Here is a 55,086-nt window from a genome sequence, read left to right as displayed (position 1 = left end):
CATGGACGCCACGCCCGACGCCCCGAACCCGCCGCCCGGCACCTACGCCGAGGTCCACGCGGCCTCGCTACGCGACCCCGAGGCATTCTGGCTCGATGCGGCTCGGGCGATCGACTGGGCGCGTCCGCCCACCCGCGCCTTCGACGGATCGGCCGGCGCCTATGGCCGCTGGTTCCCCGACGCCACCCTGAACGCCTGCCACAACGCCGTGGACCGGCATGCCGAGGGGGGCCGCGGCGACCAGGCGGCGATCCTGTACGATTCGCCCGTCACCGGCACGAAGCGGCGGATCACCTACGCGGCGTTGCGCGACGCGGTGGCGGTTCTCGCCGGGGTGCTGCACGACCTCGGCGTCGGCCGGGGCGACCGGGTCGTCATCTACATGCCGATGGTGCCTGAGGCCCTGTTCGGCATGCTCGCCTGCGCGCGACTCGGGGCCGTCCATTCCGTGGTGTTCGGCGGGTTCGCCGCCAACGAACTCGCCATCCGTATCGCGGATGCCGCGCCGAAAGTGGTGCTCGCTGCCTCCTGCGGCATCGAGCCGAGCCGGGTCGTCGCCTACAAGCCGCTGCTCGACGCCGCCCTCGCGGCCTCCGTGCACAAGCCGGGCGCCTGCCTGATCCTCCAGCGCCCGCAGGCGACGGCCGACCTCGTGCCGGGGCGCGACCACGACTGGGCCGAAACGGTGGCGCGGGCGGCGGCCGAGGGGCGGCGGGCGGACTGCGTGAACGTGGCGGCCACCGATCCGCTCTACATCCTCTACACCTCCGGCACGACCGGGAAGCCCAAGGGCGTGGTGCGCGACACCGGCGGCTATTGCGTGGCGCTCGCCTGGTCGATGCCCAACCTCTACGACGTGGCGCCGGGCGAAACCTACTTCTGCGCCTCCGACATCGGCTGGGTGGTGGGCCATTCCTACATCGTCTACGCGCCGCTCCTGCACGGCTGCACCACGGTGCTCTACGAGGGCAAGCCGGTGGGGACGCCCGATGCCGGTGCCCTCTGGCGGGTGGTCTCGGACTATGGCGCCGCCTGCCTGTTCACGGCCCCCACCGCACTCCGCGCCGTCAAGAAGGAAGACCCGCGCGCCGAGCGGGTCGGCGCCTACGACCTCTCTGCCTTCCGCTCCCTGTTCCTGGCCGGCGAGCGGGCCGACCCCGATTCCGTGGCCTGGGCCGAGCGGGCCCTCGACCGGCCGGTCATCGACCATTGGTGGCAGACCGAGACCGGCTGGGCCATCGCGGGCAATCCCGTCGGGCTCGGCCGGTTGCCGGTCAAGCACGGCAGCGCCTGCGTGCCGATGCCGGGCTACGACCTCGCCGTCCTCGACGAGGCCGGGAAGCCGGTGCCCGCCGGCACGATGGGCACCATCGCCCTGCGGCTGCCCCTGCCACCGGGCTGCCTGCCCACCCTCTGGGGCTCGGAGGAGCGCTTCCGGTCGAGCTACCTCACCACCTATCCAGGCTGGTACGACACCTCGGACGCCGGCATCGTCGATGCGGACGGCTACGTCACCGTGCTCGGCCGCACCGACGACATCATCAATGTCGCGGGGCACCGGCTTTCCACCGGCGGCATGGAGGCGGTGCTGGCGAGCCACCCGGATGTCGCCGAATGCGCGGTGATCGGCATCCGCGACGCCCTCAAGGGCGAGCAGCCCTGCGGCTTCGTGGTGCTGAAATCGGGGGTGGAGCGCCCGACGGACGTGATCGAGGACGAGCTCGTGGCCCTGGTCCGCGAGCAGATCGGGCCCGTGGCGGCCTTTAAGCTGGCGCTCACCGTGCAGCGGCTGCCCAAGACCCGCTCGGGCAAGATCCTGCGCGGGACCATGAAGCGCATCGCCGACGGTGAGCCCTGGACGACCCCGCCGACCATCGACGATGCCGGCGTCCTCGACGAGATCGGCGCCAGCCTGAAGGGGCGGGGGATCGGGGCCGGGTAGCCAAGCGCCCCCGGACGCGCCACGTATGCGGGACCACCGCCAAGCCGGAGCCCCGCATGACCGCCCGCCTGTTCGAGCCCCTGCGCCTCGACGACCTCACCCTGGAGAACCGGATCATCGTCGCGCCGATGTGCCAGTACTCGGCCCATGCGGGCCAGGCCGGCGACTGGCACCTCATGCATCTGGGTCAGATGGCGATGTCGGGGGCGGGGCTCCTGACCCTGGAGGCCACCGCGATCTCGCCGGAAGCGCGGATCTCGCCCACAGACCTCGGGCTCTATTCCGACGAGACCGAGCGGGCGCTGGGCCGGGTCCTCGACGCGGTGCGCGGCTACGCGCCCGTGCCGATCGCGATCCAGATCAACCATGCGGGCCGGAAGGCCTCGAGCCGCGCGCCCTGGGACGGGGGCGCCCAGATCGACCCGGAGGCACCGGACGGCTGGCGCACGGAGGCGCCCTCGGCCCTGGCGCACGGGGAGGGGGAGGTCGCACCCCACGCCCTCGACTCGGAGGGGCTGAAGCGCATCCGCGACGGCTTCGTCGCCACCGCGCGCCGGGCCCTGAACCTCGGCATCGACGGATTCGAGCTGCACGGAGCGCACGGCTACCTGCTGCACCAGTTCCTCTCGCCGCTCTCCAACCAGCGCACCGACCAGTACGGTGGCTCGCTCGCCAACCGGATGCGGTTTCCGCTCGAATGCTTCGAGGCGGTGCGGGAGGCCGTGCCGGCGGGTAAGCCGGTCTGGATGCGGGTCTCGGCCACGGACTGGGTCGAGGCGGGCTGGACCCTGGAGGAGACGGTGGAGCTCGCCCACGCCCTCAAGCGCCGGGGCGCGGCCGCGATCCACGTCTCCACCGGCGGCCTCTCAACCCGCCAGCAGATTCCGCTCTCGGCCGGCTACCAGGTGCCGTTCGCCGAGCGGATCAAGGCCGAGACCGGGCTCACTACCATCGCGGTCGGGCTCATCACCGAGGCCGCCCACGCGGAATCGATCCTGGCCCAGGGTCAGGCCGACGCGGTCTCGCTGGCCCGCGCGCTCCTCTACGATCCACGCTGGCCCTGGCACGCGGCGGCCGAGTTGGGCGCCCAGGTGCGCGCACCCCGCCAATACTGGCGTTCGCAACCGCGCCAGTTCAAGGACCTCTTCACCGACACCCGGCACGGACAGCGCTGAGCGCATCGCCCCCCTCCTTTCAACCATCCCGCCGCGGCGGGCGCTTCGCGAGAGACACGCAGCATGGACGACGACGACGTCACCACCTTCGCGGTGGAGCGGGTTCGCCTCGACATCGAGAACGGCATCACCCTGATCTCGGGGGCCGACGACGAGGAGGAGCCGGCGGGCTACTTCATCATCCAGATCGAGAAGGGCGACCCGGACGGACCGCTGATCGAGGTCTTCGGCGAGGACCTGACCCAGTCGGACGGCGTCACCCGCCTCGAACTCGGCCTGCGCCACATGCGCTTCGACTTCGACCCGCGCAGCACGATCGGCAGCGAGATGCCGTGCGTGCGGATCGAGTCGCGCACGGAGATCCCGGAGGGCGTGCGCGCCCGCCTCTCCGTGGCGTTCGGCAAGCGGGCGAAGCGGGCCTGACACCAACCATCATCGAGGCGAGGAGGGAGTCCATGGAGATCAAGGTCGGCGACTTCGTCGCATCCGACGACAACGAGGCCACCATGACGGTGGTGGCCCTGGAGGGGGACCGGGCGCTCTGCCGCTGGTTCGTCGACGGCGACGTCGATGGGGACGAGCAGGAGGCCTGGATCGACCGAGCGGCACTGACCGTTCTGTAAACGGGGCAGTACACGGACCCGGAGGGAACATGTCCGAGATCGCGGAGAAGCGGCGCGAGATCGCCGAACTGATCGCCCTGGAACTCGGCTTCGGCGACCTCGAAACCCTGAGCGCCACCGAGCGCGCGGCGGTCGACCGTCAGACCGAGGAGACCATCGCGGGCTGCGAGGCGGACAGCTCCGAGCCCGCCGACTGTACGGAGGCCAACATCCGTCTACGCGGCCTCCTCCAGCAGTACCGCGCGCTCCAGGTCCTCCGGAGCGACGAGGCCGACGCGCGGTTGGCCGACGAGGGCGAGGTTTTCGGCCGCGAGGACGATGCCTGAACGGCCCCGTTTTCAGCGCGCAACCGCTCCAACCATCGGGCCCAGGGGCCGGCTCAGGTCCGAGCGGCTCATGGACGGAGCGTAGAGGCTTGATACGCTGCCATCGAGGAACAGAGCGTTGCGGCACCCGAGGGTGTCCTTGAACAGACGTGCGAAGGCGCCGAAGCTCACGGGGCGCTCGGAGATCGCGAAAACGGCGGTGCGGCCGTCGTCGCGGACCCCGACCCCGTTTCGGATCTTCTGGCTCGGGCCGTCGGCGGAGATCTTGGGGTGGATATGCCCGTCCACCACCAGCATCGGGCCCGACTGGGTGGCGAAGTCGGGCTTGGGCGCGGCACGAAGGTAGCGCCCCGTCTCCATCACGCCGGCGCGCTCGCCTTTCACCCAGAAGATGCCGTTCGGCTTGAGGTGGAAGTTGCCCGGCCCGTTGGCGGTGGAGACGCCCTTCAGCTCACGTCCGTCCTCGACGTAGAGCCCGACGGGGGCCTGGCCCTTGTCGTACATGCCGGCATTCATCGCGAAGCGCAGGCCGCTGCCCTGCTTCTCGGCCAGGGTCGAGAGGGAAGAATAGGGCAGGCCGTCGGCCCCGAGCCAGAACACGCGGACCCGCTCACGGCGCAGGTCGACCGTGCAGACCGTGTAGGCCTCGCCCTCGGCCTGAACGGCGCGGCAAGGCGCCGGGGCGGGGGCTGCGGCCGGCGCGGCGGCGGCCGTCCCGCCGAGGGCGAGGCCGAGGGCGGTGACCCGCAGGAAGGCAAGGACCGGGAAACGGCTCACCCGAATGCGCGTTCGCTCGACAACCTGCACCATGATCACCCGTATCACCCGCCACCACGCCCGCCGAGGGATCGCGGCGGCCGGCTGCGCTTCCTCGCCCGAAACCCACGCTTATTTCAAGGGCGCGACGGGGCGAAGGAAGCGAGGCGTGCCGCCGACTTCACGAAACGGGGAGAAACAAAACGATCCTGAACCGTTTTGGGTGCATCGGCGTTTTTCGCCTGACGGGGACGTTTCGGCTTCTTTCGGAGACGATGTGATGAAACGAGTTCTTCTCGCTTCCGCAGCCATGGTCGGCGCGCTCGCGATGATTCCGGCGACGGCCGATGCACGCGGCTTCGGCGGTGGTGGCTTCCACGGCGGTGGTTTCCACGGCGGTAGTTTCCACGGCGGCGGCGGTGGCTTCCGGGGTGGCTTCGGCGGCGGCGGTTTCCGCGGTGGATTCGGCGGGTATCGTGGCGGCTTCGGCGGCTTCCGCAACGCCGGTTTCGGCGGATATCGCGGTGGCTTCGGCGGTTACCGGGGCGGGTATTACGGTCGCGGCTATGGCCGGGGCTACGGCTACGGCCTCGGCGGCCTGGGCCTGGGTGTCGGCCTCGGTCTCGCGGCCGGCGGTCTCTACGGCGGCTACGGCCCGGGCTACGGGTACGGCTACGCGCCGGTCGGGTACGGTGCCTACGATTACGGTTACGGCGGCGGGTGCTACACGGTCCCGCGCGTGCGCTGGACGCCCTACGGCTACCGCCGGGTGCTGGTCGAGCGCTGCTACTGATCGATCCCGAGCGATCGTCGACGGGGAGGGGCCGCCACGTGCGGCCCCTCTTCGTTTGCGTTCGTCGTCTCGGTCGAACCGCGCCTATCGGCGCGTCTCGTCCCGGCGCATCGGCATGGCGTCGATGGTCTCGAAGAGGGCGGCGGCCGGCAGGGGCGTGCCCTCGACGCGCTTAGGCTCTCCGTCCTTGCCGATCAGCACGACGCGGAACGCGTCCGGCGGCAATCGGAGCGTCGCGCGCAAGCGCCGCGCCTCCGGCGCATCGCCCACCGCCTCGAGGGTCACGAGATCGCGCTCCTTCAGACCCGGGCGGACTTCGGCCAGGATGGCGCGCTGGGCGGCCAGGTTCGGATCGCCCGCGCCGGGCGCCGAGACCACCAGGACGCGTTCGCTCCAGCGATAACGCTCGAGCGGACTTCCCGCGGCCTGTGCCGCTCCGACGCCGAGCAGCGTCGCGCCGATCGCCCACCCACGCACCGTCATCGTCGAACCTCCCTGCGAAAGGCCGCAACGCACCGCAACCGCCGGCCTTCAGATAGCGCGCGGCCCGCGCGGGTGAACCCGGTCCGGTTTGCCGTTGGACCGACCCGACCCATCTGAGCCAGTGGCAGTCGCCCGAACCCGCATGCGTTCGGACGGACATGCCGACCGGCCTTCGCAAGACGCGACAACCCCGGAGTTTCCATGACCACCGCGAACCGCCGCATCGTCCTCGCCGCCCGCCCGCACGGGGAGCCGAACGCCTCGCATTTCCGGCTGGAGGAAGTGCGCATGCCCGTGCCGAAGGCCGGGGAGGTGCTGCTGGCCAACCGCTACCTGTCCCTCGATCCCTACATGCGCGGGCGCATGAGCGCGGCGAAATCCTATGCCGAGCCCGTCGCCATCGGCGACACCATGGTGGGGGCCACCGTGGCGGAAGTCCTGGCCTCGGATCATCCCGGGTTCAACGTCGGCGACATGGTCCTGGGCTTCGGCGGCTGGCAGGAATTCACCACGTCGGACGGCCGGGGCCTGCGAAAGCTCGATCCGGCGGCAGCCCCCGTCACCACCGCGCTCGGAATCCTTGGGATGCCCGGGATGACGGCCTATGCGGGCCTGCGCAACATCGGCCGGCCGAAAGACGGCGAGACCGTGGTGGTCGCCGCCGCCACGGGGCCGGTCGGCTCCCTGGTCGGGCAGATCGCCAAGCGCCGGGGGGCGCGGGCGGTCGGCATCGCGGGCGGTCCGGAGAAATGCGCCTACCTGCGCGAAACCCTCGGCTTCGACGCGGCCATCGACCATCGCGCGGACGACTTCCCCGATGCCCTGGCGGCGGCCTGCCCGGACGGCATCGACGTCTATTTCGAGAATGTCGGCGGCGCGGTGTTCGATGTGGTCCTGCCGCTCCTCAACACCTTCGCCCGGGTGCCGGTCTGCGGTCTCGTCTCGGGCTACAACGCCACCGAGTTGCCACCCGGCCCCGACCGGGTACCGGTGCTGATGCGGGCGATCCTGACGAAGCGCCTGCACCTCCAGGGCTTCATCATCTGGGACTACGCCGCCCAGGAACAGGATTTTCTGGACGAGGTCGGGGGCTGGCTGCGCGAGGGCCTGATCGTCCACCGGGAGGATATCGTGGACGGGCTGGAAAACGCGCCCGAAGCCTTTGCCGGCCTCCTGAAGGGGCGCAACTTCGGCAAGCTCCTCGTCCGCATCGCCTGACGGGGAAGGCGAGGCACCCGCTCGGACGCCTTGCTACCCGTCAAGAACAAATGTAGAACATCGCCCGCGCACATCGTTTGCCTGGGAGTCACGGGGACAGATTGCCGGCCACGATTGCCGCCGAGGCTTCGGAGGCTCATGACAGGCGGTATCGCGGCCGCCCGGCGGAAGGATCCGGGGGCTGCAGCGCATCGTGAGATCGATCGGTAGGAGAGAGCGGCATGGCCGGCAGCGTGAACAAGGTGATCCTGGTGGGCAATCTCGGGCGCGATCCCGAGACGCGGCGCCTCGCCTCCGGCGATCCCGTCGTGAACCTGCGCATCGCCACATCCGAGTCCTGGAAGGACAAGATGTCGGGTGAGCGCAAGGAGAAGACCGAGTGGCACTCGGTGGTGATCTACAACGAGAACCTCGCCCGGGTGGCCGAGCAGTACCTGCGCAAGGGCTCGAAGGTCTACATCGAGGGCCAGCTCCAGACCCGCAAATGGTCGGACCAGTCCGGCGTCGAGAAGTACACCACCGAGGTGGTGCTCCAGCGCTTCCGGGGCGAGCTGACGCTCCTCGACGGGCGCAGCGGCGGCGGCGGTGAGATGGGCATGGACGAGGAGAGCGGCGGCCAGATCAGCCGCGGCGGCGATTTCGGTGGCGGTGGCGGTGGACGCGGCGGCGACCGAGGTGGGGATTACGGCGGCGGCGGTGGCGGTGGTCGCGCCTCCGGCGGCGGCGGCGAGCGGCGGCCCTCGGGTGGCGGTGGCGGCGGCGGCTCAAAGCCGAACTACGACCTCGACGACGACATCCCGTTCTAGGGATCGTCGCGGCCTCGACGGCGATCACGGGCGCGGCTCCATCGGGGCCGCGCCCGTTCGTTTGTTTTCGGCGCCTCCGAACCGGAGCGCCGGAACGGCCGTGAGCGCCTGCTGAGCAAGTCCTTGGTTGCCAGGGGGTTAAGGGCCCTTTCCTGGCCCGGACCGATCGGATGTGCTATGGGTTTGCCCAGGTTCCTGCGCGGCTCGGCGCCCTTGCCGGAGACGCGCGCAACAACCCCGTGAGCGGGGGCGGCCGATGATCGCCGCCGGTGCTCCGGGCCTCGTATCAGCAGAGACCGAAGACCTTGGCAGAGAACGACATTCCGGGCGCCGGCACACCTCCGCCCGCCTCCGACATCAAGCTCGTGTCGATCACCGACGAGATGAAGCGCTCCTACCTCGATTACGCCATGAGCGTGATCGTGAGCCGGGCGCTCCCCGATGCCCGCGACGGTCTCAAGCCCGTGCACCGGCGCATCCTGTACTCGGCCTACGAGAGCGGGCACCTGCCCGAGCGCAAATACGTCAAGTCGGCCCGCATCGTCGGCGACGTGATGGGTCTCTACCACCCGCACGGCGACCAATCGATCTACGACGCCTTGGTCCGCATGGCGCAGGACTTCTCGATGCGCCTGATGCTCATCGACGGGCAGGGCAATTTCGGCTCGGTCGACGGCGATCCGCCGGCGGCGATGCGCTACACCGAGTCGCGCCTGGCCAAGCCCGCCAACGCGCTGCTCTCCGACATCGACAAGAACACCGTCGATTTCCAGTCGAACTACGACGAATCGCGCGAGGAGCCGTCCGTCCTACCGGCGCGCTTTCCCAACCTCCTCGTCAACGGCGCCGGCGGCATCGCGGTCGGCATGGCCACCAACATCCCGCCGCACAATCTCGGCGAGCTGATCGACGCCTGCGTCGCGCTGATCGACGATCCGGGCCTGTCGATCGAGCAGATCACCGAGTTCGTGCCCGGCCCCGACTTCCCCACCGGCGGTTCGATCCTCGGCCGCGCCGGCACCCGCCAGGCCTACGCCACGGGCCGCGGCTCCATCATCATGCGGGCGAAATCCCACGTGGAGGAGCTGCGCAGAGAGCGCGAGGCGCTGATCTTCACCGAGATCCCGTATCAGGTGAACAAGGCGACGCTCATGGAGAAGATCGCCGAGCTGGTGAAGGAGAAGCGCATCGAGGGCATCTCCGACCTGCGCGACGAATCCGACCGCGACGGCATGCGCATCGTCGTCGAGATCAAGCGCGACGCCATGGCCGACGTGGTGCTGAACCAGCTCTACCGGTTCACGCCCCTGCAATCGTCGTTCGGCTGCAACATGGTGGCGCTCAACGGCGGCCGCCCCGAACTCATGAACCTGAAGGACCTGCTCCGGGCCTTCGTGGATTTTCGCGAAGAGGTGGTGTCGAGGCGGACCAAGTTCCTCCTCAACAAGGCCCGCGAGCGCGCCCACGTCCTGTGCGGCCTCGCCATCGCGGTCGCCAACATCGACGAGGTGATCCGGCTCATCCGGACCTCGCCCGATCCGAATTCCGCCCGCGAGGCCCTCATGGGCCGCGACTGGCCGGCGCGTGACATCGCGCCCCTCATCGCCCTCGTCGACGATCCGCGCCACCGCATCAACGACGACGAGACCTACCGCCTGTCCGACGTGCAGGCCCGCGCCATCCTGGATCTGCGCCTGCAGCGCCTCACGGCTCTGGGCCGCGACGAGATCGGCGACGAGTTGCAGAAGCTCGCCGACGAGATCGCCGATTACCTCGACATCCTGCGCTCGCGCCCGCGCATCATGGGCATCGTCAAGGACGAACTGGCGGAGGTCCGCGAATCCTTCGCCACCCCGCGCCGCACGGTGATCCTCGACTGGGATTCCAACGTCGAGGACGAGGACCTGATCCAGCGCGAGGACATGGTGGTGACCGTGTCCCACGCCGGCTACGTGAAGCGCGTGCCCCTCTCGACCTACCGGGCCCAGCGCCGGGGCGGCAAGGGCCGCTCGGGCATGGCGACCCGCGACGAGGATTTCGTCACCCGCCTGTTCGTGGCCAACACCCACACGCCGGTGCTGTTCTTCTCGAACCAGGGCCAAGTCTACAAAGAGAAGGTCTGGCGCCTGCCGATCGCGGCGCCGAACGCGCGGGGCAAGGCGCTGGTCAACATCCTGTCCATGGATGCCGGCACCGAGCGCATCACCACCATCATGCCGCTGCCGGAGGACGAGGCCTCCTGGGAGACCCTCGACGTCATGTTCGCGACCGCCAGCGGCGGGGTCCGGCGCAACAAGCTCTCGGACTTCGTCCAGGTGAACCGCGCCGGCAAGATCGCCATGAAGCTCGACGAGGGCGACCACATCGTCCACGTGGAGATCTGCCGCGCCGACCAGAACGTGCTGCTGACCACCCAGGCCGGCCAGTGCATCCGCTTCCCCGTCGAAGATGTGCGCGTCTTCAAGGGCCGCGATTCCACCGGCGTGCGCGGCATCAGCCTCGCCAAGGACGACCGGGTCATCTCGATGACGATCCTGAACAGCTTCGAGGCCACGCCCGAGGAACGGGCCGGCTATCTCAAGATGCGCCGCGCCGTGATCGGCGAGCCAGGGGAGGGCGAGGAGGCCGCCGAGGCCGAGGAGGGCGTGTCGGAAGCCTCCGCCATTTCCCTCGAGCGCTATCACGAGATGGGCGGAGCCGAGCAATTCGTGCTGACGCTCTCGGAGCGCGGCTTCGGCAAGCGCAGTTCGTCCTACGAGTACCGGACCTCGGGGCGCGGCGGCAAAGGCATCACGGCCATGCGGGTGAACGCCCGCAACGGCAACCTTGTCGCCTCCTTCCCGGTCCAGCCCTCCGACCAGATCATGCTGGTCACGGATGGCGGGCAGCTCATCCGGGTGCCGGTGGACGACATCCGCATCGTCGGGCGCGCCTCCCAGGGCGTCACCGTGTTCAACACGGAAAAGACCGAGCGCGTCGTGTCCGTCGAGCACATCGAGGGCGAGGACGAGAGCGAGGGAGCCGAGGAAAGCTGAGACGGTTCGATACCATCGATCATCCCCGCACTCATCACGAAGACGTGTACGCGGGGATGATCAAGTCCTTGAAAGCGTATCGAATATCTTCTCGATCTTGCGTCATTACTGAGACGTGTGACGCAGATACAATAGCGAAACACCCGCCGGCACCGTATCCCCAATGTCGAGCCGCCCCTGACATTCGTGGAATTTTCAAGTGCTGAAGCAGATTCTCCTCGCTGGCGCCGCCGGCGCCCTCCTGTGCGGCGCCGCCTCGGCCGCCGACCTTCCGCGCCGCGCGGCCCCGCCGGTCTTCGTGCCCCTCCCGGTCTTCACCTGGACGGGCGCCTATCTCGGCGTGAACGCCGGTTACGCCTTCAGCGAGCGTGACACCGTCCGCACCACCGGCATCGGCGCCCTCCAGAACAACGTGAACCTCGGCTTCCGCCAGGCCGCCATCAACGTCCGCCAGGAAGGCTTCACCGCCGGCGGCCAGATCGGCTACAACTACCAGTTCACGCCGGGCAACGGCATCGTCGTGGGCGTCGAGGCCGATGCGGCCTACACCGACCTGCAGCGTACCCGCACCGACATCCGCTTCAACCCCAACACGCTGACGAACACCTATCGCAGCGAGCTGTCGTTCCTCGGCACCGTGCGCGGCCGCATCGGCTACGCCTTCGACCGGTTCCTGGTCTACGGGACCGGCGGCTTCGCCTACGGCGACGTGAACCAGAGCGTGACGTTCCAGACCAACGCCCCCATCGCGTATGCGGGTTCGCGTTCGAACATCGAGACGGGCTACGCCTATGGCGGCGGCATCGAGTACGCCCTGCCCACCGACTCGTTCCTGAACTTCTTCAAGTCCTCCGCCGTGACGATCAAGGCCGAGTACCTGCGCTACGACCTCGGCTCGCGCGCCATCACGGTCGCCAACACCAACACGGCCGTGTTCCCGGGCGCCGGCTACATCGCCCGCTTCCGGACCGAGGGCAGCATCGCCCGCGCCGGCATCAACTACAAGTTCGGCACCTACTAGGATCACCCGGCGCCGGTATCCCGGCCCCGATCCTGAGAGAGGCGGGCTCCCGAAACGGGGCCCGCCCTTTTTCGTTGCGGGCGGGGAGGTTCCGTTCCGGGGCGAAATGCTCTACCCCGGGCCGCGATGATCCGCACCGCCCTCTATGCCGGCTCGTTCGACCCGGTCACGAACGGACACCTCGACGTCATCCGTCAGGCCTGCCGGCTCGTCTCCAATCTGGTCATCGCCATCGGCGTGCATCCCGGCAAGGCGCCGATGTTCTCGCCGGAGGAGCGCGCCGAACTGCTGCGTGCCACCTGTGGGCCGCTGGCGCAGGCCGAGAGCACCGAGCTCACCATCGTCACCTTCGACGACCTCGCGGTGACGGCGGCCCGTCGCGTCGGCGCCTCGGTGTTCATCCGGGGCCTGCGCGACGGCACCGACCTCGATTACGAGATGCAGCTCGCCGGCATGAACGGCGCCATGGCGCCGGAGGTGCAGACCGTCTTCCTGCCGGCCTCCACCGGCGTCCGGCCGATCACCGCCACCCTGGTCCGCCAGATCGCCGCGATGGGGGGCGACGTCTCGCCCTTCGTACCCCCGGCAGTGGCCGAGCGCCTGAACCGGCGCTTCGGCAGATCCTGATCCCCAAGACCCGACTGAAGAGAGAACGCCTGCCCATGAAGTTCGGCAACACCCTCGGCCTCAACCGCCGGATCGCCCTCCTCAGCCTCGCCGCCCTGATCGGCACGGCGCCCGCGGCCTTCGTGACCGGAGCCTTGGCGGCGGACGAGAACACGGTGTTCCTCGACACCAAGGACGGCCGGGTCACCATCGAGCTGCGGCCCGATCTGGCACCCAAGCACGTGGCTCAACTCAAGACCCTGATCAAGAAGGGCTTCTACAACGGCCTGAAGTTCCACCGCGTCATGGACGGCTTCATGGCCCAGACCGGCGACCCGAAGGGCAACGGCACCGGCGGCTCGGACCTGCCGAACATTCCGGCCGAGTTCTCGCAATCCCCGTTCCGGCGCGGCACCGTCGGCATGGCCCGCTCGTCGGACCCGAACTCCGCCAATTCCCAGTTCTTCATCTGCCTCGGCGACGCGCCGTTCCTCAACGGCCAGTACACCGTGGTCGGCCTCGTCTCCTCGGGCATGGAGGCCGTCGACGCGATCAAGAAGGCGGCTCCGGGGGCGCCCGGCGGGGCCGTGCAGAACCCCGACAAGATCGTGAAGATGCAGATGGCGCAGGGGGCCAAGTAGGGTGTTCGGCGGCCGCCGCGCCGGGACGCTCCTCGCGGCCATCGCCGCGACGACGCTCGGCGCCTCGGCCGCCGCACAGGGCGCGCCCGCGACCGGACCCCTGACCCTGCCGGAGACCCTGCGCGGCACCGTTCAGGTTCCGCAGCAGGAGGTCCCCCGGCCGGGAATGGCCGGGCCGCAGCCCGCCGACACCCTCAAGGAACTCTACCCCGTCCTCGCCGCATGCTGGGAGGTGCCGCCGGGCCTCGCGCGCTTCGAGCGCACCGAGATCACGGCGCGCTTCGCGCTCCGGCGCGACGGATCGGTGATCGGCACGCCCCGCGTGACGTTCTCGACACAGAATTCGGATACCCGCGCCTACCGCATCCTCACCGATGCGACCCTGGCGGCGATCCGGCGCTGCACGCCGGCCCGGATCACGCCCGCCCTCGGTGCGGCCATCGCGGGGCGCCCGATCGCGCTCCGCTTCATCTACCAAGGACCCAAGGGACAAGGAGTCTAGACCCATGGCAGAGACCGAGACCATCATCCTGGAGACCACCAAGGGCCGCGTCGTGATCGGCCTGCGCGCCGACCTCGCACCGAACCACGTGGAGCGCCTGAAGACCCTTGCGGCACAAGGCTTCTACGACGGCGTGCCGTTCCACCGCGTCATCGACGGCTTCATGGCCCAGACCGGCGACCCGACCGGCACCGGCTCGGGCGGTTCGGATCTCCCCGACCTCAATGCCGAGTTCAACGCCGAGCCGCACGTGCGCGGCACCTGCTCGATGGCCCGCACGAACTTCCCGCACTCGGCCAACTCGCAGTTCTTCATCTGCTTCGGCGATGCCCGCTTCCTCGACAAACAGTACACCGTCTGGGGCAAGGTCGTGGAAGGCATGGACGTGGTCGACAGCCTGAACAAGGGCGAGCCGCCGCGCTCCCCCGACAAGATCGTCAAGGCGACCGTCGGCTCCGCCTGATCCGACCCACGAAAATCCGAGTTCGATGGAAGTGTCCGCGCGAAGGTGCGGACACTTCTTTCGTTTCGGGACCCGGCAGACCTTGGCACGGCGTCCATGGCCTGAAAGACGGCGAGCCATGACCGGCACCCTCCCGCTTCGCGACATCCTCCTCGCCCTCGCGGTGGTGGCGGTCTGGGGCACGAACTTCGTCGTGATCCGGATCGGGCTCGACCACCTGCCGCCGCTGCTCTTCGCGGCCCTGCGCTTCGTACTCGCCGCCCTGCCGGGCGTGTTCCTGCTGTCCCGCCCGGCGGTTCCCTGGCGCAACCTCGCGGCCTACGGCCTGCTGATCGGGGCCGGACAGTTCGGCCTCCTGTTCATCGCCCTGCGCGGTCACATCTCCCCCGGCCTCGCCTCCCTGGTGATCCAGATCCAGGTCTTCTTCACCATCGGCCTGTCGATCCGCCTGACCGGCGAGCGGGTGCCGGGTCACCAATGGGCGGCCCTCGCCCTCGCGGCGGCGGGCCTCGTCGTCATCGTGGCCCATACCGACGCCGCGACGACGCCGTTCGGCCTCGGGCTGGTCGTCTGCGCCGCCATGAGTTGGGCGGGCGGCAACATGGCGGCCAAGCGCAGCGGCGCGCGGGCGATGCTGCCCTACGTGGTCTGGGCGAGCCTGTTCTCGGCCCCGCCGCTCCTTGCCGCCTCGTTCCTCCTCGAAGGCTGGGACGCCATCCGCGACGGTCTCCTGCGGGCCGATCTCGCGACCTGGGGCGCGGTAATCTGGCAATCGGTCGGCAACACGATGTTCGGCTACGCCGTCTGGGGCTGGCTGCTGTCGCGCCACCCCGCCGCCCTGATCACCCCGATGGCGCTCCTGGTGCCGGTCTTCGGGATGGGTGCGTCGGCCCTCTGGCTCGGCGAGCCGCTTCCGGGCTGGAAGCTCGCCGCTGCCGGCCTCGTCCTCGGGGGCCTCGCCCTCGGGCTGCTCTATCCGCGCTGGCGGGCCCGCGCCGCGGCGAAAAGCGCTCCGACCTGACCGCTACCGACGCTCGATCCCGGCGAGGCGGGCTTCGGCCGCAGCCAGATCCTCCGGCGCGTTGATGTTGGCGAAGGGGTCGCCGGGCTCGGACGGCCAGGACACCGCCACCGCGCCGTGATGCCTCAGGAAAGCGCCGACCCGGCGCTCGCCGCGCTCCACCAGGGCCGCGCGCAGGCCCGCATGCAGGGCCACCGGCCAGAGCGCCACCGTGAAATGCTCGCGCCCGCCCGACGCCGCCATGGCGATCGCGTCGTCCCGGCCGGCTGAGGCGGCGAGGCGGGCGACCAGATCGAGGGGCAGGAACGGCGCATCGCCCGAGACGCTGGCGACGTGGCGCGTGGCCGGATGATGGGCGGCCGCGTGATCGAGGGCCGCCAGGATTCCGGCCAGCGGCCCCGGATTGCCGGGCACGCCGTCGGGCACGATCGCGCCCGGGAATTCCGGAAAGCGGCCCGGATCACCGTTGGCGTTGAGGATCACGCCGGCCGCGCATTGAGGCGCGAAGCGGGCGAGCACCCGGTCGAGCAGGGTACGGCCTCCGAGGGTGCGCAGGGGCTTGTCGCCCCCGCCCATGCGGCGCGCGAGCCCGCCCGCGAGGATCACGCCCAGCACCGGCGGCATCGCGGCTACTCGATGACGATGCGGGGGGCCGCCCGGGGCGCCGGGCCGCCGGTCAGGTTGCCCCAGAGCTTGGCGGCGATGCCGCGATAGACCTGGGCGTGCGGTCCGTCCGGGTCCACCGCCACCACGGGGCGGCCAGCATCCGAGGTCTCGCGGATCGTCATGTTCAGCGGCACCTCGCCGAGGAACGGCACCTCCAGCCGCTCGGCCTCGGCCCGCGCGCCGCCATGCCCGAAGATGTGCGAGGCCGTGCCGCAATGCGGGCAGATGAACGTCGCCATGTTCTCGATGACGCCGAGGATCGGCACCGCGACCTTGCGGAACATCGTCACGCCGCGGCGCGCGTCGATGAGGGCCAGATCCTGCGGGGTCGAGACGATGACCGCACCGGAGAGCGGCGTCGCCTGCGCCATGGTGAGCTGCGCGTCGCCGGTGCCGGGGGGCATGTCGACCACCAGGACGTCGAGTTCGCCCCAGGCGACCTCGCGCAACATCTGGGTGATGGCCGACTGCACCATGGGGCCGCGCCAGATCATCGCCGTCTCGGGCTCGATCAGGAAGCCGATCGACATCACCTTGATGCCGAAGCCCTCCATCGGGGCGAGCAGGCGCTCCTCGATCACCCTGGGTTTCCCGGAGAGTCCGAACAGCTTCGGCACCGAGGGACCGTAGATGTCGGCATCGAGGAGCCCGACCTTCAGGCCCTGGGCCGACAGCGCCAGCGCAAGGTTGCAGGCGGTGGTCGACTTGCCGACGCCGCCCTTGCCGGAGGCGACGGCCACGATGTGGCGCACGCCCGGAAGGGCCGGGCCGGTACGCGGCTGCGGAGCGGCCGGGCGTCCCGGAGCAGGCGGCTGCGGCGGTGCCTGAGCGGGCTGGTTCGGTCCGCGCTCGGAGGTCAGGCTCGCGAACACGCCGGACACGCCGGGCGTCGCCAGGATCGCGCCCTCGGCCCGGCGCCGGATCGGCTCGAAACGCTCCGCCTCGCTCGGGTCGATCAGGATCGAGAACATGACCCGGTTCGTCGGGTCCACCACGACCTGCGACAGCCGCCCGGAGGCCGGCAGCGTGGTCCCGGCGGCATCGACCGTCACGGTCGAGAGGACCGTCAGCACATCGTCTCGGGTGATCGCCAAGGGTCTGGCTCCTTGCCGCGGCGGGCCGGCCGGAGGGCTACGGCGCGGACACTATCGGGAGAGGTTCGCGCACGCCGCGGCGCAGGCCGTCGCGTTCACGAAGAGCCCATGCGACAGCACAGCCAGCGCTGCGACGCAAGCGCGGAGCGCACGACCCGGGGCGACAGCCGGTCGCGGCCCCGTGCTTGGAGCGGGTATCCACCACACGCCGTCGCGAAATCGATTCAGGATTTGGTAGGGATGTCGCGACGGCACGCAGCCGGGATTGCGCCCTTCCACCGCCCGGCCACGTTCGGTCCCGAGAGATTGGGGCGCCCCCCGCAGGGACGGCGCGCAGGGACCGGGATCGTCACATCGTGCTCGATTGGATTCGCCGCTGGCTCGCCACGCCCGAGCGGGCCTTCACACGTCGTCCGCGCGGCGAGGTCGCCCTCACCGACCTCACGGTGAGCCCGCGCCTCCTGCGCTTCTCCCGCCCCGTCTCGGCCCGCTACGAGATCGACACGGGCCGCGAGCGCGCGCGTCATCTGCGGCGTACGATCCTGATCGGGCTCGTGTTCCACAACGGCTTCTCGCTGACCACGTGGCTGCTGGCGCCCGAGATGTTGCCCCTGGCCCTCGGCCTGCGCCTCGGCCTCGTGACGCCGCTGGCCCTGCTCCTGGCCTGGGCCGTACCCCGGATGCCGGGGCCGCGGCGCGAGCGCATGGTCACCGCCACGATGCTCCTCGTGACGGGGGTACCGATCCTGCTCTTCTGCCTGGGGCAAGGCACCCTGAGCGCCATCGGCTTCATCGAGTATCCGCTGATGGTGGTGTTCGCCGCATTGATGCTCGTGCTGCGCTTTCCCCATGCCCTGGTGCTCACGGGCCTCGGCGCGGCAGGCGCCCTCGCGGCCATCGGCTTACGGGGGGACCTGAGCCCCGAACTCGCCCTCTGCCTCGCCTTCCAGGTGCTGACGGCCAGCGCGTTCGTCCTCTACGGCAACCACCAGATCGAGGGCGTGCGCCGGCGGGCCTACCTCGTCTCCCTGCGCGAGATCCTGCGCTCGGCCGGCCTGGAGCACGACCGGCGCGTCCTCACCTTACTGTCCGAGACCGACGCCCTCACGGGGCTCGCCAACCGCCGCGCCCTCGATACCGCCCTGGCGGCCTCCGCCGGTGAGACGCGCGGCACGGCCCTCCTCATGATCGACGTCGATCACTTCAAGCGCTTCAACGACGCCTACGGCCATCCGGCCGGGGACGCATGCCTGCGCCGCATCGCCGAGGCGCTCGCCGGGCAGACCCGCGGCGGGCGCGATGTGGTGGCGCGCTACGGCGGTGAGGAATTCTCGCTGCTGATGCGGGCCTGCGACCGTCGCGGGGTGGAACGCGTCGTCCGGCGCCTTCACCGTGCCATCGCCCATCTGGCCATCCCGCACGCCGACCGGGGCGACGGCCTGACGGGTGTCACGGTGAGTGTCGGAGTCGCGCTCACGGAGCCGGGCCGGAGCGCGGAGCCGGACGAACTTCTGGCCGAGGCCGACACGGCCCTCTACGAGGCGAAGCGGCGGGGCCGGAACACCCACGTGATCCGGCCGATCGGCGAGGGCGACCTGTCCGCCCGCGAGCGGCCGCCCGGTCGCCTGACGGTGCTGCGCCGGCCGGCCGCACGGACCGCATCACCGAAGGTCGCGCCGCTGCGCAACCCCGAAACCAATGCCGCCCTGGCTCGTTGAGCACACGAACCGGCGGCGCGCGACCGCGCTGCCGACGCCGATCGACGAGTTGGAGACCACGATCCCATGCACCAGGGCAACCACCGCGACCACGAGGGCGCTAAGAAACTGTTCGCCCTCATCAAGGACGTCAAGGTCGCGATGATGACCACCGCCGACCAGGACGGGAAGCTCTACAGCCGTCCGATGTGGTGCCAGGAGGCGGACGAGAGCGGCGATCTGTGGTTCTTCACCAGGCTGCATTCGCCGAAGACCGCCGAGATCAGCAAGGACAATCAGATCAACCTCGCCTACTCGGACCCGTCGAGCCAGACCTACGTGTCGATCGCAGGCAAGGCCGAGATCGTCACCGATCAGGCAACGATCAACGACAAGTGGAGCGAGGGCCTCAAGACCTGGTTCCCCAATGGGAGGGAAGACCCCGAGGTCGCTCTGCTGCGCGTCCACCCCGAGAAGGGCGAGTACTGGGACAGCCCGAACGCCACGATGCTTCACATCTACGGCTACGTGAAGGCGGCGCTGACCGGCGAGTCGCCCAAGACCGAGACCAAGAAGGTCGATCTGGCCTGATCGGCGGGCCCGGCCGACCGAGTGCGAGGGCGGCGCGCCGAAGGGTGCGCTGCCTTCATCGTTTGGAAAGCCCGATCACGATCGTCGCGGCCCGGACCTGCGTCGCGAGCGATTGACTTACCCTTCGCTGCCATGCGCCTCTGCGGCCTCGCCGGCGCCGGAGGCGCCGCTTGAGGGGCCGCGATCCGTACCATGCTCGATCTTGCCACGCGGGTGTACAACCACAGCTTCAAGATCGACCCGATCGTCAGGTCGCTGCTCGACACGGATTTCTACAAGCTCCTGATGGCGCAGACGATCTTTCGCCGCCATCGCGACGCCCGCGTCACCTTCGGCATCCAGAACCGTTCGCGGCAGGTGCGCCTGGCCGATTTCGTCGATGCCGGCGAGTTGCGCGAGCAGCTCGACCACGCCCGCTCCGTCTCCCTGAGCCGCGGTGAATCCACCTGGCTGCGCGGCAACACCTTCTACGGCCAGCGCCAGATGTTCTCGGCCGACTTCATGGACTGGCTCGAAGGCTTCCGCCTGCCCGAGTACGAATTGGAAGCGCGGGACGGGCAGTACGTCCTCACCTTCCACGGGCCCTGGATCGAGACCACCATGTGGGAGGTGCCGGCGCTCGCCATTCTCAACGAGTTGCGCACGCGGGGCGTGGTGCGCCACCTCGGCAAGCTCGACCTTCAGGTGCTGTATGCCCGCGCGATGACCCGGGTCTGGGAGAAGATCGAGCGGCTGCAGCGCCTGCCCGGTCTGTCCATCGCGGATTTCGGGACCCGGCGCCGCCACGGATTCCTGTGGCAGGACTGGTGCGTCGAGGCGATGCACGAGGCCCTGGGTGAGCGCTTCCTTGGCACCTCGAACTGCCTCATCGCCCTGCGCCGCGAGGTCGAGGCGGTGGGCACCAACGCCCACGAGTTGCCGATGGTCTACGCGGCCCTGGCCGACGACGATGCGGGCCTCGCCCGAGCGCCCTACGACGTGCTGGCCGACTGGCAGCAGGACTACGCCGGAAACCTGCTGGTGATGCTGCCGGACACCTACGGCACCACCGGCTTCCTGGCGAACGCCCCGGCCTGGATGAACGCCTGGACCGGGATCCGCATCGACTCGAAGGAGCCGATCGCCGGCGGCGAGGAGGCCATCGCCTGGTGGCGCTCGCGGGGCTCGGACCCGCGCGAAAAGCTCGCGATCTTCTCCGACGGTCTCGATATCGACACCATCGAGGCGATCCACGCGCATTTCCACGGCCGGATGCGGATCGGCTACGGCTGGGGCACCTTGCTGACCAACGATTTCCGGGGCCTTGTGCCGAACGGGCGCCTCGACCCGATCTCCATCGTCTGCAAGGTGATCGCCGCCGACGGCCGGCCCACGGTGAAGATCTCCGACAACCCGTCGAAGGCGATCGGCCCGGCCGAGGAGATCGCGCGCTACACCCGCGTCTTCGGCATCGAGAACCAGCCCGCGATGCCCGTCCTGGTTTGACGGACGCTCAGCCCGGGGCCTGGACGATGACCCCGTACCAGCCGAGCCCCGCATAGGTCTCGTAGCCCAGCGTACGGTGGAAGGCGACGATCCGTCCGGTCCGGGGATCGAGATCGGCGCCGCTCGTCCTACCGTTAACGGCCAGGGGCAAGGTCTCTTCCAGCACGCCGCGCCCGTCCGAGGCCGCGATCACCCGGTGGCGCGCATCCACGAGGAGGACCCGGGTGCGCGCCTTGTCCTCGCCCGACACCCGCACACCGTCGACGATGGCGCGGGCCTGGGCCTCCCAGTCGAAGTGGATGGCCAGGACACCGATCGGCCGGGCCCGGCTGTTCCCGTCGGCGCGCACGCTGGCGCAGTAGGTCGCGACCTGCGCACCGCCGAGGCCGGCCTGGCCCGTCACGTCGGCCGCGACGTAGGCGTTCCCGTCGGGCAGCGCGGCCGCACGCCGGAACCAGTCCTGATCGGCGACATTGCGCCCGACGAGGCCGGGATAGCGGTCCGGCCGGCCGTGGGCAAGGACGTTGCCCTGCAGGTCGCAGAGCCAGAGGTCGAGATAGACCGTGTAGGCATCGAGGATGATGCCAAGGCGCTGGGTGGCGTGGGCCGTCGCTTCGCGCGTCGGCGCCGCGGCGCAGGCCACCAGGGCCGCGTCAGTGGCCCACCAGCGGACGTCGCAGGTGCGCTCGTAGAGATTCCGGTCGATGAGCTCGACCGCGTTGAGGGCGAGATCGATCAAACGGTCGGTCTGCGATCCCTCCGCGAAGCTCCGGACCCGGATCTGGAGGCTGGCGATGCGGTTCGAGAGCTCGACCTCCAGGGCGCGGGCGACAGTCTCCACCTCCGCGCCGATCGCCCGCACCTCCTGTGCCACCACCGAGAAGCCACGGCCCATCTCGCCGGCGCGGGACGCCTCGATCAGCGCATTGAGCGCAAGCATCTTCACCTGTCCGGTGATCGCCTGGATGCGCCGGCTCTTGTCGGACGAGATGCGTTGGAGTTCGGCGATCTCGGCGGCGATCCCGCGCAGGCTCGTTGCGTCGGGCGAGGGGGAACCGGCGCCAGCGTCCATCGCCATGTCGTGCAAAACCACCTCCCGCTCTCGTCGGACGCCGTTTGACGCCGCCCGTTACTGTGGCCTACGAAATTAAGCTTATCATTCGATTAAAGTCCGGCCTCGTTACAATTTCCTCGCGTGTCGCGGACGCGTCAGTGGATGCTGTGCAGTGGAACAGCTTGGCACTCGACAGGGATCGACAAACACACCGTTGTCGTTTGGGAAACTCGATTGCCCGAATTCCCGCCAAACGTAACTGGGCGCAGTAGAAGAATTCCCGGAGGCCAAAGATGTGCTCGGGTATCGCGCGGCAAAACGGTCCTTCTCCACGCAGGCCCGATCGACGAGAACACGGCGCCCACAAGAAAAGACACGGGAACGCACGGTCCGATACAACCGTGATGGCGTCGTCGACTGAGCGACCATCCCGTTCAGCCATGCAATCGAAGCAGATCTGACGCAGCGCAATCACGGTTTCGCGACGAGATGAGCCGTCGCGAGGGATCGTTTTTCGCAAGCGATTCGTTCTCATCGCGGTGGTGCCCGCAAGCGCGCGGACCCGCGCGTCGCGTCTGGAACACGGAATCGGAATGGCCCTGCGATCAACCCCGAAGCCGTCCGTCGTACCGCCGCGACCGACCCGCGTCTCGGCCGCCGCCACGCCGCCACAGACCCTGACCTCACCGTTCGTCATGACCGCCCTGATCATGGTGGGCCTGTATGTCGGCCGTGACGTCCTGATCCCGATCGCCATCGCGATCCTGCTCTCCTTCGTCCTCGGCCCGCTGGTCAACCTGCTTCGGCGCTGGCGTTTCGGCCGGTTCCTGTCGGTGGCGACCTCGGTGCTCCTCGCCCTCGGCACGGCAGCCACCCTGGCGACCCTGATCGGCGTGCAGATCGCCGACATCGCCAAGGACGTGCCGCGCTACCGCAGCACCATCGAGCGCAAGATCGAGGGCCTCAACGACACCCCGGCCGGGCGCCTCGCCGGCTACGTCGCCAGCATCGGCCGGACGATGCACGAGAGCCACGACGAGGCGAAGCCCGAGCCCAAACCCGAATCCCGGGCCGATCCCGCCCCGCCCGAGAAGGCGCTCTTGGTGGAGGTCAAGGAACGGGCGCCGGGGCCGGTGACCCTGGCGGGTACGCTGCTCTCGCCGATCCTGCATCCGCTGGCCACCATCGGCATCGTCTTCGTGGTGCTGCTCTTCCTGCTGATGCAGCGGGAGGACCTGCGCGACCGGATGATCCGGCTGGCCGGCTCCAGCGACCTCCATCGCACCACCGTGGCGATGGACGACGCCGCCAAGCGCCTGAGCCGGTACTTCCTGGTTCAGCTCGGCCTCAACGCCTCCTTCGGCCTCGTGGTCGGCATCGGGCTCTACGTCCTCGGCGTGCCGAACCCGGTCCTGTGGGGCATCTTCTCGGCGCTGATGCGCTTCGTGCCCTACGTCGGCGCCTTCGTGTCGGCCCTTTTCCCCCTGGCGCTCGCCGCCGCGGTCGATCCCGGCTGGTCCATGGTGATCGGGACGCTGATCCTGTTCCTGATCCTGGAGCCCCTGGTCGGACACTTCATCGAGCCGATGCTCTACGGCCAGTCCACCGGGATGTCGCCCTTCGCGGTCCTGGTCTCGGCCCTGTTCTGGACCTGGCTCTGGGGACCCGTCGGCCTGCTGCTCTCGACGCCCCTGACGGTCTGCCTCGTGGTGCTCGGGCGCCACGTCGACAAGCTCGAATTTCTCGACGTGCTGTTCGGCGACCGCCCGGCCCTGACCCCGGTGGAGAACTTCTACCAGCGCATTCTCGCCGACGACCCGGAGGAGGCGCAGGAGCATGCCGACCTGATCCTCAAAACCTGCTCGCTCACCGCCTATTACGACGAAGTCGTGGTGAAGGGCCTCGAACTCGCCGCTCGGGATGCCGCCCGGGGCGTGCTCACCACGGAGCAGAAGAGCGACATCCGCGCCAGCGTCGGCGGCCTCATCGACGAACTGGCCGACCGCGACGACCTGCGCAGCGACACGGAGGCGAAGGCCGATCCCGACGCGCCGCGTCCCGAGCCGGTGCCTGAGGCGTGGCGGACCACCGGCACGGTGCTGTGCGTGGCCGGGCGCAGCTTCGTCGACGAATCCGCCTGCGCGATCCTGGCCCAACTCCTGGCCAAGCGCGGGATCGGGGCCCGGGTGGTCCCCTTCGCCGACGTGGCCCGGGCGCGGATCGGGGATTTCGACCCCGGCCCGGCCAAGCTCGTCTGCATCGTGTCGATGGCGATCAACGGCGAACCCACGCATCTGCGCCGGCTGGCCGAGCGCCTGCGCCGCAAGCTGCCGGGCACCTGCTTCGTCCTCGGCCTGTGGCAGGCGGACGATGCGGACCTCGACGAGGCGACCCGGCACCGGGCGGTCGATGCCGACATCCACGTCTCGTCCCTGCGCGCGGCCGTGGAGGCCGTGGTGGCGACCGCGCAGGGCAAGCGTGCCCCGGACGCAATGCCCGCCCAGCCCGGGGGCGAGTTCGCTCGCGTGCAGCCCCTGCCGGCCTGACGCCCATGCCGGCCTGACACCGCCCACAGGACCGTTTGGGGCTTGACCGGCGGCCCGTCCGTCCGCTTCGCTTACCCGCGTCTCGGTAAGGGGAAGGCTCGATGAGCGTCGTCGATCTCGCGCGGTTCATGGACGATCTCGCCACCGCCTCGGGGCAGGCGATCCTGCCTTTCTTCCGGGCCGCGTTCGGCATGGACGACAAGGCCCGCGGCGGAGCGGCCTTCGACCCCGTGACGGAGGCCGACCGGGCCGCCGAGGTGGCGATGCGCGGCATGATCCGGCGCCATCTGCCGACCCATGGCATCCTGGGCGAGGAGTTCGGCTCGGAGAACCTCGATGCCGAATGCGTCTGGGTGCTCGACCCGATCGACGGGACTCGGGCCTTCGTCGCCGGCCTGCCGACCTGGGGCACGCTGATCGGCCTGACCCATCACGGCGCCGCGGTGCGCGGTCTGATGCACCAGCCGTATCTCGGCGAGCTGTTCTCCGGCGATGGTGCGCAGGCCCGCCTGCGCTCACCCCGCGGCGAGCGCAGGCTCCTGACCCGGCGCGGCACCGCCCTCGACCAGGCGATCCTCGCCACCACCGATCCGCGCCTCTTCGCCGAGGGCGCGGAGCGGGAGCGCTACCTCGCCCTGGAGGGCGCGGTGCGCCTCTCCCGCTACGGCACCGACTGCTACGCCTACTGCATGCTGGCGGCCGGACAAATCGACCTGGTGGTGGAGGCCGGCCTCAAGCCCTACGACATCGTCGCATTGATCCCGATCATCGAGGGGGCCGGCGGCATCGTGACGACCTGGGACGGCGGGCCGGCGACCGGGGGCGGGCGCATCGTCGCCGCCGGGGACCGGCGCCTGCACGAAGCGGCCCTGCGACACCTGAACCCGTGAGGTTCAGGCCTCCAGGCGCGCGCGCTCGGCCGGCTCCGCCGCGTCCGAGCCCGGCATGAAGGCATCGAAGGCCGCCCAGAAATCCTGCCGGATCGCGTCCCGTTCGGACAGGATCTCGTGGCGCGCGTCCGGCAGCACGAGGATGTGCCCCGCCCGAAGGCCGCGGGCGAAGCGCTCGGTGGTGCGGGTGCCGCAGACGGGGTCGGCCCCCGCCGCCACGATCAGGGTCGGCACCATGATCCGCCCCGGCACGCGCGGATCTGCGAGGCGCCGCATCGCCCGGAAGGCGCCCGCGAGCCAGGCGATGCTGGGATCGCCGACGGCCCCGGCCCCGACGTCCCGGGCGGCGGCCGCGTTGCGGGCGTAGCGCTCCGGATCCCGGCAGAGGCGGTTGTTCGGATAGGGCTTCGTGGCGATCGAGACGGCGGAGCCGAGGGGGATGTAGCGCCGCCCCCAGCCGATCGCGTGCAGGATGCCGGCGAGGAGCGCCGCGCCGGCGGGCCAGCGCACCATCCGGATCGACAGCATCGGCGCCACGGTGACGATGCGGCGGAAGGGGAGCCAGCCGTCGAGGCCCCCGGTGAGCGCCACGGCGCCGCCCATGGAATGGGCGAGGCAGAGATGCGGATGCGGCATCAGGGGGCGCAGGATCGCCTCCTCGATCGCCTTCAGGTCCCGCCGGTAATCGTCGAAATGGGCGACGTGGCCGCGGTGCGGATCGTCGACCTGGCGCTGCGACTCGCCCTGGCCGCGCCAGTCGAAGGCCACCACGGCAAAGCCGCGCGCCCGCAGGTCGGCGATCGTCTCGTAGTACTTCTCGATGAACTCGGCCCGGCCCTGGAGCAGGCAGACGGTGCCCTTCACGAGCCGCGTGGTCGGGCGCCAATGGGCAGCCCGCAGCTCGATCCCGTCGTCGGTGCGCACCGCCTTCAGGGCGCCGCCGGGGGGCACGGGATTGTCGGGCGTCGAGCGCAGGGTCAGCATCGGGGAAGTCTCGCACAGAGTAGGAAACCGAAAATTTTGGCCTCGCGGCGCGTCCAGGCTCTTGCGAGGCCCAAAGGGTACGCCGATATCACGGGAGCACCGGCCAATACGGCGGTGCGACTGGTCCGGCCCCCGGGCGGACCCGAAACCAGCATGTTGCTTCTTATGGAGAATGTGTGATGCGTCAGTTCGACCTTGCTCCCCTGTATCGCTCCACCGTCGGCTTCGACCGCCTGTTTTCGGCCCTCGACCAGTTCGTGAGCGCCGACGCGGCCCCGACCTACCCGCCCTACAACATCGAGCGCACCGGCGAGAACGCCTACCGGATCACGGTGGCGGTGGCCGGCTTCACGGACTCCGATCTTGCGATCGAGGTCAAGGAGAATGCGCTGACGCTGAAGGGCGAGCGCAAGTCCGACGCCGACAAGCCGGCGGAATTCCTGCACCAGGGCATCGCGGCCCGCGCCTTCGAGCGTCGGTTCCAGCTCGCCGACTACGTCCAGGTGACGGGTGCCACCCTCGAGAACGGCCTCCTGCACATCGATCTCGTCCGCGAGATTCCGGAGGCGAAGAAGCCGCGCCAGATTCAGATCGCCTCGGGCCGCGCCACCGCCGCCCCGGTGATCGAGGGCTCGGTTCAGCAGGCTGCGTGACGCCGTGCAACATTTCACGCCGTAACCCGATAGCGTGACGCTTACGAGCGCCCCGGTCGACCGACCGGGGCGTTTTCGCGTGTTCAGAAATCGTCGAGCCAGTTGCGGCTCGGCTCCTTGCAGCGATAGCCGACGAAGCAGCGCGGCGTGTCGCGGGCCGGGACGAAGGCCGGGACCGTGATCTCGGTGACCTCGCAGAAGCTGCGGTCGCGCACGAAGCGGTCATAGGTCTGGCCGCCGGTGCCGAGCACGAGACCACCGCTGCGGTCAACGAGCGCTTTGGCCTGTCCGCACGACATCTCCGGCGTGGCGGGGCGTTGGGCCAGCGCGGGGCCGGCCTGGATCGCGAGAGCGAGGGCGAGAAGGGGCGGGCGCATGGCACGGTCACTCCGGCAGCCTGAGGGCGGCCTGCGCCGACAACGCGGGCCGGGGTCCGGGCGATCCCCGGGGCCCCGCCGACCCCGGTGAACCTACAGATCTCCGAAGATCAGTTGCCCCTGCGGACTGGGCGGCCGGGCCGCATTCGTCCGCTTGACGGCCGACTTCGCGGATTTCGACGCACGGCGTGGGGCCGGCGGGCGCTTTGCCACCGGGTCCGAGCGCATCCGGGCCTTGGCCCGGTCGCGGGCCACCGCCTCGGGAGCATGGGGATCGTCGTCGAGCCACTTGCCGTGCTTGATCACCTCGTTGACCCGACCCTGGTTCACCCCGACCTTGAAGGCGATCTCCTGCTGCGTCATGCCGGTGGCGGCGTGCAGGTCCAGGATGGCGCGGGCCAGATCCGGCGTCATCTTCTGGCCGGTGAGGCGGCGGGCTGGCTTGATCGTGCGGGTCGCCCGGTCGCGCGCGCGCAGGCGCTCCAGCAGGGCGAGCGCCATGTGCATGCCGTGCTCGCGCAGGGAGTCCTCGAATTCCTTCAGCGTCGCCATCCTCGGAATCCTCGTCGCCACGGTAGTCCCGTAAAAGTCCGGACCCGCGACTGTTTCATCAACGCCACCGAACCGCCCGGGTTGCGCATCGTTCATCAGGGTTGAGCCGGGGCGCGGGGCGTGACAACCGGCGAATGCCGTCATCCACCGGTATTCGCGCGCCTGTTCGCGACGAAGACTGGACGCGATCTCCGCACGGAGGGCGGACGACCCCGCGACGGGCGGTTGGCCACCGGCGCGCGCTTCGGCTAAACCGCCGGTCCCGCCGCGGTTTTTGCGAGGAGCCCCGCCCGATGATCAGCCCGATCGTTTCCGTCCCGCGCACAGGTCCGGCGCCCGGCACGCCCGCCCTGGTGGACGCCCTGGAGGACGGTGCGGTCCTGATGTTCCCGGACCTCGACTTCCCCTTGAGCGCCTTCGAGCAGCGCTTCGTCGAGCGGCCCTTCGCGGACGGCAAGGCCAAGAACGTCAACATCCGGGGCGCCGCATCCACCCTGCGGGGGGCGGCGGGCACGCCGGAGGAGCAGGAGGCCCTGCGCCAGGTGCTGATCCGCTACCGGGGCTTCGCCGAGGCGCTGGTCGCCGATCACCTGCCAGCCTACGCCGGCAAGGTCACCTTCGCCGGCACCTCCTACCGGCCCTTCGACGTCGATCGGCGCAAGATGAGCTGGCGGCGCGACGATACCCGCCTGCACGTGGACGCGTTCCCGTCGAACCCGATCGGCGAGAAGCGCATCCTGCGCATCTTCCGCAACATCAACCCGGACGGACAGCCGCGTCACTGGCGGGTCGGCGAGGACTTTTCCACGATGGCGGAGAAGTTCCTGCCGCGCCTGCCCGGCTATTCGCCGCTCTCGGCGCGGATTCTGGCTGCCCTCAAGATCACCAAGGCCCGGCGCTCGGAATACGACCACCTGATGCTGCACCTGCACGACGCCCTGAAGCAGGACATGATTTACCAGGAGACGGCGCCCCAGGCCGACGTGCTCTTCGCCCCCGGCCAGACCTGGGTGACCTTCTCGGACCTCGTCATGCACGGCGCCATGGGCGGCCGCTACATGCTGGAACAGACCGCCTACCTCCCGGTGGCCGACCAGGCCCGCCCCGAGCGCAGCCCGCAGCGCCTCCTCGCCAAGGCGCTCGGCCGGCCCTTACGCTGACTTCCACGACCTCACACGGAGAGCCCCCGATGATCCTCGAAATCGCCCAGATCGACGTGAAGCCCGGCATGGAAGCCACCTTCGAGGCCGGCATCGCCGAGGCCTCGGCGATCTTCAAGGCGGCCAAGGGCTGCCGCAGCTTCGCCGTGCGGCGCTCCGTCGAGAAGCCGCAGCGCTACCGCCTCCTCATCGAGTGGGAGACCCTGGAGAACCACACCGTAGACTTCACGGGCTCGCAGGCCTGGAAGGATTACCGCGCGATGGTCTCGCCCTGCTTCGAGGCGCCCCCCAGCGTTGAGCACACGGAACTGACCCTGCAGGCCTTCTGAGACGGCGGGCAAGACGGACCGGGGGTCCCCGGCGTCGGGCGGCTCCGGTCGCGCGGCCTCAGGGGCCGGATCCTCGCACCAGCATCTTGAGCCGATCGTCGAGCCGCTTGACACGCACCCGGATGCCGCGCTCGGCGCAGGCGTTAAGGGTCTCGCCGGCGAAGAAGCCGAAGCGCTCGGCCCGCGCGCGGCATTCCAGCACCGGCGGCAGGGCGACGACGAGCCCGCTCGGCACCACCAGCACCACGAGGTTGACGAACAGGGACGTCTTCCAGCCGAGGCTGATGCCACGGCCCGACGCCGCCCCGTCATCCGCCCGCGCGGCGGCGAACATGCGGGTGGCGAACCCCTCCGGCGCCGCCTGAGAGCGGCGCCCCTCCACTTGAGAGCGGCGCCATGCCGCCTCCGCCCCGGGAGGAGGGCGGTCCCGGTCCGGGCTCGGAGCATGGGGCGGCAGGCAGGGCGCGGCTTCGAAAGACGCGGCTTCGAGGAATTTGACGTCAACGGCGTTTGACGGGCGTCTCATGGCTCTCTCGGATGGTTCGTGCGAGGGCGCCGAACGTGTCAGACCAAAGCCGTTTGATCCCTTCCGGCGATCCCCGTGGGATCGCGTTCGGGATGGCGGATCTGGGCTTCGCTCAAGCGCTGCGCAGGCTTGCCGATACGTCATCCGCTTTGACCAAGCGGATGACGTATCAGCGGATCCCGTTGGCGATGGTTCGGAGTTGATCGTCGAGGGAGAGGGCCCGCCCGGCGAGGTCGCGCCGGGCACAGGCGCTGCCCCGCAGCATCTCGGGTATCCAGGAAGCCTGCATCCAGTCGCTCCGGAACCAAGAGGCCTGCGCGCCCCCGCGGCAATCGGACATCAGGGCCGTGCCAAGCAGGAAGGCCATGGGCCCGAACATCAGCACCAGCTTCAGGAGCCCGAACAGGCCGAGGCCGCCCCGGCGGGCGCGGCGCGGCGGGTCGCTGCGCGCGGGCCGGGCCGGCCGAGGCGGGGCGGGGGCGTCGTCGTGGAGCGGGGTGTCGGCACCGAACTGGTCCCGATAGTAGGCTTCGAGCTTGCTGGGCTTCATTCCGGGCACCCACGGCATGGAATCGACGGCACGGAATCGGACTGCCATCGAGGCTCCGATCCTCGCCGGACCCGGTAAAGGTGCGCCGAACGTCCGCCCGTTTGCCAGGACGCCGGCACCACAACCTCGAGATGTGGTTTCGAAAATCCTCCCGCGACCCGACCGTTTTGACGGAGGCCGGTGACAGCGCCGCGCGGACTGCGTACCTAGGAAGTCAGGTTCCACCCAGCGTCCGAGCGATCCTCGCCCATGATCCAACGCCCCCTCCGCATCGGCACGCGCGGCAGCCCGATGGCGCTCGCCCAGACCGGGATGGTCCGCGACCAGATTGTCGCGGCCAATCCGGGGCTCGAGACCGAGATCGTGGTGGTCAACACGGTGGCGGACCGCATCCTCGACCGCCCCCTGTCGGAGATCGGCGGCAAGGGCCTGTTCACCAAGGAGTTGGAGCAGGCCCTCTACGCCGACGTGGTCGACGTCGCGGTCCACTCCATGAAGGATGTCGAGACCTGGCTTCCGGACGGGCTCGTCATCGCCTGCATCCTGGAGCGGGACGACCCGCGCGACGCCTTCCTGTCGCCGCGCGCGGCGGGCTTTTCCGACCTGCCGGCGGGTGCCCGGGTGGGCACCTCGTCCCTGCGCCGTGCCGCCCAGGTGCTGATGCGCCGCCCCGACCTGCGGATCGTGCCCCTACGGGGCAACGCCAACACCCGGATGCGCAAGCTGGAGGAGGGGACCTGCGACGCGACCCTGCTGGCGCTGTGCGGCCTTCAGCGTCTCGGCATGGCCGACATGGCCCGCAGCGTGCTCGCCGTGGAGGAGATGCTGCCGGCGGTGGCGCAGGGCGCGCTCGGCATCGAGTGCCGCGAGGCGGACGCGGCGGTGCGCGCGCTCCTCGAGCCCCTGGTCTCGGCGCGCGCCACGGCGGAACTCGCCGCGGAGCGGGGCCTGCTCGCCGAACTCGACGGCTCCTGCCGCACGCCCATCGCCGCCCTGGCGCGGATCAGCGGCGACACCCTCGATCTCGACGGCCTGCTGTTCCTGCCCGACGGCAGCGCCCATTGGGCGGCGCGGCGCTCCGGTGCGGTCTCGGACGCGGCCCGGATCGGCCGGGAGGCCGGCGCCGAACTCAAGCGGGCGGCGGGCGACACCTACGCGCGGCACCTCCAGTAGGGCAGGTCCCCTAGGCCAGGGGGCGATCGGTCGAGCTGCGAGCGGAACGGCGGGCTCAGCCCACGGCGCGCAGGGCGAGCGGCTCCTGCGGCTCCAGCCGCCCCTGCATCAACGCGCCGGCGAGGTCGATCACGTCCTGGATCCGGAAGGGCTTGCTGAGGAAGACGCTTCCCGGCACAGCGCGCCGGTCGCTGCGCCCTCCCGTGGAGGTATAGATCACCGGCTGGCCGGGATTGAGGATGCGGTAGGCCTCCGCCACGGTCCAGCCGTCGATGAGGCCCGGCAGGTTGATGTCGGTGATCAGGAGCGCCAGATCGGGACCGCGCGGATGGGACCCGGCCTGCCGGATCGTCGCCATTGCCGCCTCGCCGCTGGACACCGAGACGACGCCGATGCCGCGCCGCTCGCACAGGCCCGTGAGCATGTCGAGCAGCAGGTAATTGTCTTCCACGATGAGCACTTGACGCTGTCGCATCGGTCGCACCAACTCTTTGCAGCGACGAATTAGTCCGATATTCGTTAAGCACGGATCAACGGGCGCCGTGTTTCCGCCCTCGCGCGCGCATCGGTTAAAGCGCACGGAAACGACAACGCCATTGGACGACGCCATGCCGACCCCGTCGCCAGTCCCTTCGCCTGTCCCTGCGCCGCAGCCGGAGGCCGGCGCCCGGCGGCCCGTCTACGATCCCGGAACCCTCGCCGAGCTCGAAGGCATCTTCGGGCAGGCGCGCCTGCTGGACCTGCTTGCGCGCCTGAAGGCCGAGATCGCGCAGCGGCTGCAGGCCGGCGTGGCCGAGCGCGTCGCCCTGGGCCACGACGCCCACACCCTCCTCTCCGTGAGCGGGTCCCTCGGCTTCTTCGACCTCTCGCAGCGCTGCTCGGAGATGGAGCAGGCCTGCCTGCGCGGGGCCGACCTCGACGCCCCCCTGGACGCCGCCCGCGGCGCCGCGGCCCGCGCCGTCGCGGCGATCGACGCCATCGCCGGAACCGCGCCGGCCGCGACCCCGTCCTGAGACACGGGCCACCGATCTGTTGCCGCAGCGCAACAGCTTGACGGTAATCGACGCCGCGGCGCGACCGGACGCGGGACCGCCGCAATCGCGGCCGATGAGCGCCGAGCCGGGCGCTGCGGCGCGGGTTCCGCGGGATGCCGATCTTGCGAAGCTTGCCTTGCGAAACCTGGATCTTGCGAAACCTGGCCCGGGCGGAGTCGAGGCGCGTCATGGCTAACGGAACCTTCGCTTAACCGAGTCCGACTAAGTACCGGTCCCGACGAGCCCCCCTGGGGCATGCGGCGACGAAGCCGGCCTTCACCCTCGCTCCGGCCGGCGGGATCTGCCCGAGGAGAACAGGATCATGTCCATGACTGCGCGCTTGCGCGTGTTTCCGCTGGCGGCCGCCCTGTGCGCGGCCCTCAGCGTCGCCGCCTGCACCAACGACAAGGATCTGGCCGACGCCTCCGGCTTCGGCGGGGGCGCCAACACCCCCGGCAGCGCCCAGGACTTCGTGGTGAACATCGGCGACCGCGTGTTCTTCGAGTCCGATTCCACCGACCTGACCCCCACCGCCACCGCCACCCTCGACAAACAGGCGAACTGGCTGCAGCGCTACCCGCGCTACACCTTCCTGGTCGAGGGCCACGCCGACGAGCGCGGCACCCGCGAGTACAACTTCTCGCTCGGCGAGCGCCGAGCCCAGTCCGTGAAGGACTATCTGGCCTCGCGCGGCATCGCGAACGGCCGCATCCGCACCGTCTCGTACGGCAAGGAGCGCCCGGTGGCGGTCTGCAACGACATCTCGTGCTGGTCGCAGAACCGCCGCGCCGTCACCGTCCTCGATCGCGGCGGCGCCGGCTCGTAGGCCGGTCGCAAGCGGTCAGGCCCGACTTTTGCCCCGGACGGGTGCCACTGCTATCCGGCACCCTTCCGCCAACCGATCATCGGTGACGATTGTCATGCTCCGCCGCCTCCTCCTCGCCACCGCCCTGTGCGCGGCCAGCCTCGTCCCGGGGGGTTTCTCCGGCGCCCGCGCGCAGGACGCGTCCGACTTCGTGGTGCGCCTGAACCGGCTGGAGAACCAGTCGCGCCAGACCGCCGGGCAGATCGAGACGCTGCAGCACGAGAACCGGCAGTTGAAAGAGCAGCTGCGCAAGTTCCAGGAGGACGTCGAGTTCCGCCTGCAGGAGGCCAAGGGCGGACGCTCGGGCGCGCCGGCGGCCAGTCCGTCAGGCACGAACCCGGGCGCGGCCAAGCCCCAGAAGCGCAGCGACGCCTTCGACCCCGACCAGAACCCCGGCCGCCCCGGCGCGCCGATGCAGCTCGGCACCACGACGCCGTCCTCCGCCGTGGCCGAGGCACCGCGCGCGCACAGCGTGCCCCCCACCGTGGTGGAGGCCGACGACGAGGAGCCGGGCCTGACCCCGCCGGGGCTCGGCGGCCCCGTCGACCTCTCGCCCCCCGCCCGGGTGCCGACCACCGGCGCGCTGCCGAACCCGGCCCGCGCGCCCAGCGTCGCCGCCACGGGCTCGGGCGACGCGCGCGCCGATTACGAGGCGGCCTACGCCTACATCCTCCAGCGCCAGTACGAGCAGGCGGAGATGGGCCTGCGCCAGTTCATCCAGTCGCACCCGCGCGACGCCCTGGTGCCCTCCGCCACCTACTGGCTCGGCGAGAGCTACCTGCAGCGCAACCGCAACCGCGAGGCGGCCGAGCAATTCCTGAAGGTCTCCACCGACTACGCCCGCTCGGCCCAGGCGCCCGACGCCATGCTGAAGCTCGGCGCCTCCCTGAACGCGCTCGGCGCCCGCGAGCAGGCCTGCGCGACGCTCGCCGAACTCGAGCGCAAGTTCCCCTCCGCCAGCACATCCGTCCGCCAGGGCGTCGCGCGCGAGCAGAAGCGCGCGCGCTGCGCCGCCTGAGCCCGCAAGATCTGCTCCCGAGCGACACCGCCCTCGCGGCGGCGCTCCGGCCCTACCTCGCGGGCCGCGCGGCACCGGTGCTGCTCGCGGTCTCGGGGGGGCCCGACTCGACGGCCCTGCTGGCCGCCTGCGCGGCTACCCGCGCCGAGGCGCCCGTCCACGCGGCGACCGTCGACCATGGCCTGCGCCCCGATTCCGCCGCGGAGGCCCGCGCCGTGGCCGCTCTGTGCGGCGAACTCGGCGTTCCCCATCAGACCCTCGCCTGGACCGGGCCGAAACCCGCTCACGGCCTCCAGGCCGCCGCTCGCGCCGCGCGCTACGACCTTCTGGCGCGCCACGCCGCCACGATCGGCGCGGACCTCCTGCTCACCGGCCACACCCGCGACGACCAGGCCGAGACCGTTCTGATGCGGCTCCTCGCCGGGAGCGGACCGGCGGGCCTCGCCGGCATGCGGCGTGAGCGCGCGCTGGGCCCCTTGCGCCTCGCGCGGCCCTTCCTGGATATCCCGAAGACCGACCTCGTCGCCTATTGCGCGGCGCGCGGCCTCGCCTTCGCCCGCGATCCCACGAACCACGACGCGCGCTTCGCCCGCGCCCGCCTGCGCGCGCTGTTGCCGGCGCTGGCCGGGGAGGGGCTCTCACCCGAGCGCCTGTGCCGGCTGGCCGCGCGCTGCGCCCGCGACGCGGCGGCCCTGGAGCAAGGCGCCGGGGACGTCCTCGCGGCGGCCTGCCAGGAGGCCCCCGACGGGAGCCGCCTGGTCCTCGACGGGGAACGCCTGCGCGGCCTGCCCGAGGCCGTGCTGCTGCGGGTGGTCGGCCTCGGGCTCGCCCGCCTGGACCCGGACGGGCCCGAGCGCCTGGAGCGCCTGGAGCGCCTCGTCCTCGAAGGCGTCCTGCCGGCGCTCCGGACAGGGCGGCCCTTGCGCCGGACCCTGCGGGCGGTGCTGGTTGAGGTGACGCGGGAAGGCGACCTCGCCTTGTCCCCGGCGCCCCCCCGCAGGGGAGAGCGGACGCGCGGGCCCTGAGCCGCGTGCGTCGTCACGGCCCGGCGGGTGCGCGCTCCGACTTTCGCACTCGACTTGGCAAGGGGGGGCGCGCTGCCTACATTGACGCCGAGCACCCGGATCGACCCGCCCCATTTCGCGCGGCGGGCCCAGGCGCCTCCAGGGATTGATCGATGAACCCGAATTTCCGCAACTTCGCCTTGTGGGTCGTCATCTTCCTGCTCGTGCTCGCCCTCGTGACCCTGTTCCAGAACCCGGGTCATCGCGGTGGCGGCTCCGAGATCGCCTACAGCCAGCTTCTGAACGATGCCGATTCCGGCAAGATCCAGACGGTGGTGATCTCCGGGCAGGACGTCAGCGGCACCTATGTGGGCGGCGGCAACTTTACCTCCTACGCCCCCAACGATCCGAGCCTCGTGTCGAAGCTCCAGAGCAAGGGCGTGCAGATCACCGCGCGTCCGCCCTCGGACAACACGCCGTGGTTCATCCAGCTGCTCGTCAGCTGGCTGCCGATCCTCGTGTTCATCGGCGCCTGGATCTTCCTGTCCCGCCAGATGCAGTCGGGGGCAGGCCGTGCCATGGGCTTCGGCAAGTCTAAGGCCAAGCTCCTCACCGAGGCCTCCGGCCGCGTGAGCTTCGACGACGTCGCCGGCGTCGAGGAAGCCAAGGAGGACCTCCAGGAGATCGTGGAATTCCTCCGCGACCCGCAGAAGTTCCAGCGCCTGGGCGGGCGCATCCCGCGCGGCGTGCTCCTCGTCGGCCCCCCCGGCACGGGTAAGACCCTCATCGCCCGGGCGGTCGCGGGCGAGGCTAACGTGCCGTTCTTCACGATCTCCGGTTCGGACTTCGTCGAGATGTTCGTCGGCGTCGGCGCGTCGCGTGTCCGCGACATGTTCGAGCAGGCCAAGAAGAACGCGCCCTGCATCATCTTCATCGACGAGATCGACGCGGTCGGCCGCCATCGCGGCGCCGGTTTGGGCGGCGGCAACGACGAGCGCGAGCAGACCCTGAACCAGCTCCTCGTGGAGATGGACGGGTTCGAGGCCAACGAGGGCGTGATCATCATCGCGGCCACCAACCGTCCCGACGTGCTCGACCCCGCCCTGCTGCGTCCGGGCCGCTTCGACCGCCAGATCATGGTGCCGAACCCCGACGTCGTCGGCCGCGAGCGCATCCTGCGCGTCCACGTCCGCAAGGTGCCCCTGGCGCCGGACGTCGACCTCAAGGTGATCGCGCGCGGCACCCCGGGCTTCTCGGGCGCCGACCTGATGAACCTCGTCAACGAGTCGGCCCTGCTAGCGGCCCGTCGCGGCAAGCGCATCGTCACGATGCACGAGTTCGAGGACGCCAAGGACAAGGTGATGATGGGTGCCGAGCGGCGCACCCTGGTCATGACCGAGGACGAGAAGCGCCTCACCGCCTACCACGAGGGCGGTCACGCCATCGTCGCCTTCAACGTGCCGGCCACCGATCCCGTCCACAAGGCGACGATCATCCCGCGCGGCCGGGCGCTGGGCATGGTCATGCAGCTGCCCGAGCGCGACAAGCTCTCGATGTCCTTCGAGCAGATGACCTCGCGCCTCGCCATCATGATGGGCGGCCGCATCGCCGAGGAGATGACCTTCGGCGCCGACAAGGTGACCTCGGGCGCCCAGTCCGACATCGAGCAGGCCACGCGTCTCGCCCGCATGATGGTGACCCGCTGGGGCTTCTCGCCCGAGCTCGGCACCGTGGCCTACGGCGAGAACAACGACGAGGTCTTCCTCGGCATGTCCATGGGCCGTCAGCAGACGGTCTCGGAGGCCACCGCCCAGAAGATCGACGCGGAGGTTCGCCGCCTCGTCGAGACCGGGCTCGAGGAAGCCCGGCGCATCCTCGGCGAGCACAAGGACGATCTCGAGGCGCTGGCTCAGGGCCTCTTGGAATACGAGACCCTGTCGGGCGACGAGATCAAGAACCTCATCGCCGGCAAGCCTCCGATCCGCGATTCCGGGGACGGCCCCACCACCCTGCGGGGCTCCTCGGTGCCCTCCGCCGGCCGTGGCCGCCCCCGCGGCAGCGACGGCCTGGAGCCCCAGCCGCAAGCCTGACGACCAGTCAGGTCCCTGGCCGATCAGGTGCCACCCGCTCACCCGACGTCACGAGCCCGCCGCCGGCGGGCTCGTTCGTATCAAGGCTCCGGTAACGCTGCGGCGGGTTCGTGGCGATCCGCGCGACTCGCGCGCATTCCCGCAACCGGATCTTCAGGCCCTGGTACGACGCTGGTCCCGCCGGATCAGACCGGACGAGGCCAGCCAGGACGAGCGTCGTGAGACGGACTGAAGCTCCCTACACCGCGAACAGAAGAGGGGACGCGAAGAGCATGTCGCGCAAGTATTTCGGAACGGACGGCATCCGGGGTCGGGCCAACGGCGTCATCACGCCGGAACTCGCCCTCAAGGTCGGCCAGGCAGCGGGCCTCGTGTTCCAGCGCGGCGACCATCGCCACCGCGTGGTGATCGGCAAGGATACCCGGCTCTCAGGCTACATGATCGAGACGGCGTTGATCGCCGGCTTCACCTCGGTGGGGATGGACGTGCTTCAGCTCGGCCCGATGCCGACTCCGGCGGTGGCGATGCTGACCCGCTCCATGCGCGCCGATATCGGCGTGATGATCTCGGCCTCGCACAACCCCTTCGAGGACAACGGCATCAAGCTGTTCGGCCCGGACGGCTTCAAGCTGAACGACGACGTCGAGCGCGAGATCGAGGCCCTGATCGACGGCGAACTGCACAAGCGCCTCGCGGGCTCGCGGGATCTCGGCCGGGCCAAGCGGATCGAGAGCGTGCACGCCCGCTACATCGAGTTCGCCAAGCGCTCGCTGCCCCGCAACCTCACCCTGGACGGCCTGCGCATCGTGGTGGATTGCGCCAACGGCGCCGCCTACCGGGTGGCGCCCGAGACCCTGTGGGAACTGGGCGCCGAGGTCATCGCCATCGGCGTCGAGCCGGACGGCTTCAACATCAACCGCGACGTCGGCTCCACCGCCCCGGCGGCGCTCGCCGCCAAGGTGCGCGAGCTGCGCGCCGATATCGGCATCGCCCTCGACGGCGACGCCGACCGGGTGCTCATCGTCGACGAGAAGGGCCAGTCGGTGGACGGCGACCAGCTCATGGCGGTGATCGCCCGCTCCTGGAAGGAGGACGATCGCCTGACCCAGCCGGGGCTGGTGGCGACCATCATGTCCAACCTCGGCCTGGAGCGCTACCTCGGCGGCATCGGCCTCACCCTCGCCCGCACGGCGGTGGGGGACCGCTACGTGCTCGAGCACATGCGCGAGCACGGCTTCAACCTCGGCGGCGAGCAGTCCGGCCACATCATCATGTCGGACTACGCGACCACCGGCGACGGCCTCGTGGCGGCCCTGCAACTCCTCAGCGTGGTCAAGCGCCAGGAGCGCCCGGTGAGCGCGGTCTGCCACTGCTTCGAGCCCCTGCCGCAGATCCTCAAGAACGTGCGCTACCGCTCCGGCGAGCCCCTGCGGGCCGATTCCGTCGTTACCGCCATCGCGCATGCCCGCGAGCGCCTGGGCAATGCCGGCCGCCTCGTCATCCGGCCGTCCGGCACCGAGACGGTGATCCGCGTGATGGCCGAGGGCGACGATCGGGGCCTCGTCCTCGAAGTCGTGGACGAGGTGGTGGACGCCGTGACCCGCGCGGCCGCCTGAGCCCGCTCAGATCCGGTCGTAGACCTGCGGGACCACGCCCCGCCAGGCGGCGAGCAGCACCGCCGTCACGGTCTCCGCCCCGGCCTCCCACAGGCTGAGGCTCGTCCATCCGCGCCGGCCCCAGGCCCCGTCGAGGGGTTCGAACAGCTCGGGCTCGGCCGCGATCCACGCGGCCTGGTCCGCCGGGCTGAGGCGCAGGACCACGCGCGCCTCCTCGACCCAGAGCGTCGCGAAGATGCGGCCGCCGACCCGGAAGTCGGGATGGCCGCTATGGGCGCCCTCGGTGACTTCGGGGAAGGACGCGGCGAGGCGTCGAACGTCGTCGGGATTCATCGCCAGGACCTTATCGCCCGGCGGCCCCGATCCCAACCGGGTCCGGCCGCTCCGAATACCGGCCGCGCCGGGACCGGACCATCGCGACGGCGCGGCCGTAACGGTTCCGCAAGGATAAGATTTAACGTTAAACCCGACTTAACCGTTGTCCCGCAGAGTGTCCTGGTCATCCCGCCGGTGTTTCGCGCTTCCGGCTCAAGGTCACCACAAGGACATCCGATGCGCCGCACCAAGCTTTCCGCCTTGGCGCGCTCGATCACGCTCGTTGCGAGCGTGGCAGCGCCCTGCCTCGCCCAAGCGGCGGATCTGCTGCCCCCGCTGCCCCCCGAACCCCTCCCGCCGCCCGTCGAGATCGGCGGCGGCTGGTACCTGCGCGGCGATGTCGGCGTCGGTGCCACCAGCATCGACAAGATCTCGACGGTCGTTCCGCACGGATACCTGCCCGACGGCTACCGCTACGACCAGAAGTCGGTCAGCGACAGCTTCTTCGCCGGCGGCGGCGTCGGCTACCAGTTCGGCAGCTACTTCCACGGCGACGTGACCGCGGAGTACCGCGGCGGCACCAAGCTCAAGTTCCAGGACAGCTTCAACAGCACCTGCTTCAGCAAGACCCACAACGAAGAGGGTCAGCACGACGCCTACGACTGCAAGGGCGTGAACGCCTACGGCGCCAGCCTGTCGTCCATCGTGGTGATGGCGAACGGCTACTTCGACCTCGGCACCTGGTACGGCGTCACGCCCTTCATCGGTGGCGGCGTCGGCACGGCCTTCCATCGCCTCAGCGGCTTCAGCGACTCAGGTTACGGCGCCGCCACGGGCGGCTACGGCTACGCCAAGGACAAGAACACCAACACCTTCGCCTGGGCCGCCATGGCCGGCCTCGGCTACAGCGTGACCCCGAACCTCAAGCTCGAAGTCGGCTACCGCTACCTCAACCTCGGCCACGTCGGCACAAACCCGGTGACCTGCATCAACGACCCGGATTGCGGCGGCGCCGTCTACAAGGTCAAGGACATCACCTCGCACGACGTGCGCATCGGCATGCGCTGGCTGCTCGGCGGCGGCGTGATCGCCCCGGTGGCTGAGTACCGCGAGCCGGCGCCCCTGGTGCGCAAGTACTGATCGGCCGCCCCCGGGCGGCGAGACGGGGCGGGGGTGCGGATCCACGGGATCCGCGCCCCCGTTCGCGTTCAGGCACCCGCGCCAACGCCGAGCTTCGAACGACCCTCCGGCGGACCCAAAACGGCAACGCGGCATTAGCCTTAAGCCGTCCCTAACGTTTACAGCGCAGTATAGCACTCAGGCATGCGTCACGCCGCCAAGCATTGCGTGGCCTGCCTTAAGTTGTCTTGCGTATGAGGGCGTCATGGCCGCGTCGTATTCCTTACCCGTCACGGTCTTCGCGTGTCTCCTGGCCGGAACAGCCTTGCACGGCGCCGCGCGCGCGGCCGACCTGCTGCCACCGCCACCGCCGGCGGTGGCCCCCGTGGCGATCGGGGAGGGCTGGTATCTCCGGGTGGATGCCACGGTCAGCGATTACGCGCGCCCGCGCGACGCGACCCGGCCGCCGGCCGACGGCACACCCCTGACCCCGCTCGAGCGGATGCACCTCGACACGGTGCCGGGCTACGGGGGCGGCGTCGGCTATCGCCTCAACAACTGGCTGCGCGTCGACGCCACCGTCGATCAGCGCCTCGGGTCCCGCTACAGCGCCTATTCCTCGGGCTCCCGCTACGTGGACGGCTACAACATCGAGGCCGGCAAGCTCGACGTGTTGACCGGACTCGTGACCGTCTACGCGGATCTCGGGACCTGGTGGGGGCTGACCCCCTATCTCGGCGCCGGCGTGGGCTTCGCCGACAAGGGCTTCACCAAGGCCTACACGCAGACGACCTGCCTGACCGACATCTGCGACGGGAATCCCCCGGGCATCCGCGACGCCGCGCGCCGCCCCAGCCGCTCCGTCACCTCGCTGGCCTGGGCGCTGACCGGGGGCGTCTCGTACGACATCGGCCACGGCCTGAGCCTCGACACGAGCTACCGCTACGTCGATCTCGGCCGCGCCAAGACGGGGGAGGACGCCTACGGCGCCGCCTCGCGCCTGAAGGACTTGGCCTCGCACGAGGTCCGCGTCGGCCTGCGCTACAGCTTCGCCGGCGGACCCGGCTCCCTGTCCGCCCCCTTGGCGGACCTGTCGCTCCCGCGCTGGAACCGGAACCCCTACGAGTAGGCCCGAGCGCCGAGCCCGGGGCGCGCGCCGCGCGTCCCGGTTCGAAGAGGATCGCCCGCCGGCCAGCGAAACGGACCGTTAAGGTTACTCAAGTAAAACCAAAGCACAGGCTCAGCACCCGAACCCTCGGTCTGACGCCGTGAGGACGACAACGATGCGTACCGCGACCCTCGCGCTCCTGGCCGGTTTCACCCTCGGCGTGTCCGCCCCCGCCCTCGGCGCGGACCTCGATTACGGCGTCCTGCGGGGGCCGGACTACGAGCCCGAGGTCCAGGTCATCGACTGGAACGGCATCTATGTCGGCGGGCACGGGGGCTACACCTCCGCCTCGCTCAACCAGACCAACGTGTTCCAGCGGATGCTCGCCACGGAGTTCCGGGCGCGCGACATCGAGAGCCAGTTCAGCGTTTCGTCGCTTCTCACCACCCCATCGGCGCGCGTCGAGGGATCGAGCTACGGCGCGTTCGCTGGCTTCAACTACCAGTTCGACGAGGCGGTGGTCGGCATCGAGGCGGACTACACGCGATACGATCGTGGCGGCCGGGCCGGCGACAGCATCAGCCGGATCATGACGACCACAGGCGGCATGACGGAGGTCGTCAACCTCGCGGGGATCTCGGCGACGAAGATCGAGGATTACGGTACCATCCGCGCCCGCGGCGGCTGGGCGTTCGGGCGGTTCCTGCCCTTCGTCACGGCGGGCCTTGCGATCGGACGCGCCGAGGTCACCGATACGGTCGCGATCCAGAACTACGGCTACGATTCGAAGACCTACGCGTCCAACCTGACCGCAACCACGCCGGCCTACGTCAACCGGCATGATTACGCCAGCTTCAACCCACAGTATCCAGGCCCTCGCTCGTCGCCGGCCGGGGAGACCCAGACGGTTCCGAACGCGCCCTACACCATCGGCAAGACGACCGTGAAGACGGTCGGCGGCCTCGCCCTCGGGGCTGGTCTCGAATTCGCCGTCACGCAGAACATTCTCCTGCGCGGAGAATATCAGTACGTCCAGTTCAACGATTTCGACGGGCACAAGGTGAACCTGAACACCGTGCGCGGCGGCGCCGCCCTGAAATTCTGAGCGGCGTTAAGTCCCCGCTCGCAGGTCCGCGCCTAGACTCGCGCCACGCGGCGGATGCGCCGCCCGGAGGCCCTTCATGCTTCGTCTCGTCCTCCTCGGCAGCGCCGTCGCGCTGGCCGCGCCCGCCCTGGCGGGCGGTGAGCCCGGCTATCCCCGGCGTGGGCCCTACCTGCCCCCGGAGGTCGCCTATCGCGATCCAGCCTACATCCCCCCGCCACCGCTGCGGCCCGTCCTCGCCGCGCCGGCCCTCCTGGCGCCGCGCTCCCTCGCACTGCCCCTCTACAACGAGCCGCCGCCGCGCTTTTCCGGACCCTGATCCGGATCAGCTCTCCAGCTCGGTGTCCCAGTACAGGTAGTCGAGCCAGGTGTGGTGATACTCGCGGTGGTCGAATTCCGGCTGGCGGCGGTGCAGTTCGTGCCGGGTCGGCCGGTGCGGTTCGTTGAGGAGGGGCATGTCCGCCTCCGCCGGGGTGCGGTTGGCCTTGCGCAGGTTGCAGGGCGAGCAGGCCGCGACCACGTTCTCCCAGCTCGACTGGCCGCCGCGCGAGCGGGGCACCACGTGGTCGAAGGTCAGGCCGCCCGAGGGCAGGCGCAGGCCGCAATACTGGCAGGAGAAGGTGTCGCGCAGGTAGATGTTGTAGCGCGTGAAGGCCGGGCTGCGCGCCAGGGTCACGTAGCTCTTCAGGGCGACCACGCTGGGGACGCGCAGGGAGCGGGAGGGCGAGCGCGCCTCGACGTCGTAGCTGGCCACCAGGGTGACGCGGTCGAGGAACAGCGCGGTGAAGGCGTCCTTCCAGGACCAGAGCGAGAGCGGATTGTACGAGAGCGGCCGGTAATCCGCATTCAGGACGAGCGTTTGGAGATCCAGCATCGGCGCTACCCTCTCGACGGGTCGACGAAGGGACAACGCGCAGGGTTTGGCCGGCGCATCGTCCCCGGTTGGTGAAAGATCAGAAATCTCCGCATCCCGGGGCGTCGCGGCGCGTGGCAGGCGGGCTCACGAGGATGCGGGGAGGGCCGGACACCCGCCCTGCGGCGCGGCGCGGATCGGACCGGCATTGGCCAAAAGCCGTCGCATCGGGCGAAAACGCCCGATTCGTGGCGACGCTCATCGGCGCGGATGGTCGTCGCCACCTCCTCGCACGGGAACGAAAAGGCCAGATCCATCGGGACTTAGTCTAATATCAGCGTGACACGCTTGTGAAGGTCGCCCGCCCCATCCCCGACGTCGCGCCCACAGGGCAGGGGCTGGCCGTTGGCGCGCCCGATTTCCCGCGCCGTCAGCCTTTCGCCCCATTGCTCGGCGAAGGGGCGGGCCCCGGCCGCTCCCCGCCCCGCCCGACCGCGCGCAGTTCTTGCTGGCGCGGTCCGGACGGGCGGGTCGTCAGCGGCCCGACACGGCGCGGCGCGGGGCTGCGCCGGAACCGCGCGGCACGCGCGGCACGCGCGGCGCGAAAGGATCGACATGGGCGTTATCCCGAGAGGCCAGAGGTTCGGCGGCATCCGGAGGGCGGCTTTGGCCGCCGCCTGGTTCGGTGCCCTTGCCCTGGCTCCGGCGGTGCTGGCCCCCGGCGGCGCGGCCGGGCAGGGGGCAACCGCCGTCCCGACGGCACCGGCCAAACCAGTCCCGGCCCCGGCCGGAACCCCGGCGCCTGCAGAGGCCAAGCCGGCCGCCAAGCCGGCGGCGCCCAAGCCCGCCGTCTCCGAGCAGATCCAGAACGTGCGCGATGAGCTCGACGCGGCCAAGGCCGACCTCGAGCAGCGCGAGAAAATCCTCACCGGCCCGAACGTCGGCAGCGGCGACCTGACCCGGGCCCGCGACGGCATCGAGGCCATCGCCGACAAGATCCGACACGTCATCGACATCACCTCCCCGCGCCTGGAAGCGGCCCGCGAGCGCCTGACCCAGCTCGGCCCCAAGCCGAAGGAGGGCGAGGAGGGCGAGGACGTGGCCCGCGAGCGCACCGAGCGCGAGCACGCGGTGGCGGAGATCGACGAGACCCAGCGGCTGGCCAAATCCCTCCTCGTGCAGAGCGACCAGATCGTCGATCAGGTCTCGAACCGCCGCCGCGCCGCCTTCACGCGCGGCCTGTTCGAACGGTCCACCGCCCTCGTCAGCCCCGACCTGTGGGTGCGGGCCGCCGCCGACCTGCCCCGTGACCTGCGCGCCCTGCAGAGCGCCGTGGAGGACACCGTGGCCCTGTTCGGCCGCAACGGCACGCTGGGCAACCTTCTGCTGCTCGGGGCCGCCTTCGGCATCTCGATCGCCCTGTATTTCGGCCGGCGCAACATCGCACCCCGCCTGGGCCGGCGCGACGTGAAGGCGGTGGCGCCCTCGCGGCGCAAGAAGCTCCTGGCGGCCTGGCGGGTGTTCCTGCTCGGCACCGTGCCGGCCTTCATCGGCTCCTACGCGGTCTATTACGCCCTCGACGCCACGGACCTCCTGCCCCTGCGACTCCTGCCGGTGGCGGGCGCCATCCTGGGAGGCCTCGCCTTCATCGCCTTCGTGGAGGCGCTGGCCGACGCGCTGCTCTCGCCCGACAAGCCCTCCTGGCGGGTGGCGACCATGGACGACACCGCCGCCGCCCGGGTGACGCGGCTGGCGGTGGGCATCGCCATCGTGATCACGGTGGTCAAGTCGATCGAAGCCCTCAATTCCGGCATCGCGGCGGCGCTCCCGGTCTCCATCGCCACCCGCGGCATCGGGGCCCTCGCCACCGCCCTCATCCTGGCCATCGGTCTGCACCGCTTCGCCGACACGGCGGAGAAGGAGGAAGCCTGCTTCGGCCCCTACGTGGCGCCGGAGGCGACCACGGGCATCGGCGGCCCCGCCCGGCTCCTCGGCTGGGCCGGGGCCATCGTCATCGCGGTGGCGCCCCTGATCGGCTACGTCGCCTTCGCGGCGTTCCTCATCGATCAGCTCGTCTGGGTGGCGGGCCTGTTCGTGCTGCTGTTCCTGCTGATCTCCAGCGCCGACACCTTCATCGGCGGGACGCTGGGCGACGACACCCGCATCGCCACGGCGCTGCAGGCCAATACGGGCCTGCGCAAGCGCTCGATCAACCAGATCGCCGTGCTGGCGACGGGCTTCACCCGCGTCGTCCTCGTCATGGTCGCGGCCCTCCTGGCGCTGGCGCCCTGGGGCCTCGATTCGACGGACGTGTTCTCCTCGGTGCGGACCGCCTTCTTCGGCTTCAAGGTCGGCGACGTCACCATCTCGCTCTCAACCATCGTGCTCGCCATCGGCCTCCTGCTCCTCGGCATGGCGGTGACGCGGGCGATCCAGCGCTGGCTCGAACAGACCTACCTGCCGGCGACCGACCTCGATGCGGGCCTGCGCAACTCGATCTCGACCATCGCGGGCTATATCGGCTTCCTGCTCACCCTGGCGCTGGCCTTCTCGTATCTGGGCCTGAGCCTGGAGAAGCTCACCATCGTGGCCGGCGCCCTCTCGGTGGGTATCGGTTTCGGCCTGCAATCCATCGTCAACAATTTCGTCTCCGGCCTCCTGCTGCTTTGGGAGCGCCCGATCCGGGTCGGCGATCAGGTGCTCATCGGCGACAGCGAGGGCATCGTGAAGCGCATCTCGGTGCGCTCCACCGAGATCCAGACCTTCGACCGTTCGGCCGTGATCGTGCCGAACTCGAATCTCATCTCCGGCATCGTGAAGAACCGCGTGCGGGGCGACCGGACCGGCCGGGTCAGCATCACGGTCAGCGTCCTGCGCAACCAGGACCCGGTCCACGCGGCCGAGCTGCTGATGGGCTGCGCCGCCGCCCAAGCAGACGTGCTCAAGGAACCGGCGCCCCGAGTGGTGTTCCGCAAGATCGGCGACCCCTTCCTCGAGTTCGAGCTGATCGTGATGATCGTCGACGTCAGCCTCAGCCTGAAAGTGCAGAACGATTTGAACCTTAGCGTCTTCCAGACCTTGTCTGGAGCCGGAATGATCCCGGCCCTCGGACCGGGCTCCAGCGTGGTCACGGTCCAGGGCCTGGAGAGCTTCCAGAGCGCGGTGGGCCAGATCGCCACCGCGTTCACGGTGCCGGGGCGCACCGACGGGCGGCCCGAGGGCGGGGCACGCCCCGAGGAGCGCTTCGACGAGGCCGAGCCCATGCGCTCGGCGGAGGCGGCGCGCCGGAGGTCCGGCGGCTGAGGAGCGACGGGAGAAGGACGTGGGGCGGATGTCGGGGACGGGACGGGTTTGCGGCATCGTCCTGACGGGGCTCGCCGCCGCGCAGCTCAACGCCTGCGCGCGGCCCGAATCGGTCAACGACGCCCTGCCGAGCCTGTACTGGCCGATGACGACCCAGGGCGCGCAGGTCGACGCCGCCACCGCCCGCGACATGATCTCGGCCTACCGCGCCCGCAGCGGCTTAGCCCCGCTCGCCCTCGACCCGAACCTCCAGAAGCTCGCGGAGGCCGAGGCCGCCGCCATGGCCAGCGCCGACCGGCCGAGCCGGGCCCAGACCGTGAAGAACGCGGTGGAGCGGCTCGGCTTCGCCGGGCCGGAGGCCAACCTCTCGGCGGGCTACCACACCCTGGCCGAGGCCTTCTCGGGCTGGCGCGACAGCCCCGCGCACAACGCCACACTGCTGGCCCCCGATGCCCGGCGCATGGGCATCGCCACAGCCTACGCACCGGGCTCGAAGTACAAGGTCTACTGGGCCCTGCTGGTTGCCCGCTAAGGCGCATTGCCGCCGATGTGGATACCGGTTCGGGCATCGTACGGCGTCCGCTCGATCGGAGCGGACGCCGCATGGTTCAGAGGTAGCCGTGGTCAGCCATCCAGACTGCGTTCGCCGCAACGATGGCGTCGGCGATGTCCGGATCGAGCTCCTGCTCGTATCGACCGACGACCCCGCTCTGGCGGTGCCCGCCATGCAGCAACGTGGTCGCATCGAAGGCGCCTGACGCGGCGGGCACGTGAATCGTCTCGACGGCCCTCGCGATTTCCTCGGCGTCCGCAGACGAATTGATCGCGTCCAGCACCTCGCGCACGACGGCGAGAGGCTCAGTGACAATTCTGGCATACGGCAGATCCAGCGTCGCGCGCGAACTCCAATACTCATGATTGCTTCGCACCGCGATCGAAGTCTCGACGGCCTTCGCATCCGTCACCCACCCCATGCCGCGCAATGAAACGAAGACGTCGCGCAGATCGCGATGACATGTCAGAACGATGTCCGCGCGCTGCGCCCAGCCCTCGTGCGGCTCGTGCAGCTTCACCAGGGTGTCGTGGTCGTCCGATGAGGATGGCAGATCGTCGACCCATCCCACGATCACACTCGGAAGCCCCAACCGTACAACGTTGTAAAGCCATGTACTGCCGGAGCGGTTCGCCCCCGCCGTCAGAATAATACTCATGCTTCCAATGTCGTTGATGATGAATACGGCAATGCGCCCGTATTTTTCCAGATTAAGACATCGTCGACTGCGGAGCAATAGCGGTGCGCCCGAACATACGGCATCGGACCTTCGGAAAGCCATTCGGCAGACGCGCGAACCGTTGCGTGCTCGCGAGAACCAAGCGCATTCGCCGCCGCTGGACACGATGTCTTCGATCCAACGTGACCGGGAGGGGCTCCGAGCGGCGGAAGCCCTGCCGATGATCGCAGAACGGCGACACCTGGCCGGTATCGCCGTGTCGTCTGGCGTCAGTCGGTCCCTTCGGCTTGCCGAACCCGTCGCGGCTCCGGCGCGTCAGGGGAAGTTCTTCATACGCGGCGTCGGAGCCGGCTCGCTGAGGAGCGTCACCGTCACCCGCCGGTTGGCCGGCAGGTAGGGGTTGTCGGGGAACATCGGCTCCGTGTCGGCTTTGCCGGTGACGGAGGCGAAGCGGTCGTCGGGCACGCCGCTGCCGGCCAGGATCTCGCGCACGCTGATGGCCCGGTTGGCCGAGAGTTCCCAGGGCGGGGCGAGGGGGCGCGAGCCCGGGCGTTCCGTGGCGGTGTAGCCCGTGATGGCGATGCGGTTGGGCATCTTGCGCAGGGTCCCGGCGAGGCGCTCCAGCAGGCGCCGGGTGCGGTCGTTGGGACGGCTCGATCCGTCGCGGAACATCGAGGCACCGTCCTGGTCGACGATGGACACGTCGGTGCCGCGCTGCGAGGGCGACACGATGATGTTCTTCGACAATTCGGCGACCTCGGGCATGTCCTGCATCGCCTGGCGCAGGCTCGCGGCGGCGAGACCGGCGCCGTCCGGATAGCCCTTGTCCGGCATCCCCTCGTCGACGTTGCCGTCCACCGCCGGCGGGGTGGTGTGGTCGGAGGCCAGTTCGGGCGGGATGTCGCGCCGGTACTTCACCTTGTCGGCGTGGGCGAGGCCGTCCTTCTCGATGATGCCGGCGAAGCGCGACTCCTTGTTGACGCCGAAGGCGTCGCGCATGGAGCCGGCCACCGCCTGCATCTTCTTCTGGTCCTGCGTCGAGTAGGCGGCGATCATGACGAAGAAGCTCATCAGCAGCGCCATGAGGTCGGCGAAGGTCACGAACCAGCCGTGGCCGCCATGCGCGCCGCCGCGCTTCTTCTTAGCCATGCGCGCGGCCTCTCTGGGTCATGCGCGTCAGGCCGCCTCGGCCACGAGTTCGTCGCGGTGGTTGTGCGGCAGGTAGGCGATGAGCATCTCGCGCACCAGCGAGGCGCTCTTGGCGTCGCGGATGAGCAGGATGCCGTCGATGATGAGCGAGCGGGAGACATCCTCCTCCTCCAGCTTCACGTGCAGCTTGTCGGCCAGCGGCAGGGTGATCATGTTGGCGATCAGCGCGCCGTAGAGGGTGGCGAGCAGGGCGGTGGCCATGGCGGGGCCGAGCTTGGAGGGGTCCGACATGTTGGCGAACATCGTCACCATGCCGAGGATGGTGCCGATCATGCCCCAGGCCGGGGCGCAGTCGCCGAAGGCGCGGTAGATCTTCGAGCCTTCGTCGAGATGCATGAGGAAGTTGTCGCGGTCGCGCTCCATCGTGTCGCGGATGAACTCGCGGTCGTAGCCGTCGGCGATGTAGCGAGCGCCCTGCGCCAGGAAGGGGTCGGAGATCTCCATGTTCTCCAGGGCCATCGGGCCGGATTTCCGGACCACGTCCGCGATCTTGGTGATCTCGTCGATCAGCTCCCGCGGCTTGATGGCGCGCATCGAGAAGGCGTAGCGCAGGCCCATCGGCAGGCCGTGCATCATCGTCGAGAAAGGAAAGCGCATCATCGTGGCGGCGGTGGCGCCGCCGAAGATCACGATCACCGCGTGCTTGTCGAAGTAGGCGGCGAAGTTGCCGCCGTCGATCATGATCAGGGTGAAGACGACGCCGAAGCCGCCGACGAGGCCGATACCGGTTGCGAGATCCATGATCACTCGAAGCCTGAGCGGCTGCCCGCATGCCGCGTTGGCGCCGCGAGGACGGGGCGCCGGACCCACCCCTACGGAATCATGCTGAAGGAACCGTAAAAATGCTGGCCAGGGGCCGACGATCGGGTCATGCACCGTTCAGGGAGCGCCGGACATAAGGCACGGCACGCCAAGGGCTTGGTGGCGGGTATTCGGTGGCCTCCGGGTCGCCCCCGCAGCGGCCCGATCCGGCACGGAGCACACGGTATCATGTCGTTGGTTCGTCATTACGCACGAGTCATGGGTCTTCTGGGAGGCGACCGCCGCCTCGCGGCACTGCTGGCCTGCGCCAACGTGGCCCTGGCGGTGGCGGCCTTCGCCGAGCCGCTGCTGATGGGCCGCATCATCGACCAGCTCACGCACCTGAAGAGCAACACCAACGCCTTCGCCACGCTGGCGCCCCTGATCGCCGCCTGGGTCGCCTTCGGCCTGTTCACGATCGCGGCCGGCGTCACCATCGCGCTGCATGCCGACCGGCTGGCCCACCGCAACCGCCTCGCCGCCATGGCGAACTATTTCGAGCATGTGCTCGAGCTGCCGCTCGCCTTCCACTCCTCGAACCATTCCGGCCGCGTCCTCAAGGCGATGCTGGAGGGCTCGAACGGCATGTTCTGGCTCTGGCTCGGCTTCTTCCGCGACCACTTCGTGGCCTTCGTGTCGCTGATCGTGCTCCTGCCCATGACCCTGTTCGTGAACTGGCAGCTCGGCGCGATCCTCGTCGTGCTCGTGCTCGCCTTCACGGCGCTCACCACCATGGTCATGCGCCGCACCGAGACCCTGCAGGGCCGGGTCGAGGCCTACCAGTCGGGTCTGGCCGAGCATGCCTCGGACGCGCTGGGCAACGTCGCCGTGATCCAGTCCTTCACCCGCGCCAAGGCGGAGAAGGAGGCGATGCACGACATCATCCGCAACCTGCTCGCCGCGCAGATCCCGGTGCTCTCCTGGTGGGCGCTCGCCAACGTCGCCACCCGCGCCTCCGCCACCCTGACCATGACGGCGATCTTCATCACCGGTATCGCCCTGCACCAGCACGGCCAGGCCAGCGTCGGCGAGGTCGTGGCCTTCATGAGTCTCGCCACCATGCTGGTCTCGCGCCTCGATCAGGTCGCCACCTGCATCAACGGGCTGTTCCAGCAGATGCCCAAGATCGCCGAATATTTCGAGATCCTCGACACCGCCCCGGCCGTGCACGACCGTCCGGGCGCCCAGCAGGTCGCGCGCTTCGACGGCGCGGTCGCCTTCGAGGGCGTCGGCTTCTCCTACAATGCCCGCCGCAAGGCCCTGGAGGACGTCTCCTTCACGGCGCAGGCTGGCGAGACCATCGCGCTGGTCGGCACCACGGGCTCGGGCAAGTCGACCACGCTGGGCCTCCTGCACCGCGCCTTCGACCCCGATCACGGCGCCATCCGCATCGACGGCACCGACATCCGCGACATCGGCCTCTCCTCCTTGCGCCACAACATCGGCGTGGTGTTTCAGGAGCCGATGCTGTTCGCCCGCTCGATCCGCGAGAACCTTCTCGTCGGTCGTCCCGACGCCACCGATGCCGAGATGCTCGACGCCCTCGAGCGCGCCCAGGCCAGCGAGTTCATGGCGCGCCAGGCCGACGGCCTCGATACGGTGATCGGCGAGCGCGGCCGCTCGCTCTCCGGCGGCGAGCGCCAGCGCCTCTCCATCGCCCGCGCCCTGCTCAAGAACCCGCCGGTCCTGATCCTCGATGAGGCGACCTCTGCCCTCGATGCAACCACGGAGCGCAAGCTCCAGGGCGCCCTGGAGGCCGTGATGGAGGGCCGCACCACCTTCGTCATCGCCCACCGCCTCGCGACGATCCGCAACGCCGACCGCATCCTCGTCTTCCACGAGGGCCGGATCGTCGAATCGGGCAGCTTCGACGACCTCGTCGCCCAGAACGGCCGCTTCGCCGACCTCGCCCGGGCCCAGTTCATGGCCGCCGCCGAACCGGACGCGATGCCCCTGGCCGCCTGAGCGGGCAGGCCCGGATACGACGAAGCCCTTCCGGGACGATCGGAAGGGCTTTTTTCGTTTGCTTCGGAAGGGCTTGGGCCGGTTTCCGGATGCCGTGCGGCAGCCTTGGCGAGGATCGCCCGGCGCCCGGCGGCGAGCGGATCGCCGGCAGCCGGTCGCCCCACCGCCTTCGGACCGGACGTGAAGTACGGCGCGTAAATCTTTGCTGCGAAATCGCGAACGCGCCTGAGGGTCAGGCCTCGACGTGGGCCGGCGTCATCGCTCCGGCCGCCGGCACCGTCGCATCCTCGGCCCAGACCCGGAACTTGGTCAGGCGGTTGGGGCCGAAGGTGTGGGTCAGCGGCACGTCCGCCGCGTCCCGGCCGCGCGCCACGAGGATGCGGCCCCGGCGGCGGGCGTTGTTGCGCGGGTCGAACATGCGCCAGGCGCCCCCGAGATAAACTTCCGTCCAGGCGGCGAAATCCCCCGGCGCGTGCGGCTCGGGCTCGCCGATGAAGCTGAGATAGCCGGTGCAGTAGCGCGTCGGAATGTTGAGGGCCCGGCAGAAGGCCACGAACAGGTGCGCGTAGTCCCGGCAGACACCGCGCCCGCTCACGAAGGCATCCGCCGCCGTGCGGTCCACGTGCGCGTAGCCGTAGCCGAACGTGATGTGCCCGTGCACGTAATCGCAGATCGCCTGCACCCGGGACCAGCCAGGCTCCAGGTGGCCGAACAGGTCCCAGGCGTCCCGCGAGAGCAGGTCGGATTCGCAGTAGCGGCTGGCGACCAGAAAGGGCAGGGCCTCCTCGGGGAGGTCCTCCACCCGGTGCTCCTGCGCCTCCGGCGCCACGGGGTCGAGTTCCCCGTCATCCTCGATCTCGGCCTGGACGCTCAGGGTCAGCGCTCCGGCGGGGGCCACGAAGCGCACGGTGCGGTTGCCGAACACGTCGCGGAACGTCCGCACCGGCTGCGGCGGATCGAGGGTGAGCACGTCCGGCGGCACCGCCGCGAGGCCTCCGGCCTGATAGGAGGTGAGCCGGGCGATCAGGGGTGTAGGCTGCGGGAAATCATAGCCCATCTCGCACCCAAACCTGATCCGCATCGAAGCTCCCCCGGGCCGGCCGCCGCGCCACCGCCGGCCCCCTCACTGCCCGCGCGCGATCCGGGAGGCTAGGCCGCAAAGGTCACAGACGGATGTCATCGCGTGGCGCCGCGCGCGGATGGAGCACAGCCGGCTCAGAGCCCCCGGGCCCGAGCCTGCTTTTCCTGCATCCGCGCCTGAAGCCGCACTCGCCGCGCTGCAATGACGGTGCCATTGATCTCGCCGCCGAACAGGAACATCGCGGCGAGCCAGTACAGAAAGACGAGGAACACCATCGCGGTGGCCAGACCCCCGTAGGTGGAGGCGTAGGCGTTCGAGAACCGGTCGAGGTAGTAGCCGAAGCCGAGGCCGGCGAGGAACCACAGCAGCAACGTCACCGCGATGCCGGGGACCACCGCCCAGACCGAGCGACGCCCCGTGGCCACGAACTTGTGGGCGATGACGAGCACGGCGAGCAGCAGGAAGGCCGTGATGCCGATCCGCCCGATGGCGACCGTGAGGCTCAGGGGCTCCAGCCCCGGCGCCACGTTGATGACCTTGCGCCAGATCAGCGGCCCGAGCACCACCAGGAGCGCGAAGGCCAGCATCGCGAAGGCGCCGCAGACGACGTAGGCGATGGATTCCAGCCGCGTCAGCCACCAGGGCCGAGCCTCGCGCAGGCCGTAGGCGCGGTTCAACCCAACCCGCAGGCTCTCCACGCCGGAGGACGAGAAGTACAGCGCCAGCACGGCGCCGACCGTGAGCACGCCGCCGCGCTGCTCGGTGAGCACGCGGTGCATCTCGGCCACGATGGGTTTCGCGACCTCGCGCGGCCAGGCGTCGAAGATGAGCACGCCGGCCTCGTCGGCGAGCGATTTCGTCCCGAACACGCCGGCGAGCGCCGCCAGCAGGATGAGGAAGGGAAAGAGGGCGGTGAGGGTCGAGAGGGCGATGTGGCTGGCGATGGCCCAGCCGTCATGGGCGACGAAGCGTTGCGCGGCGACGCTCGCGATCTCGAAGGGCTTGCGGATTCGGCTCACGGGGGTGGGGCTTGTCCTCGGGCTCGGGGCGGGCGATCCGGGCCGAACGGCTCGGGCGTGTCTTCTAAACGCAACGCGGGCCTTTCGCGCAACGCCCCGCGCGCCCGCAAGACGAACCGGCGCCGGGAACCGTCGCCGAACAGGGTTGAATTCCCCGCCGGGGCGTGATGGCTCCCGCCCACCATGCATGCACCGGCCCTCGTCTCCAGTCTCTTCGTCCTGATCTGGGCGACCGGCTTCGTCGCGGCGCGCTTCGTGGCGCCGCACGCGGAGGCGTTCACCTTCGTGGCGATCCGCGTGGTCGGCGTGGCGTTCGTCCTGATCGCCCTCGCGCTCTGGCGCGGCGCGCGCTGGCCACGCGACCGGGCCGGCTGGCTCCATGCCGGGATCGCGGGCGTGATGATGCAGGGCGTCTACGTCATCGGCGTGTTCTGGTCGGTCCAGCACGGGCTGCCCGCCGGCATCGCCGCCCTGGTGGGCAGCCTGCAACCGCTCCTGACCGCGATGCTGGCCGGCCCGGCCCTCGGGGAGCGGGTGAGCCGGCGCCGCTGGCTCGGGATCGCAATGGGGTTCTCGGGCGCGCTCCTGGTGCTGGCCCCGAAAGTCGGCGCCCC

General features: G+C 70.0%; 56 protein-coding genes (1 of these 56 running past the window's edge). 38 read left to right on the top strand and 18 right to left on the bottom strand.

Going from position 1 to position 55,086, the window contains the following annotated elements; translation table 11 throughout:
- Position 1: 1 nt before the first annotated feature.
- The 5 genes from MKK58_RS23710 to MKK58_RS23690 all read left to right on the top strand — a co-directional run bounded on the left by MKK58_RS23710 (position 2) and on the right by MKK58_RS23690 (position 4,066).
- Positions 2-1,942 (top strand): propionyl-CoA synthetase, encoded by a 1,941-nt coding sequence (locus MKK58_RS23710; RefSeq protein ID WP_243915418.1) that lies wholly within the window; start codon positions 2-4, stop codon positions 1,940-1,942.
- A gap of 56 nt (positions 1,943-1,998) precedes the next feature.
- Positions 1,999-3,117, top strand: a complete 1,119-nt coding sequence (locus MKK58_RS23705; protein WP_243915417.1) for an NADH:flavin oxidoreductase/NADH oxidase — start codon at positions 1,999-2,001, stop codon at positions 3,115-3,117.
- A 63-nt stretch (positions 3,118-3,180) separates the two neighbouring features.
- Entirely contained in the window at positions 3,181-3,540 is a 360-nt protein-coding gene (locus MKK58_RS23700; RefSeq protein WP_243915416.1) for a hypothetical protein, read from the top strand.
- 32 nt (positions 3,541-3,572) lie between these two features.
- The gene (locus tag MKK58_RS23695; protein ID WP_238281899.1) at positions 3,573-3,740 is read left to right on the top strand and encodes a hypothetical protein; all 168 of its coding nucleotides are present in this window, start codon (positions 3,573-3,575) and stop codon (positions 3,738-3,740) included.
- 29 nt (positions 3,741-3,769) lie between these two features.
- Entirely contained in the window at positions 3,770-4,066 is a 297-nt protein-coding gene (locus MKK58_RS23690) for a hypothetical protein (protein WP_243915415.1), read from the top strand.
- Between the two features lie 12 nt (positions 4,067-4,078).
- On the opposite strand, the gene MKK58_RS23685 is transcribed toward MKK58_RS23690, so the two are convergent.
- Complete coding sequence (locus MKK58_RS23685) at positions 4,079-4,843, bottom strand: phosphodiester glycosidase family protein (protein WP_409565305.1); 765 nt, start codon at positions 4,841-4,843, stop codon at positions 4,079-4,081.
- A 259-nt stretch (positions 4,844-5,102) separates the two neighbouring features.
- Between MKK58_RS23685 and MKK58_RS23680 the strand changes: the two genes are divergently transcribed.
- Positions 5,103-5,615, top strand: coding sequence for a hypothetical protein (locus tag MKK58_RS23680; RefSeq protein WP_243915414.1), 513 nt, complete (start codon positions 5,103-5,105; stop codon positions 5,613-5,615).
- An 84-nt stretch (positions 5,616-5,699) separates the two neighbouring features.
- Here MKK58_RS23680 and MKK58_RS23675 read toward each other — a convergent pair whose 3' ends face one another.
- Positions 5,700-6,098 (bottom strand): DUF4174 domain-containing protein, encoded by a 399-nt coding sequence (locus MKK58_RS23675; RefSeq protein WP_243915413.1) that lies wholly within the window; start codon positions 6,096-6,098, stop codon positions 5,700-5,702.
- Between the two features lie 201 nt (positions 6,099-6,299).
- Between MKK58_RS23675 and MKK58_RS23670 the strand changes: the two genes are divergently transcribed.
- From MKK58_RS23670 to MKK58_RS23630, 9 genes are all read left to right on the top strand, one after another.
- Positions 6,300-7,316: an NADP-dependent oxidoreductase gene (locus tag MKK58_RS23670; RefSeq protein ID WP_243915412.1), complete on the top strand. Its 1,017-nt coding sequence runs from the start codon at positions 6,300-6,302 to the stop codon at positions 7,314-7,316.
- A 221-nt stretch (positions 7,317-7,537) separates the two neighbouring features.
- Positions 7,538-8,122: a single-stranded DNA-binding protein gene (gene ssb, locus MKK58_RS23665; protein ID WP_243915411.1), complete on the top strand. Its 585-nt coding sequence runs from the start codon at positions 7,538-7,540 to the stop codon at positions 8,120-8,122.
- Between the two features lie 305 nt (positions 8,123-8,427).
- On the top strand, positions 8,428-11,157 hold the full coding sequence (gene gyrA, locus MKK58_RS23660) for a DNA gyrase subunit A (protein ID WP_243915410.1): 2,730 nt from the start codon (positions 8,428-8,430) through the stop codon (positions 11,155-11,157).
- Positions 11,158-11,356: 199 nt separating this feature from the next.
- The gene (locus tag MKK58_RS23655; protein ID WP_243915409.1) at positions 11,357-12,178 is read left to right on the top strand and encodes an outer membrane protein; all 822 of its coding nucleotides are present in this window, start codon (positions 11,357-11,359) and stop codon (positions 12,176-12,178) included.
- Between the two features lie 126 nt (positions 12,179-12,304).
- Positions 12,305-12,805 (top strand): pantetheine-phosphate adenylyltransferase, encoded by a 501-nt coding sequence (coaD, locus tag MKK58_RS23650; RefSeq protein WP_243915408.1) that lies wholly within the window; start codon positions 12,305-12,307, stop codon positions 12,803-12,805.
- Positions 12,806-12,840: 35 nt separating this feature from the next.
- Positions 12,841-13,425 (top strand): peptidylprolyl isomerase, encoded by a 585-nt coding sequence (locus MKK58_RS23645; RefSeq protein WP_238281885.1) that lies wholly within the window; start codon positions 12,841-12,843, stop codon positions 13,423-13,425.
- Between the two features lies 1 nt (position 13,426).
- Complete coding sequence (locus tag MKK58_RS23640) at positions 13,427-13,927, top strand: hypothetical protein (RefSeq protein WP_409565304.1); 501 nt, start codon at positions 13,427-13,429, stop codon at positions 13,925-13,927.
- A 4-nt stretch (positions 13,928-13,931) separates the two neighbouring features.
- Positions 13,932-14,390, top strand: a complete 459-nt coding sequence (locus MKK58_RS23635; protein ID WP_243915407.1) for a peptidylprolyl isomerase — start codon at positions 13,932-13,934, stop codon at positions 14,388-14,390.
- 118 nt (positions 14,391-14,508) lie between these two features.
- Positions 14,509-15,411, top strand: coding sequence for an EamA family transporter (locus MKK58_RS23630; RefSeq protein WP_243915406.1), 903 nt, complete (start codon positions 14,509-14,511; stop codon positions 15,409-15,411).
- A 3-nt stretch (positions 15,412-15,414) separates the two neighbouring features.
- Here the strand turns inward: MKK58_RS23630 and mobA are convergent, their stop codons facing one another.
- Positions 15,415-16,035: a molybdenum cofactor guanylyltransferase MobA gene (gene mobA / locus MKK58_RS23625; protein ID WP_243915405.1), complete on the bottom strand. Its 621-nt coding sequence runs from the start codon at positions 16,033-16,035 to the stop codon at positions 15,415-15,417.
- Positions 16,036-16,040: 5 nt separating this feature from the next.
- Complete coding sequence (locus tag MKK58_RS23620; protein WP_243915404.1) at positions 16,041-17,171, bottom strand: Mrp/NBP35 family ATP-binding protein; 1,131 nt, start codon at positions 17,169-17,171, stop codon at positions 16,041-16,043.
- Positions 17,172-17,527: 356 nt separating this feature from the next.
- On the opposite strand from MKK58_RS23620, the gene MKK58_RS23615 reads away from it, so the two are divergent.
- The 3 genes from MKK58_RS23615 to MKK58_RS23605 all read left to right on the top strand — a co-directional run bounded on the left by MKK58_RS23615 (position 17,528) and on the right by MKK58_RS23605 (position 20,944).
- Positions 17,528-18,889 carry a diguanylate cyclase gene (locus tag MKK58_RS23615; protein WP_243915403.1) on the top strand — a complete coding sequence of 454 codons (1,362 nt, stop codon included), beginning with the start codon at positions 17,528-17,530 and terminating at the stop codon, positions 18,887-18,889.
- Between the two features lie 66 nt (positions 18,890-18,955).
- Positions 18,956-19,459, top strand: coding sequence for a pyridoxamine 5'-phosphate oxidase family protein (locus MKK58_RS23610; RefSeq protein ID WP_243915402.1), 504 nt, complete (start codon positions 18,956-18,958; stop codon positions 19,457-19,459).
- A gap of 192 nt (positions 19,460-19,651) precedes the next feature.
- The gene (locus tag MKK58_RS23605) at positions 19,652-20,944 is read left to right on the top strand and encodes a nicotinate phosphoribosyltransferase (RefSeq protein WP_243915401.1); all 1,293 of its coding nucleotides are present in this window, start codon (positions 19,652-19,654) and stop codon (positions 20,942-20,944) included.
- A gap of 7 nt (positions 20,945-20,951) precedes the next feature.
- On the opposite strand, the gene MKK58_RS26915 is transcribed toward MKK58_RS23605, so the two are convergent.
- Entirely contained in the window at positions 20,952-22,016 is a 1,065-nt protein-coding gene (locus tag MKK58_RS26915; RefSeq protein ID WP_279578525.1) for a methyl-accepting chemotaxis protein, read from the bottom strand.
- Between the two features lie 575 nt (positions 22,017-22,591).
- On the opposite strand from MKK58_RS26915, the gene MKK58_RS23595 reads away from it, so the two are divergent.
- Both MKK58_RS23595 and hisN read left to right on the top strand, forming a co-directional pair.
- Positions 22,592-24,544 carry an AI-2E family transporter gene (locus tag MKK58_RS23595; RefSeq protein WP_243915400.1) on the top strand — a complete coding sequence of 651 codons (1,953 nt, stop codon included), beginning with the start codon at positions 22,592-22,594 and terminating at the stop codon, positions 24,542-24,544.
- Between the two features lie 101 nt (positions 24,545-24,645).
- Positions 24,646-25,434, top strand: a complete 789-nt coding sequence (hisN, locus tag MKK58_RS23590) for a histidinol-phosphatase (protein WP_243915399.1) — start codon at positions 24,646-24,648, stop codon at positions 25,432-25,434.
- 3 nt (positions 25,435-25,437) lie between these two features.
- Here the strand turns inward: hisN and MKK58_RS23585 are convergent, their stop codons facing one another.
- Complete coding sequence (locus MKK58_RS23585) at positions 25,438-26,418, bottom strand: alpha/beta fold hydrolase (RefSeq protein ID WP_243915398.1); 981 nt, start codon at positions 26,416-26,418, stop codon at positions 25,438-25,440.
- Positions 26,419-26,597: 179 nt separating this feature from the next.
- Between MKK58_RS23585 and MKK58_RS23580 the strand changes: the two genes are divergently transcribed.
- A complete protein-coding gene (locus MKK58_RS23580; protein WP_243915397.1) occupies positions 26,598-27,071 on the top strand; it encodes an Hsp20 family protein in 474 nt (157 codons plus the stop codon).
- Between the two features lie 83 nt (positions 27,072-27,154).
- Here MKK58_RS23580 and MKK58_RS23575 read toward each other — a convergent pair whose 3' ends face one another.
- Both MKK58_RS23575 and MKK58_RS23570 read right to left on the bottom strand, forming a co-directional pair.
- Positions 27,155-27,448 carry a hypothetical protein gene (locus tag MKK58_RS23575; RefSeq protein WP_243915396.1) on the bottom strand — a complete coding sequence of 98 codons (294 nt, stop codon included), beginning with the start codon at positions 27,446-27,448 and terminating at the stop codon, positions 27,155-27,157.
- A 93-nt stretch (positions 27,449-27,541) separates the two neighbouring features.
- Positions 27,542-28,000, bottom strand: coding sequence for an RNA polymerase subunit sigma-70 (locus MKK58_RS23570; RefSeq protein ID WP_243915395.1), 459 nt, complete (start codon positions 27,998-28,000; stop codon positions 27,542-27,544).
- A gap of 293 nt (positions 28,001-28,293) precedes the next feature.
- On the opposite strand from MKK58_RS23570, the gene MKK58_RS23565 reads away from it, so the two are divergent.
- On the top strand, positions 28,294-29,160 hold the full coding sequence (locus MKK58_RS23565) for a Kdo hydroxylase family protein (protein WP_243915394.1): 867 nt from the start codon (positions 28,294-28,296) through the stop codon (positions 29,158-29,160).
- A 29-nt stretch (positions 29,161-29,189) separates the two neighbouring features.
- Positions 29,190-29,489 (top strand): antibiotic biosynthesis monooxygenase family protein, encoded by a 300-nt coding sequence (locus MKK58_RS23560; RefSeq protein ID WP_238278627.1) that lies wholly within the window; start codon positions 29,190-29,192, stop codon positions 29,487-29,489.
- 58 nt (positions 29,490-29,547) lie between these two features.
- Here MKK58_RS23560 and MKK58_RS23555 read toward each other — a convergent pair whose 3' ends face one another.
- Both MKK58_RS23555 and MKK58_RS23550 read right to left on the bottom strand, forming a co-directional pair.
- A complete protein-coding gene (locus MKK58_RS23555) occupies positions 29,548-30,015 on the bottom strand; it encodes a hypothetical protein (protein ID WP_243915393.1) in 468 nt (155 codons plus the stop codon).
- A gap of 169 nt (positions 30,016-30,184) precedes the next feature.
- On the bottom strand, positions 30,185-30,565 hold the full coding sequence (locus MKK58_RS23550) for a hypothetical protein (protein WP_243915392.1): 381 nt from the start codon (positions 30,563-30,565) through the stop codon (positions 30,185-30,187).
- A 249-nt stretch (positions 30,566-30,814) separates the two neighbouring features.
- Between MKK58_RS23550 and hemC the strand changes: the two genes are divergently transcribed.
- Positions 30,815-31,738, top strand: a complete 924-nt coding sequence (gene hemC / locus MKK58_RS23545; protein WP_243915391.1) for a hydroxymethylbilane synthase — start codon at positions 30,815-30,817, stop codon at positions 31,736-31,738.
- 55 nt (positions 31,739-31,793) lie between these two features.
- On the opposite strand, the gene MKK58_RS23540 is transcribed toward hemC, so the two are convergent.
- Complete coding sequence (locus tag MKK58_RS23540; protein WP_243915390.1) at positions 31,794-32,213, bottom strand: response regulator; 420 nt, start codon at positions 32,211-32,213, stop codon at positions 31,794-31,796.
- A 133-nt stretch (positions 32,214-32,346) separates the two neighbouring features.
- Between MKK58_RS23540 and MKK58_RS23535 the strand changes: the two genes are divergently transcribed.
- The 6 genes from MKK58_RS23535 to glmM all read left to right on the top strand — a co-directional run bounded on the left by MKK58_RS23535 (position 32,347) and on the right by glmM (position 39,365).
- The gene (locus tag MKK58_RS23535) at positions 32,347-32,751 is read left to right on the top strand and encodes an Hpt domain-containing protein (protein ID WP_243915389.1); all 405 of its coding nucleotides are present in this window, start codon (positions 32,347-32,349) and stop codon (positions 32,749-32,751) included.
- 343 nt (positions 32,752-33,094) lie between these two features.
- Positions 33,095-33,598 carry a peptidoglycan-associated lipoprotein Pal gene (gene pal, locus MKK58_RS23530; protein WP_243915388.1) on the top strand — a complete coding sequence of 168 codons (504 nt, stop codon included), beginning with the start codon at positions 33,095-33,097 and terminating at the stop codon, positions 33,596-33,598.
- 94 nt (positions 33,599-33,692) lie between these two features.
- A complete protein-coding gene (gene ybgF, locus MKK58_RS23525; protein WP_243915387.1) occupies positions 33,693-34,655 on the top strand; it encodes a tol-pal system protein YbgF in 963 nt (320 codons plus the stop codon).
- A 77-nt stretch (positions 34,656-34,732) separates the two neighbouring features.
- The gene (gene tilS / locus MKK58_RS23520) at positions 34,733-35,680 is read left to right on the top strand and encodes a tRNA lysidine(34) synthetase TilS (RefSeq protein ID WP_243915386.1); all 948 of its coding nucleotides are present in this window, start codon (positions 34,733-34,735) and stop codon (positions 35,678-35,680) included.
- Positions 35,681-35,832: 152 nt separating this feature from the next.
- Positions 35,833-37,749, top strand: a complete 1,917-nt coding sequence (ftsH, locus tag MKK58_RS23515; RefSeq protein WP_056350029.1) for an ATP-dependent zinc metalloprotease FtsH — start codon at positions 35,833-35,835, stop codon at positions 37,747-37,749.
- Between the two features lie 272 nt (positions 37,750-38,021).
- Positions 38,022-39,365 carry a phosphoglucosamine mutase gene (gene glmM / locus MKK58_RS23510; RefSeq protein ID WP_243915385.1) on the top strand — a complete coding sequence of 448 codons (1,344 nt, stop codon included), beginning with the start codon at positions 38,022-38,024 and terminating at the stop codon, positions 39,363-39,365.
- Between the two features lie 6 nt (positions 39,366-39,371).
- Here glmM and MKK58_RS23505 read toward each other — a convergent pair whose 3' ends face one another.
- A complete protein-coding gene (locus MKK58_RS23505; RefSeq protein WP_243915383.1) occupies positions 39,372-39,698 on the bottom strand; it encodes an MmcQ/YjbR family DNA-binding protein in 327 nt (108 codons plus the stop codon).
- A 219-nt stretch (positions 39,699-39,917) separates the two neighbouring features.
- Here MKK58_RS23505 and MKK58_RS23500 point away from each other — a divergent pair, with 219 nt between their 5' ends.
- The 4 genes from MKK58_RS23500 to MKK58_RS23485 all read left to right on the top strand — a co-directional run bounded on the left by MKK58_RS23500 (position 39,918) and on the right by MKK58_RS23485 (position 43,328).
- Positions 39,918-40,820 (top strand): outer membrane protein, encoded by a 903-nt coding sequence (locus MKK58_RS23500; RefSeq protein WP_243915381.1) that lies wholly within the window; start codon positions 39,918-39,920, stop codon positions 40,818-40,820.
- Between the two features lie 244 nt (positions 40,821-41,064).
- Positions 41,065-41,928, top strand: a complete 864-nt coding sequence (locus MKK58_RS23495; protein WP_243915379.1) for an outer membrane protein — start codon at positions 41,065-41,067, stop codon at positions 41,926-41,928.
- Between the two features lie 154 nt (positions 41,929-42,082).
- Positions 42,083-43,012, top strand: coding sequence for an outer membrane protein (locus MKK58_RS23490; RefSeq protein ID WP_243915377.1), 930 nt, complete (start codon positions 42,083-42,085; stop codon positions 43,010-43,012).
- A gap of 76 nt (positions 43,013-43,088) precedes the next feature.
- Positions 43,089-43,328 (top strand): hypothetical protein, encoded by a 240-nt coding sequence (locus tag MKK58_RS23485; protein ID WP_243915375.1) that lies wholly within the window; start codon positions 43,089-43,091, stop codon positions 43,326-43,328.
- Between the two features lie 6 nt (positions 43,329-43,334).
- Here the strand turns inward: MKK58_RS23485 and MKK58_RS23480 are convergent, their stop codons facing one another.
- Positions 43,335-43,883 carry an HNH endonuclease gene (locus MKK58_RS23480; RefSeq protein ID WP_243915373.1) on the bottom strand — a complete coding sequence of 183 codons (549 nt, stop codon included), beginning with the start codon at positions 43,881-43,883 and terminating at the stop codon, positions 43,335-43,337.
- Between the two features lie 594 nt (positions 43,884-44,477).
- On the opposite strand from MKK58_RS23480, the gene MKK58_RS23475 reads away from it, so the two are divergent.
- Together MKK58_RS23475 and MKK58_RS23470 are read left to right on the top strand one after the other, a co-directional pair.
- Positions 44,478-47,165 (top strand): DUF3772 domain-containing protein, encoded by a 2,688-nt coding sequence (locus MKK58_RS23475; RefSeq protein ID WP_409565303.1) that lies wholly within the window; start codon positions 44,478-44,480, stop codon positions 47,163-47,165.
- 28 nt (positions 47,166-47,193) lie between these two features.
- Positions 47,194-47,697 carry a CAP domain-containing protein gene (locus MKK58_RS23470; RefSeq protein ID WP_409565302.1) on the top strand — a complete coding sequence of 168 codons (504 nt, stop codon included), beginning with the start codon at positions 47,194-47,196 and terminating at the stop codon, positions 47,695-47,697.
- Positions 47,698-47,773: 76 nt separating this feature from the next.
- Here MKK58_RS23470 and MKK58_RS23465 read toward each other — a convergent pair whose 3' ends face one another.
- The 3 genes from MKK58_RS23465 to MKK58_RS23455 all read right to left on the bottom strand — a co-directional run bounded on the left by MKK58_RS23465 (position 47,774) and on the right by MKK58_RS23455 (position 50,347).
- A complete protein-coding gene (locus tag MKK58_RS23465) occupies positions 47,774-48,376 on the bottom strand; it encodes a hypothetical protein (RefSeq protein WP_243915371.1) in 603 nt (200 codons plus the stop codon).
- 336 nt (positions 48,377-48,712) lie between these two features.
- On the bottom strand, positions 48,713-49,546 hold the full coding sequence (locus MKK58_RS23460; protein WP_243915369.1) for a flagellar motor protein MotB: 834 nt from the start codon (positions 49,544-49,546) through the stop codon (positions 48,713-48,715).
- Positions 49,547-49,573: 27 nt separating this feature from the next.
- Positions 49,574-50,347, bottom strand: a complete 774-nt coding sequence (locus tag MKK58_RS23455; protein WP_243915367.1) for a motility protein A — start codon at positions 50,345-50,347, stop codon at positions 49,574-49,576.
- Between the two features lie 249 nt (positions 50,348-50,596).
- On the opposite strand from MKK58_RS23455, the gene MKK58_RS23450 reads away from it, so the two are divergent.
- A complete protein-coding gene (locus MKK58_RS23450; protein WP_243915365.1) occupies positions 50,597-52,372 on the top strand; it encodes a glucan ABC transporter ATP-binding protein/ permease in 1,776 nt (591 codons plus the stop codon).
- A gap of 232 nt (positions 52,373-52,604) precedes the next feature.
- On the opposite strand, the gene MKK58_RS23445 is transcribed toward MKK58_RS23450, so the two are convergent.
- Entirely contained in the window at positions 52,605-53,453 is an 849-nt protein-coding gene (locus MKK58_RS23445) for a transglutaminase-like domain-containing protein (protein ID WP_243915363.1), read from the bottom strand.
- Positions 53,454-53,587: 134 nt separating this feature from the next.
- Complete coding sequence (locus MKK58_RS23440) at positions 53,588-54,472, bottom strand: YihY/virulence factor BrkB family protein (RefSeq protein ID WP_243915361.1); 885 nt, start codon at positions 54,470-54,472, stop codon at positions 53,588-53,590.
- Between the two features lie 183 nt (positions 54,473-54,655).
- Here MKK58_RS23440 and MKK58_RS23435 point away from each other — a divergent pair, with 183 nt between their 5' ends.
- Positions 54,656-55,086 carry the 5' portion of a DMT family transporter gene (locus MKK58_RS23435; RefSeq protein WP_243915359.1) on the top strand. Its footprint extends 436 nt past the window's final position, so the window shows 431 of its 867 coding nt (coding positions 1-431); it begins with the start codon at positions 54,656-54,658; its stop codon lies off the right edge, out of view.

Source organism: Methylobacterium sp. J-078 (assembly GCF_022829285.1).
Classification (GTDB): Bacteria; Pseudomonadota; Alphaproteobacteria; order Rhizobiales; family Beijerinckiaceae; genus Methylobacterium.
This window is presented reverse-complemented; position numbering and strand designations above follow the sequence as displayed.

Bases quoted from the DNA above. Each gene is read 5' to 3' on its own strand.
- MKK58_RS23710 (WP_243915418.1), top strand. From the start codon at position 2: ATGGACGCCACGCCCGACGCCCCGAACCCGCCGCCCGGCACCTACGCC.
- MKK58_RS23705 (WP_243915417.1), top strand. From the start codon at position 1,999: ATGACCGCCCGCCTGTTCGAGCCCCTGCGCCTCGACGACCTCACCCTG.
- MKK58_RS23700 (WP_243915416.1), top strand. From the start codon at position 3,181: ATGGACGACGACGACGTCACCACCTTCGCGGTGGAGCGGGTTCGCCTC.
- MKK58_RS23695 (WP_238281899.1), top strand. From the start codon at position 3,573: ATGGAGATCAAGGTCGGCGACTTCGTCGCATCCGACGACAACGAGGCC.
- MKK58_RS23690 (WP_243915415.1), top strand. From the start codon at position 3,770: ATGTCCGAGATCGCGGAGAAGCGGCGCGAGATCGCCGAACTGATCGCC.
- MKK58_RS23680 (WP_243915414.1), top strand. From the start codon at position 5,103: ATGAAACGAGTTCTTCTCGCTTCCGCAGCCATGGTCGGCGCGCTCGCG.
- MKK58_RS23675 (WP_243915413.1), bottom strand. From the start codon at position 6,098: ATGACGGTGCGTGGGTGGGCGATCGGCGCGACGCTGCTCGGCGTCGGA.
- MKK58_RS23670 (WP_243915412.1), top strand. From the start codon at position 6,300: ATGACCACCGCGAACCGCCGCATCGTCCTCGCCGCCCGCCCGCACGGG.
- ssb (WP_243915411.1), top strand. From the start codon at position 7,538: ATGGCCGGCAGCGTGAACAAGGTGATCCTGGTGGGCAATCTCGGGCGC.
- coaD (WP_243915408.1), top strand. From the start codon at position 12,305: ATGATCCGCACCGCCCTCTATGCCGGCTCGTTCGACCCGGTCACGAAC.
- MKK58_RS23645 (WP_238281885.1), top strand. From the start codon at position 12,841: ATGAAGTTCGGCAACACCCTCGGCCTCAACCGCCGGATCGCCCTCCTC.
- MKK58_RS23635 (WP_243915407.1), top strand. From the start codon at position 13,932: ATGGCAGAGACCGAGACCATCATCCTGGAGACCACCAAGGGCCGCGTC.
- MKK58_RS23630 (WP_243915406.1), top strand. From the start codon at position 14,509: ATGACCGGCACCCTCCCGCTTCGCGACATCCTCCTCGCCCTCGCGGTG.
- mobA (WP_243915405.1), bottom strand. From the start codon at position 16,035: ATGCCGCCGGTGCTGGGCGTGATCCTCGCGGGCGGGCTCGCGCGCCGC.
- MKK58_RS23610 (WP_243915402.1), top strand. From the start codon at position 18,956: ATGCACCAGGGCAACCACCGCGACCACGAGGGCGCTAAGAAACTGTTC.
- MKK58_RS23605 (WP_243915401.1), top strand. From the start codon at position 19,652: ATGCTCGATCTTGCCACGCGGGTGTACAACCACAGCTTCAAGATCGAC.
- MKK58_RS26915 (WP_279578525.1), bottom strand. From the start codon at position 22,016: ATGGACGCTGGCGCCGGTTCCCCCTCGCCCGACGCAACGAGCCTGCGC.
- MKK58_RS23595 (WP_243915400.1), top strand. From the start codon at position 22,592: ATGGCCCTGCGATCAACCCCGAAGCCGTCCGTCGTACCGCCGCGACCG.
- hisN (WP_243915399.1), top strand. From the start codon at position 24,646: ATGAGCGTCGTCGATCTCGCGCGGTTCATGGACGATCTCGCCACCGCC.
- MKK58_RS23585 (WP_243915398.1), bottom strand. From the start codon at position 26,418: ATGCTGACCCTGCGCTCGACGCCCGACAATCCCGTGCCCCCCGGCGGC.
- MKK58_RS23580 (WP_243915397.1), top strand. From the start codon at position 26,598: ATGCGTCAGTTCGACCTTGCTCCCCTGTATCGCTCCACCGTCGGCTTC.
- MKK58_RS23575 (WP_243915396.1), bottom strand. From the start codon at position 27,448: ATGCGCCCGCCCCTTCTCGCCCTCGCTCTCGCGATCCAGGCCGGCCCC.
- MKK58_RS23570 (WP_243915395.1), bottom strand. From the start codon at position 28,000: ATGGCGACGCTGAAGGAATTCGAGGACTCCCTGCGCGAGCACGGCATG.
- MKK58_RS23565 (WP_243915394.1), top strand. From the start codon at position 28,294: ATGATCAGCCCGATCGTTTCCGTCCCGCGCACAGGTCCGGCGCCCGGC.
- MKK58_RS23560 (WP_238278627.1), top strand. From the start codon at position 29,190: ATGATCCTCGAAATCGCCCAGATCGACGTGAAGCCCGGCATGGAAGCC.
- MKK58_RS23555 (WP_243915393.1), bottom strand. From the start codon at position 30,015: ATGAGACGCCCGTCAAACGCCGTTGACGTCAAATTCCTCGAAGCCGCG.
- MKK58_RS23550 (WP_243915392.1), bottom strand. From the start codon at position 30,565: ATGAAGCCCAGCAAGCTCGAAGCCTACTATCGGGACCAGTTCGGTGCC.
- hemC (WP_243915391.1), top strand. From the start codon at position 30,815: ATGATCCAACGCCCCCTCCGCATCGGCACGCGCGGCAGCCCGATGGCG.
- MKK58_RS23540 (WP_243915390.1), bottom strand. From the start codon at position 32,213: ATGCGACAGCGTCAAGTGCTCATCGTGGAAGACAATTACCTGCTGCTC.
- MKK58_RS23535 (WP_243915389.1), top strand. From the start codon at position 32,347: ATGCCGACCCCGTCGCCAGTCCCTTCGCCTGTCCCTGCGCCGCAGCCG.
- pal (WP_243915388.1), top strand. From the start codon at position 33,095: ATGTCCATGACTGCGCGCTTGCGCGTGTTTCCGCTGGCGGCCGCCCTG.
- ybgF (WP_243915387.1), top strand. From the start codon at position 33,693: ATGCTCCGCCGCCTCCTCCTCGCCACCGCCCTGTGCGCGGCCAGCCTC.
- ftsH (WP_056350029.1), top strand. From the start codon at position 35,833: ATGAACCCGAATTTCCGCAACTTCGCCTTGTGGGTCGTCATCTTCCTG.
- glmM (WP_243915385.1), top strand. From the start codon at position 38,022: ATGTCGCGCAAGTATTTCGGAACGGACGGCATCCGGGGTCGGGCCAAC.
- MKK58_RS23505 (WP_243915383.1), bottom strand. From the start codon at position 39,698: ATGAATCCCGACGACGTTCGACGCCTCGCCGCGTCCTTCCCCGAAGTC.
- MKK58_RS23500 (WP_243915381.1), top strand. From the start codon at position 39,918: ATGCGCCGCACCAAGCTTTCCGCCTTGGCGCGCTCGATCACGCTCGTT.
- MKK58_RS23495 (WP_243915379.1), top strand. From the start codon at position 41,065: ATGGCCGCGTCGTATTCCTTACCCGTCACGGTCTTCGCGTGTCTCCTG.
- MKK58_RS23490 (WP_243915377.1), top strand. From the start codon at position 42,083: ATGCGTACCGCGACCCTCGCGCTCCTGGCCGGTTTCACCCTCGGCGTG.
- MKK58_RS23485 (WP_243915375.1), top strand. From the start codon at position 43,089: ATGCTTCGTCTCGTCCTCCTCGGCAGCGCCGTCGCGCTGGCCGCGCCC.
- MKK58_RS23480 (WP_243915373.1), bottom strand. From the start codon at position 43,883: ATGCTGGATCTCCAAACGCTCGTCCTGAATGCGGATTACCGGCCGCTC.
- MKK58_RS23475 (WP_409565303.1), top strand. From the start codon at position 44,478: ATGGGCGTTATCCCGAGAGGCCAGAGGTTCGGCGGCATCCGGAGGGCG.
- MKK58_RS23470 (WP_409565302.1), top strand. From the start codon at position 47,194: ATGTCGGGGACGGGACGGGTTTGCGGCATCGTCCTGACGGGGCTCGCC.
- MKK58_RS23465 (WP_243915371.1), bottom strand. From the start codon at position 48,376: ATGAGTATTATTCTGACGGCGGGGGCGAACCGCTCCGGCAGTACATGG.
- MKK58_RS23460 (WP_243915369.1), bottom strand. From the start codon at position 49,546: ATGGCTAAGAAGAAGCGCGGCGGCGCGCATGGCGGCCACGGCTGGTTC.
- MKK58_RS23455 (WP_243915367.1), bottom strand. From the start codon at position 50,347: ATGGATCTCGCAACCGGTATCGGCCTCGTCGGCGGCTTCGGCGTCGTC.
- MKK58_RS23450 (WP_243915365.1), top strand. From the start codon at position 50,597: ATGTCGTTGGTTCGTCATTACGCACGAGTCATGGGTCTTCTGGGAGGC.
- MKK58_RS23445 (WP_243915363.1), bottom strand. From the start codon at position 53,453: ATGCGGATCAGGTTTGGGTGCGAGATGGGCTATGATTTCCCGCAGCCT.